This window comes from Ruegeria sp. P8, assembly GCF_056534665.1.
Genome location: NZ_JBQERC010000016.1, coordinates 1 through 52,272, shown reverse-complemented (window position 1 = coordinate 52,272; position 52,272 = coordinate 1). Strand labels below are relative to the sequence as shown.

At 60.8% G+C, this 52,272-nt stretch carries 69 protein-coding genes (1 of these 69 only partly in view); 38 read left to right on the top strand and 31 right to left on the bottom strand.

The window, feature by feature from the left end:
- From ACR0BZ_RS16190 to ffh, 11 genes are all read right to left on the bottom strand, one after another.
- Nucleotides 1-350, bottom strand: partial view of a hypothetical protein gene (locus ACR0BZ_RS16190; protein WP_480774178.1) — the 5' portion only. It extends 76 nt beyond the left edge of the window; only the first 350 of its 426 coding nucleotides appear in the window; it begins with the start codon at nt 348-350; its stop codon lies off the left edge, out of view.
- Nucleotides 351-484: 134 nt separating this feature from the next.
- On the bottom strand, nt 485-1,294 hold the full coding sequence (trmD, locus tag ACR0BZ_RS16185) for a tRNA (guanosine(37)-N1)-methyltransferase TrmD (protein ID WP_480623520.1): 810 nt from the start codon (nt 1,292-1,294) through the stop codon (nt 485-487).
- On the bottom strand, nt 1,291-2,106 hold the full coding sequence (locus ACR0BZ_RS16180) for a hypothetical protein (RefSeq protein WP_480623519.1): 816 nt from the start codon (nt 2,104-2,106) through the stop codon (nt 1,291-1,293). The genes trmD and ACR0BZ_RS16180 overlap by 4 nt, the downstream gene beginning before the upstream one ends.
- Nucleotides 2,106-2,609 (bottom strand): ribosome maturation factor RimM, encoded by a 504-nt coding sequence (gene rimM, locus ACR0BZ_RS16175; RefSeq protein ID WP_480519415.1) that lies wholly within the window; start codon nt 2,607-2,609, stop codon nt 2,106-2,108. The genes ACR0BZ_RS16180 and rimM overlap by 1 nt, the downstream gene beginning before the upstream one ends.
- Nucleotides 2,602-2,751, bottom strand: coding sequence for a hypothetical protein (locus tag ACR0BZ_RS16170; RefSeq protein ID WP_162896811.1), 150 nt, complete (start codon nt 2,749-2,751; stop codon nt 2,602-2,604). Before ACR0BZ_RS16170 ends, rimM begins: the two co-directional genes overlap by 8 nt.
- Nucleotides 2,752-2,757: 6 nt before the next feature.
- The gene (bluB, locus tag ACR0BZ_RS16165) at nt 2,758-3,393 is read right to left on the bottom strand and encodes a 5,6-dimethylbenzimidazole synthase (RefSeq protein ID WP_480920737.1); all 636 of its coding nucleotides are present in this window, start codon (nt 3,391-3,393) and stop codon (nt 2,758-2,760) included.
- Nucleotides 3,394-3,405: 12 nt separating this feature from the next.
- Nucleotides 3,406-3,795, bottom strand: a complete 390-nt coding sequence (rpsP, locus tag ACR0BZ_RS16160) for a 30S ribosomal protein S16 (protein WP_209506119.1) — start codon at nt 3,793-3,795, stop codon at nt 3,406-3,408.
- A gap of 95 nt (nt 3,796-3,890) precedes the next feature.
- Nucleotides 3,891-4,187 carry a chorismate mutase gene (locus ACR0BZ_RS16155; RefSeq protein WP_209506121.1) on the bottom strand — a complete coding sequence of 99 codons (297 nt, stop codon included), beginning with the start codon at nt 4,185-4,187 and terminating at the stop codon, nt 3,891-3,893.
- Nucleotides 4,184-4,726 carry a GNAT family N-acetyltransferase gene (locus ACR0BZ_RS16150; protein ID WP_480920736.1) on the bottom strand — a complete coding sequence of 181 codons (543 nt, stop codon included), beginning with the start codon at nt 4,724-4,726 and terminating at the stop codon, nt 4,184-4,186. The genes ACR0BZ_RS16155 and ACR0BZ_RS16150 overlap by 4 nt, the downstream gene beginning before the upstream one ends.
- A complete protein-coding gene (locus ACR0BZ_RS16145; protein WP_480546184.1) occupies nt 4,723-5,277 on the bottom strand; it encodes a GNAT family N-acetyltransferase in 555 nt (184 codons plus the stop codon). The genes ACR0BZ_RS16150 and ACR0BZ_RS16145 overlap by 4 nt, the downstream gene beginning before the upstream one ends.
- Entirely contained in the window at nt 5,277-6,785 is a 1,509-nt protein-coding gene (ffh, locus tag ACR0BZ_RS16140; RefSeq protein WP_480920735.1) for a signal recognition particle protein, read from the bottom strand. Before ffh ends, ACR0BZ_RS16145 begins: the two co-directional genes overlap by 1 nt.
- A gap of 258 nt (nt 6,786-7,043) precedes the next feature.
- Between ffh and ACR0BZ_RS16135 the strand changes: the two genes are divergently transcribed.
- Nucleotides 7,044-7,931: a sulfotransferase domain-containing protein gene (locus ACR0BZ_RS16135; RefSeq protein WP_480483789.1), complete on the top strand. Its 888-nt coding sequence runs from the start codon at nt 7,044-7,046 to the stop codon at nt 7,929-7,931.
- Between the two features lie 3 nt (nt 7,932-7,934).
- Here ACR0BZ_RS16135 and ACR0BZ_RS16130 read toward each other — a convergent pair whose 3' ends face one another.
- Nucleotides 7,935-8,450, bottom strand: a complete 516-nt coding sequence (locus ACR0BZ_RS16130; protein ID WP_480920734.1) for a hypothetical protein — start codon at nt 8,448-8,450, stop codon at nt 7,935-7,937.
- 87 nt (nt 8,451-8,537) lie between these two features.
- Between ACR0BZ_RS16130 and ACR0BZ_RS16125 the strand changes: the two genes are divergently transcribed.
- On the top strand, nt 8,538-9,068 hold the full coding sequence (locus ACR0BZ_RS16125; RefSeq protein ID WP_480920733.1) for a prolyl-tRNA synthetase associated domain-containing protein: 531 nt from the start codon (nt 8,538-8,540) through the stop codon (nt 9,066-9,068).
- Here ACR0BZ_RS16125 and ACR0BZ_RS16120 read toward each other — a convergent pair whose 3' ends face one another.
- Nucleotides 9,069-9,806 (bottom strand): aspartate/glutamate racemase family protein, encoded by a 738-nt coding sequence (locus tag ACR0BZ_RS16120; RefSeq protein ID WP_480920732.1) that lies wholly within the window; start codon nt 9,804-9,806, stop codon nt 9,069-9,071. It abuts the gene before it with no gap.
- Nucleotides 9,807-9,878: 72 nt separating this feature from the next.
- Complete coding sequence (locus ACR0BZ_RS16115) at nt 9,879-10,460, bottom strand: FMN-dependent NADH-azoreductase (RefSeq protein ID WP_480832577.1); 582 nt, start codon at nt 10,458-10,460, stop codon at nt 9,879-9,881.
- A 119-nt stretch (nt 10,461-10,579) separates the two neighbouring features.
- On the opposite strand from ACR0BZ_RS16115, the gene ACR0BZ_RS16110 reads away from it, so the two are divergent.
- The 3 genes from ACR0BZ_RS16110 to ACR0BZ_RS16100 all read left to right on the top strand — a co-directional run bounded on the left by ACR0BZ_RS16110 (nt 10,580) and on the right by ACR0BZ_RS16100 (nt 12,908).
- On the top strand, nt 10,580-11,458 hold the full coding sequence (locus tag ACR0BZ_RS16110; RefSeq protein WP_209506137.1) for a LysR family transcriptional regulator: 879 nt from the start codon (nt 10,580-10,582) through the stop codon (nt 11,456-11,458).
- Nucleotides 11,455-12,369, top strand: a complete 915-nt coding sequence (locus ACR0BZ_RS16105; protein ID WP_480920731.1) for a DMT family transporter — start codon at nt 11,455-11,457, stop codon at nt 12,367-12,369. The genes ACR0BZ_RS16110 and ACR0BZ_RS16105 overlap by 4 nt, the downstream gene beginning before the upstream one ends.
- A gap of 125 nt (nt 12,370-12,494) precedes the next feature.
- On the top strand, nt 12,495-12,908 hold the full coding sequence (locus ACR0BZ_RS16100; protein WP_480920730.1) for a universal stress protein: 414 nt from the start codon (nt 12,495-12,497) through the stop codon (nt 12,906-12,908).
- Here ACR0BZ_RS16100 and ACR0BZ_RS16095 read toward each other — a convergent pair.
- Nucleotides 12,905-13,240 (bottom strand): ArsR/SmtB family transcription factor, encoded by a 336-nt coding sequence (locus ACR0BZ_RS16095; protein ID WP_209598796.1) that lies wholly within the window; start codon nt 13,238-13,240, stop codon nt 12,905-12,907. The genes ACR0BZ_RS16100 and ACR0BZ_RS16095 overlap by 4 nt on opposite strands.
- An 87-nt stretch (nt 13,241-13,327) precedes the next feature.
- On the opposite strand from ACR0BZ_RS16095, the gene ACR0BZ_RS16090 reads away from it, so the two are divergent.
- From ACR0BZ_RS16090 to ACR0BZ_RS16060, 7 genes are all read left to right on the top strand, one after another.
- The gene (locus tag ACR0BZ_RS16090; protein ID WP_480920729.1) at nt 13,328-14,239 is read left to right on the top strand and encodes a DMT family transporter; all 912 of its coding nucleotides are present in this window, start codon (nt 13,328-13,330) and stop codon (nt 14,237-14,239) included.
- A 184-nt stretch (nt 14,240-14,423) separates the two neighbouring features.
- The gene (locus ACR0BZ_RS16085) at nt 14,424-14,756 is read left to right on the top strand and encodes an AtpZ/AtpI family protein (protein WP_480483780.1); all 333 of its coding nucleotides are present in this window, start codon (nt 14,424-14,426) and stop codon (nt 14,754-14,756) included.
- 2 nt (nt 14,757-14,758) lie between these two features.
- Nucleotides 14,759-15,544 (top strand): F0F1 ATP synthase subunit A, encoded by a 786-nt coding sequence (locus ACR0BZ_RS16080; protein ID WP_480538728.1) that lies wholly within the window; start codon nt 14,759-14,761, stop codon nt 15,542-15,544.
- Nucleotides 15,545-15,592: 48 nt separating this feature from the next.
- Nucleotides 15,593-15,817 (top strand): F0F1 ATP synthase subunit C, encoded by a 225-nt coding sequence (locus tag ACR0BZ_RS16075; protein WP_005981269.1) that lies wholly within the window; start codon nt 15,593-15,595, stop codon nt 15,815-15,817.
- A gap of 86 nt (nt 15,818-15,903) precedes the next feature.
- Nucleotides 15,904-16,455: a F0F1 ATP synthase subunit B' gene (locus tag ACR0BZ_RS16070; protein WP_209506152.1), complete on the top strand. Its 552-nt coding sequence runs from the start codon at nt 15,904-15,906 to the stop codon at nt 16,453-16,455.
- A 5-nt stretch (nt 16,456-16,460) separates the two neighbouring features.
- The gene (locus tag ACR0BZ_RS16065) at nt 16,461-17,021 is read left to right on the top strand and encodes a F0F1 ATP synthase subunit B (RefSeq protein WP_480487178.1); all 561 of its coding nucleotides are present in this window, start codon (nt 16,461-16,463) and stop codon (nt 17,019-17,021) included.
- Between the two features lie 201 nt (nt 17,022-17,222).
- A complete protein-coding gene (locus ACR0BZ_RS16060; protein ID WP_480920728.1) occupies nt 17,223-18,056 on the top strand; it encodes a hypothetical protein in 834 nt (277 codons plus the stop codon).
- A 23-nt stretch (nt 18,057-18,079) separates the two neighbouring features.
- Here the strand turns inward: ACR0BZ_RS16060 and ACR0BZ_RS16055 are convergent, their stop codons facing one another.
- Nucleotides 18,080-18,850: an FCD domain-containing protein gene (locus ACR0BZ_RS16055; protein ID WP_480920727.1), complete on the bottom strand. Its 771-nt coding sequence runs from the start codon at nt 18,848-18,850 to the stop codon at nt 18,080-18,082.
- A 150-nt stretch (nt 18,851-19,000) separates the two neighbouring features.
- Between ACR0BZ_RS16055 and ACR0BZ_RS16050 the strand changes: the two genes are divergently transcribed.
- From ACR0BZ_RS16050 to ACR0BZ_RS16030, 5 genes are all read left to right on the top strand, one after another.
- Nucleotides 19,001-20,194 (top strand): aminotransferase-like domain-containing protein, encoded by a 1,194-nt coding sequence (locus ACR0BZ_RS16050; protein WP_480920726.1) that lies wholly within the window; start codon nt 19,001-19,003, stop codon nt 20,192-20,194.
- Nucleotides 20,195-20,238: 44 nt separating this feature from the next.
- On the top strand, nt 20,239-20,646 hold the full coding sequence (locus ACR0BZ_RS16045; RefSeq protein ID WP_480920725.1) for a hypothetical protein: 408 nt from the start codon (nt 20,239-20,241) through the stop codon (nt 20,644-20,646).
- A gap of 140 nt (nt 20,647-20,786) precedes the next feature.
- Entirely contained in the window at nt 20,787-24,242 is a 3,456-nt protein-coding gene (locus ACR0BZ_RS16040) for a chromosome segregation SMC family protein (protein WP_480920724.1), read from the top strand.
- A gap of 53 nt (nt 24,243-24,295) precedes the next feature.
- Nucleotides 24,296-24,646, top strand: a complete 351-nt coding sequence (locus ACR0BZ_RS16035; RefSeq protein ID WP_480494786.1) for a hypothetical protein — start codon at nt 24,296-24,298, stop codon at nt 24,644-24,646.
- A 272-nt stretch (nt 24,647-24,918) separates the two neighbouring features.
- On the top strand, nt 24,919-25,719 hold the full coding sequence (locus ACR0BZ_RS16030; RefSeq protein WP_480519443.1) for a glycosyltransferase family 32 protein: 801 nt from the start codon (nt 24,919-24,921) through the stop codon (nt 25,717-25,719).
- A 75-nt stretch (nt 25,720-25,794) separates the two neighbouring features.
- On the opposite strand, the gene ACR0BZ_RS16025 is transcribed toward ACR0BZ_RS16030, so the two are convergent.
- Genes ACR0BZ_RS16025 through cobD form a run of 3 tightly spaced genes read right to left on the bottom strand, consistent with a single transcriptional unit; the run spans nt 25,795 to nt 28,852 of the window.
- Entirely contained in the window at nt 25,795-26,958 is a 1,164-nt protein-coding gene (locus ACR0BZ_RS16025) for a lytic murein transglycosylase (RefSeq protein ID WP_480920723.1), read from the bottom strand.
- Between the two features lie 11 nt (nt 26,959-26,969).
- Nucleotides 26,970-27,890, bottom strand: coding sequence for an adenosylcobinamide-phosphate synthase CbiB (gene cbiB / locus ACR0BZ_RS16020; protein ID WP_480920722.1), 921 nt, complete (start codon nt 27,888-27,890; stop codon nt 26,970-26,972).
- Nucleotides 27,887-28,852: a threonine-phosphate decarboxylase CobD gene (gene cobD / locus ACR0BZ_RS16015; protein ID WP_480920721.1), complete on the bottom strand. Its 966-nt coding sequence runs from the start codon at nt 28,850-28,852 to the stop codon at nt 27,887-27,889. The genes cbiB and cobD overlap by 4 nt, the downstream gene beginning before the upstream one ends.
- A 185-nt stretch (nt 28,853-29,037) precedes the next feature.
- Between cobD and ACR0BZ_RS16010 the strand changes: the two genes are divergently transcribed.
- Nucleotides 29,038-29,400 (top strand): response regulator transcription factor, encoded by a 363-nt coding sequence (locus tag ACR0BZ_RS16010; RefSeq protein ID WP_209506176.1) that lies wholly within the window; start codon nt 29,038-29,040, stop codon nt 29,398-29,400.
- On the opposite strand, the gene ACR0BZ_RS16005 is transcribed toward ACR0BZ_RS16010, so the two are convergent.
- A complete protein-coding gene (locus ACR0BZ_RS16005; protein WP_480920720.1) occupies nt 29,382-30,371 on the bottom strand; it encodes a glutathione S-transferase family protein in 990 nt (329 codons plus the stop codon). The genes ACR0BZ_RS16010 and ACR0BZ_RS16005 overlap by 19 nt on opposite strands.
- 212 nt (nt 30,372-30,583) lie before the next feature.
- On the opposite strand from ACR0BZ_RS16005, the gene ACR0BZ_RS16000 reads away from it, so the two are divergent.
- Nucleotides 30,584-30,937 (top strand): hypothetical protein, encoded by a 354-nt coding sequence (locus ACR0BZ_RS16000; RefSeq protein ID WP_209506181.1) that lies wholly within the window; start codon nt 30,584-30,586, stop codon nt 30,935-30,937.
- 150 nt (nt 30,938-31,087) lie between these two features.
- Here the strand turns inward: ACR0BZ_RS16000 and ACR0BZ_RS15995 are convergent, their stop codons facing one another.
- A complete protein-coding gene (locus ACR0BZ_RS15995; protein ID WP_480920719.1) occupies nt 31,088-32,260 on the bottom strand; it encodes a MalY/PatB family protein in 1,173 nt (390 codons plus the stop codon).
- 94 nt (nt 32,261-32,354) lie between these two features.
- On the opposite strand from ACR0BZ_RS15995, the gene def (ACR0BZ_RS15990) reads away from it, so the two are divergent.
- From def (ACR0BZ_RS15990) to ACR0BZ_RS15970, 5 genes are read left to right on the top strand one after another with little or no spacing between them, the layout of a single operon-like run.
- Nucleotides 32,355-32,873 (top strand): peptide deformylase, encoded by a 519-nt coding sequence (gene def / locus ACR0BZ_RS15990; RefSeq protein ID WP_209506185.1) that lies wholly within the window; start codon nt 32,355-32,357, stop codon nt 32,871-32,873.
- Nucleotides 32,870-33,364, top strand: coding sequence for a peptide deformylase (def, locus tag ACR0BZ_RS15985; RefSeq protein WP_480494656.1), 495 nt, complete (start codon nt 32,870-32,872; stop codon nt 33,362-33,364). Before def (ACR0BZ_RS15990) ends, def (ACR0BZ_RS15985) begins: the two co-directional genes overlap by 4 nt.
- A gap of 53 nt (nt 33,365-33,417) precedes the next feature.
- A complete protein-coding gene (gene fmt, locus ACR0BZ_RS15980) occupies nt 33,418-34,326 on the top strand; it encodes a methionyl-tRNA formyltransferase (protein ID WP_480920718.1) in 909 nt (302 codons plus the stop codon).
- A gap of 10 nt (nt 34,327-34,336) precedes the next feature.
- A complete protein-coding gene (locus tag ACR0BZ_RS15975) occupies nt 34,337-34,573 on the top strand; it encodes a hypothetical protein (RefSeq protein WP_267364066.1) in 237 nt (78 codons plus the stop codon).
- A 1-nt stretch (nt 34,574) separates the two neighbouring features.
- Nucleotides 34,575-34,811, top strand: a complete 237-nt coding sequence (locus tag ACR0BZ_RS15970; RefSeq protein WP_267364067.1) for a GlsB/YeaQ/YmgE family stress response membrane protein — start codon at nt 34,575-34,577, stop codon at nt 34,809-34,811.
- A gap of 60 nt (nt 34,812-34,871) precedes the next feature.
- On the opposite strand, the gene ACR0BZ_RS15965 is transcribed toward ACR0BZ_RS15970, so the two are convergent.
- The 7 genes from ACR0BZ_RS15965 to ACR0BZ_RS15935 form a co-directional block, all read right to left on the bottom strand.
- A complete protein-coding gene (locus ACR0BZ_RS15965) occupies nt 34,872-35,474 on the bottom strand; it encodes a COG3904 family protein (protein ID WP_480920717.1) in 603 nt (200 codons plus the stop codon).
- 64 nt (nt 35,475-35,538) lie between these two features.
- The gene (locus ACR0BZ_RS15960; RefSeq protein WP_209506199.1) at nt 35,539-36,162 is read right to left on the bottom strand and encodes a trimeric intracellular cation channel family protein; all 624 of its coding nucleotides are present in this window, start codon (nt 36,160-36,162) and stop codon (nt 35,539-35,541) included.
- Nucleotides 36,159-36,626, bottom strand: a complete 468-nt coding sequence (gene rnhA, locus ACR0BZ_RS15955) for a ribonuclease HI (protein WP_480920716.1) — start codon at nt 36,624-36,626, stop codon at nt 36,159-36,161. Before rnhA ends, ACR0BZ_RS15960 begins: the two co-directional genes overlap by 4 nt.
- Nucleotides 36,619-37,206 carry a class I SAM-dependent methyltransferase gene (locus ACR0BZ_RS15950; protein WP_480487147.1) on the bottom strand — a complete coding sequence of 196 codons (588 nt, stop codon included), beginning with the start codon at nt 37,204-37,206 and terminating at the stop codon, nt 36,619-36,621. Before ACR0BZ_RS15950 ends, rnhA begins: the two co-directional genes overlap by 8 nt.
- Nucleotides 37,203-37,655: a DUF3429 domain-containing protein gene (locus ACR0BZ_RS15945; RefSeq protein ID WP_209506206.1), complete on the bottom strand. Its 453-nt coding sequence runs from the start codon at nt 37,653-37,655 to the stop codon at nt 37,203-37,205. The genes ACR0BZ_RS15950 and ACR0BZ_RS15945 overlap by 4 nt, the downstream gene beginning before the upstream one ends.
- A complete protein-coding gene (gene ispH / locus ACR0BZ_RS15940) occupies nt 37,652-38,602 on the bottom strand; it encodes a 4-hydroxy-3-methylbut-2-enyl diphosphate reductase (protein WP_480494643.1) in 951 nt (316 codons plus the stop codon). Before ispH ends, ACR0BZ_RS15945 begins: the two co-directional genes overlap by 4 nt.
- Before the next feature lie 189 nt (nt 38,603-38,791).
- Nucleotides 38,792-39,367, bottom strand: a complete 576-nt coding sequence (locus tag ACR0BZ_RS15935) for a LabA-like NYN domain-containing protein (RefSeq protein WP_209506211.1) — start codon at nt 39,365-39,367, stop codon at nt 38,792-38,794.
- 145 nt (nt 39,368-39,512) lie between these two features.
- On the opposite strand from ACR0BZ_RS15935, the gene folK reads away from it, so the two are divergent.
- The 7 genes from folK to ACR0BZ_RS15900 all read left to right on the top strand — a co-directional run bounded on the left by folK (nt 39,513) and on the right by ACR0BZ_RS15900 (nt 45,237).
- Complete coding sequence (gene folK, locus ACR0BZ_RS15930; RefSeq protein ID WP_480920715.1) at nt 39,513-40,082, top strand: 2-amino-4-hydroxy-6-hydroxymethyldihydropteridine diphosphokinase; 570 nt, start codon at nt 39,513-39,515, stop codon at nt 40,080-40,082.
- Nucleotides 40,083-40,176: 94 nt separating this feature from the next.
- Nucleotides 40,177-40,530 carry a DNA-directed RNA polymerase subunit omega gene (gene rpoZ, locus ACR0BZ_RS15925; RefSeq protein ID WP_209506215.1) on the top strand — a complete coding sequence of 118 codons (354 nt, stop codon included), beginning with the start codon at nt 40,177-40,179 and terminating at the stop codon, nt 40,528-40,530.
- Nucleotides 40,531-40,556: 26 nt separating this feature from the next.
- The gene (locus ACR0BZ_RS15920; protein ID WP_480920714.1) at nt 40,557-42,689 is read left to right on the top strand and encodes a RelA/SpoT family protein; all 2,133 of its coding nucleotides are present in this window, start codon (nt 40,557-40,559) and stop codon (nt 42,687-42,689) included.
- A gap of 16 nt (nt 42,690-42,705) precedes the next feature.
- Nucleotides 42,706-43,398, top strand: coding sequence for a DUF2062 domain-containing protein (locus ACR0BZ_RS15915; protein ID WP_267364078.1), 693 nt, complete (start codon nt 42,706-42,708; stop codon nt 43,396-43,398).
- Complete coding sequence (locus ACR0BZ_RS15910) at nt 43,398-44,144, top strand: pyridoxine 5'-phosphate synthase (protein WP_480483761.1); 747 nt, start codon at nt 43,398-43,400, stop codon at nt 44,142-44,144. Before ACR0BZ_RS15915 ends, ACR0BZ_RS15910 begins: the two co-directional genes overlap by 1 nt.
- On the top strand, nt 44,141-44,767 hold the full coding sequence (locus tag ACR0BZ_RS15905) for a LysE family translocator (protein ID WP_480920713.1): 627 nt from the start codon (nt 44,141-44,143) through the stop codon (nt 44,765-44,767). The genes ACR0BZ_RS15910 and ACR0BZ_RS15905 overlap by 4 nt, the downstream gene beginning before the upstream one ends.
- Nucleotides 44,764-45,237, top strand: coding sequence for a hypothetical protein (locus tag ACR0BZ_RS15900; protein WP_480920712.1), 474 nt, complete (start codon nt 44,764-44,766; stop codon nt 45,235-45,237). Before ACR0BZ_RS15905 ends, ACR0BZ_RS15900 begins: the two co-directional genes overlap by 4 nt.
- Nucleotides 45,238-45,312: 75 nt before the next feature.
- On the opposite strand, the gene ACR0BZ_RS15895 is transcribed toward ACR0BZ_RS15900, so the two are convergent.
- Nucleotides 45,313-46,161 carry a CE1 family esterase gene (locus ACR0BZ_RS15895; RefSeq protein ID WP_480920711.1) on the bottom strand — a complete coding sequence of 283 codons (849 nt, stop codon included), beginning with the start codon at nt 46,159-46,161 and terminating at the stop codon, nt 45,313-45,315.
- A gap of 127 nt (nt 46,162-46,288) precedes the next feature.
- Between ACR0BZ_RS15895 and acpS the strand changes: the two genes are divergently transcribed.
- From acpS to ACR0BZ_RS15875, 4 genes are all read left to right on the top strand, one after another.
- Nucleotides 46,289-46,708 (top strand): holo-ACP synthase, encoded by a 420-nt coding sequence (acpS, locus tag ACR0BZ_RS15890; protein WP_209506227.1) that lies wholly within the window; start codon nt 46,289-46,291, stop codon nt 46,706-46,708.
- Between the two features lie 62 nt (nt 46,709-46,770).
- On the top strand, nt 46,771-47,610 hold the full coding sequence (lepB, locus tag ACR0BZ_RS15885) for a signal peptidase I (RefSeq protein ID WP_267366112.1): 840 nt from the start codon (nt 46,771-46,773) through the stop codon (nt 47,608-47,610).
- A complete protein-coding gene (gene rnc, locus ACR0BZ_RS15880) occupies nt 47,607-48,284 on the top strand; it encodes a ribonuclease III (RefSeq protein WP_480920710.1) in 678 nt (225 codons plus the stop codon). The genes lepB and rnc overlap by 4 nt, the downstream gene beginning before the upstream one ends.
- Nucleotides 48,285-48,438: 154 nt before the next feature.
- Nucleotides 48,439-48,915, top strand: coding sequence for a hypothetical protein (locus ACR0BZ_RS15875; protein ID WP_480473869.1), 477 nt, complete (start codon nt 48,439-48,441; stop codon nt 48,913-48,915).
- 51 nt (nt 48,916-48,966) lie between these two features.
- Here ACR0BZ_RS15875 and ACR0BZ_RS15870 read toward each other — a convergent pair whose 3' ends face one another.
- Nucleotides 48,967-50,349: a multicopper oxidase family protein gene (locus tag ACR0BZ_RS15870; RefSeq protein WP_480920709.1), complete on the bottom strand. Its 1,383-nt coding sequence runs from the start codon at nt 50,347-50,349 to the stop codon at nt 48,967-48,969.
- Between ACR0BZ_RS15870 and ACR0BZ_RS15865 the strand changes: the two genes are divergently transcribed.
- Genes ACR0BZ_RS15865 through ACR0BZ_RS15855 form a run of 3 tightly spaced genes read left to right on the top strand, consistent with a single transcriptional unit; the run spans nt 50,348 to nt 51,744 of the window.
- Complete coding sequence (locus tag ACR0BZ_RS15865; RefSeq protein ID WP_267366116.1) at nt 50,348-50,476, top strand: hypothetical protein; 129 nt, start codon at nt 50,348-50,350, stop codon at nt 50,474-50,476. The two genes, ACR0BZ_RS15870 and ACR0BZ_RS15865, sit on opposite strands and share 2 nt — an antisense overlap.
- Before the next feature lie 33 nt (nt 50,477-50,509).
- Entirely contained in the window at nt 50,510-51,418 is a 909-nt protein-coding gene (era, locus tag ACR0BZ_RS15860; RefSeq protein WP_209506233.1) for a GTPase Era, read from the top strand.
- Nucleotides 51,415-51,744: a DUF1491 family protein gene (locus ACR0BZ_RS15855; RefSeq protein ID WP_209598772.1), complete on the top strand. Its 330-nt coding sequence runs from the start codon at nt 51,415-51,417 to the stop codon at nt 51,742-51,744. Before era ends, ACR0BZ_RS15855 begins: the two co-directional genes overlap by 4 nt.
- Before the next feature lie 70 nt (nt 51,745-51,814).
- Here the strand turns inward: ACR0BZ_RS15855 and ACR0BZ_RS15850 are convergent, their stop codons facing one another.
- Entirely contained in the window at nt 51,815-51,973 is a 159-nt protein-coding gene (locus ACR0BZ_RS15850) for a hypothetical protein (RefSeq protein ID WP_480920708.1), read from the bottom strand.
- Between the last annotated feature and the right edge of the window lie 299 nt (nt 51,974-52,272).

Below are 52,272 nucleotides of genomic sequence, written 5' to 3'. Positions count from 1 at the left end.
CCAAAGGCGTTGCGCACCCAGAACGATTCACCTGCGCTCAGTTCCCGGCGTTCGAAGCCGCGCTCTTGCAGGCAACGGTCCACCTGATCGATTTCGCCCTGCGTGCGCAGTTCGTCCTGGATCGGGGCGGTAATCGCAGGGCCGATGAGGATACCCCACAGCAGGATATTCGTTGCATATCCCCCGATGACGGCGCTGTTTCCACCTTCGTCAGCTTCCTGAGAGCAGGAGTCGACCGCAACCCGCGCCGAATGCAGATTGTGACCGGCTTGCGTTGGAACGGACATCCCCAGTGGTTTGGTCGTACAGGCAGAGGCAACCAGAAAAGCGCCAAGCAATAACTTCTTCATAATGCAATTAGTCTTTCGTTTTAAGGCCCTGAAAACGCAGGGCTTTCAAACGTGCATATTTTGGAAGATGATCAACTGCAAATAGAATTCTGGCAAACACAGAACCTGCGGCATGTCTGCAACAATTCGGTCTGTCACTCAGACGAATCCGACCGGGATTTTGCATAGTCGGCCCAGATATCCGGGCGCCGCTCGCGGGTTATATCCTCAGCCATCTTGTGACGCCATTCGGCGATGCGGCCGTGGTGGCCCGACATCAGAACCTCGGGTATCGGGCGGCCTTTCCAATCTGCCGGGCGGGTGTATTGCGGATGTTCCAGCAGGCCCGAGGAAAAGCTTTCCTCTTCGGTCGAGGCCTGATTGCCCAGAACGCCGGGGATCAGGCGCACCGTGGCATCGATCAGGGCCTGCGCCGCAATCTCACCGCCGGTCATCACGAAATCCCCCAACGAGACCTCCTGCACACCGTAATGCTCCAGCACGCGCTCATCCACGCCTTCGAACCGGCCACACAACAGGGTCATGCCATCGCAGCGCGCAAGGGTCTGCATCATGCGCTGGTCCATGCGCCGCCCGCGCGGGCTGAGGTAAATCAGTGGCCAGTTGCCCTGAATGCCCGCCATGGTGTGCTCGATGGCTTCGCCCAACACATCGGGCCGCAAAACCATACCCGCGCCGCCCCCGGCAGGCGTGTCATCCACGTTGCGATGCCTGCCGACACCGAACTGCCGCAAGTCCACGGTTTCCAGCTGCCACAACCCCTCTTGCAGGGCCTTGCCGGTCAGGCTTTCTCCCAGAACGCCCGGAAAGGCAGTTGGAAACAGGGTGATGATCTTGGCCTTCCAGACGCCGTGCAGGTCCGGGGTGGGTGTCATCAGCTCACGCGGTTTCAGCGTGGCCCGGATCGCCTTGCGACCATGGGATTTGCCGGGTTTGTCAGTCATTTCTGGCGGGCCAGTTCATGTTGGGCGGTTCGAATCAGGGCCTTTTTCTGAGTGATCAACGCCGTTTCGTCCAGCGATGATCGGTTCAGGGCCAGCAGTTCCCTCAGGACGTCGTCGGACAGCTGAGGGCTTTCATGCGCGGGCTTCACTAGCCGCGCCGATTTCCCGGGTGGCAGGTCGAGAAATTCGGCAAATGGTGCGCCCAATCCAAGGTGGTGGCCTTTCAGCGCTTCCATCCACGCGGTCCGTACCGTGACAGTTGGCAACCGGTCCATAATCCGGTCCGCCGTGTCCTGTAGCGACGGCAGATGCGCAAGATCGGCGCAAAAGCTGTCCAGGTCCTGAACCATGCGCGACAGGTGAAGATCGTGGGCCCAAAGGCTGCGCAACCACGCATCGCGATTGCGCAACGACAGGTAGACGGTGATGTCGGTTTCTTCGCCCACCAGACGGCGGCGCAGCACGCTGACGACCGTTTCCGCCAGTTCGGGTGCGGCTCCGTATCCTTCGCTTTTGTTCCTGCTGGGGCGCAGGCCCAGAAAATTCTCTTCGCTCAGGATCAATCCCCGGCGTGCTCCGAAATCCAGACCGTCGAAAAACGTGTGCAGCTGACCGCCAAACCCTGCCAGCGTGTCATCCAGACGATAGATCGAATGGCGCGTGGCCGCTTCGTTCAACCCGGCCTTGCGGGTCTTATACGGAAGGACCAGCGCGAAATGCGGCCAGATCAGCTCGCGGTTTTCGTGCAGAAAGGACTGTGCTGCCGTCATGCCGGTCTTGTGAAAACCCAGATGCAGCAGAACACGTCGCATCAGATTAGGCCTTCGGGCGGGTCGGCCACGATGCGGCCCTGTTCCAGATCGACGGTTGGCACCACCTGCATCGTGAACGGCAGCAGAACCGTCGCCTTCAGGCCCGGCCCGTGTAGTTCCAGCAGGTCCGTGGCCCCGTGGTTCTGCACGGATTTGACCTTGCCCAGCAGGGTGCCGCCGGTGTCATAGACCTCAAGCCCAATCAGGTCTGTGTGGTAGAACTCGTCATCGGGCAACGAGGGCAACTGATCGCGCCGCGCAAACAGGCGCAAACCGTTCAGGGCATCCGCCTGTTCCTTGGTTTCGACGCCGCCAAGACGGGCGGCAAAACCGTTCTTGATCGTACGCGTCAGAACCACTGGATAGCGTTCCTTGCCGGATTCATCCGTCAGCGGCGAATACGCCTCGATATCTTCGGGAACGGCGCAGAAGCTTTTCAGGCGCACTTCACCGCGTACACCATAAGACCCCGCGACGCTGCCGACGCAGATCAGATCACTCATTGGCAGCCCCCGTCGTCAAACAGATCCCGTTTCTCCATTCGCCAAGCCCGTTGCAGGCTTCGCGCTGATTGTTGCGCTCAAAGAACACGCCCACAATAAAGGCGATCAGCAGCAGAATGGGAAGGCGTATCAATCCGAACATTTGGCGCTACCTTGTTTCGATCTTCAGGCTGTCGGCCCGGTTTTCCCAGCCAACCTGTTCAAGTTCGGGGGTGTCAGATATCTGTTCCGGCCATCCGACACAGAAATACCCGATCAGACGCCAGTTGTCCGGCACATCCAGATCGCGCGCCATCTGTTCGGGGTCCAGAATGGATACCCAGCCCAACCCCAGCCCCTCGGCCCGCAGGGCCAGCCAGAACAGGGTGATGGCAGAGACCACGGAATAGCGCCGCATCTCGGGCATCGAGCCCGCGCCAAGACCCATCCCCTTGTCGGTACTGTCGTCGCAGAAGACGGCCAGTTGCACCGGCGCTTCCTGCATCCCCGACAGTTTCAGGCGGCTGTAAAGCTGCGCCCTGTCGCCGGAATAGCCCGCCAGGGCATCATCATTGGCGGTTTGGAAATTCCTTAGCGCCGCAGCCCGGGCCGCTGCGCTATCGACGCGGATCACGCGCCAGGGTTCGCTTAGCCCCACGGATGGGGCCAGCCGAAACGCGTCGAGGCAGCGCGCAAGCACTGCCTCGTCTACCGCGTCGCCGCGGAACCGGCGCACATCGCGCCGGAGCCGCAACAACAGATCGAACTGCGTGCGAAATGCGTCAGTAAAGGTCTGATCCCGCACGCTTCGGCCTGCTTATTCTTCTGCAGCCGCTTCTTCAGCCGGTGCAGCAGCCGCTTCGGCAGCTTCCGCAGCCTTTGCAGCTTTCTCTTCCGCGCGTTCCTGAGCTTTCTTGCCCGGTGTGCCCTTGTTGGGGTTGTTGCGCTCGGCCTTGTCACGGGTGCCGGCAGCTTCCAGCATACGCGCGATACGGTCGGTGGGCTGGGCGCCCTGATCCAGCCAGTGCTGAACGCGTTCCATGTCCATTTTCACACGCTCTTCGCTGTCTTTCGGCAGCAGCGGGTTGTAGGTGCCCAGTTTCTCGATGAAACGGCCGTCGCGCGGCATCCGGCTGTCAGCCGCGACGATGCGGTAAAACGGACGTTTTTTCGAGCCTGCGCGGGCGAGACGAATTTTCATTGCCATGGTGGTATCTCCTTTGAATGGCATCACGCCGGAGGCGTGTATTTGATTGGCCGGTGTGTTTTCCGGTTAATTCTGATGGTTGCTGAACCTCTGGTTCACCCTTGGTGTTTCCTGTGGTGTCGGATGACTTCCTGAATGATGAAATTCAGAAAAGCCTTGGCGAAATCGGGGTCCAGATCGGCCTCTTTCGCCAGGTCTTCAAGCCGTGCGATCTGCGTGGCCTCACGCGAGGGATCGGACGGGGGAAGGTTGTGTTCGGCCTTGAGCTTGCCAACGGCCTGTGTGTGTTTGAACCGCTCGCCCAGCGTATAGACAAGGATCGCATCCAGCCGGTCGATGCTTTCGCGATGCTCTTTCAGCAATGCAGCCGCGCGTGTCACGGGGTTGTTCATTGGCCGGTCCTTTCGGGTGTCGAAACGTCAATCTTGGGGTGCCGCCACACCTGGCAGGGCTGGCCCAGCAGTTCGGCATTGTCACGCTCCAGCGTTGCGCCCAACCGTTCGGCCAAAGCGCGCGATCGATCGTTTTCGTGGGCGATATACGAAATCACCCCGTTCAGGCCCTGATGCCGCGCCGCATAGGACCGGGCGGCAAGCGCCGCCTCATAGGCAAAACCTTTGCCTTCGAAATCTTCCATCACGGTCCAGCCCAGTTCAGGCTCGTCCCAGCCGGGGGCGTCAATCAGGCCGACGCCGCCAGCGAACCGACCGCTGGATTTCTCGGTCAGGTGCCAGAGGCCAAATCCTTTCAACGCCCAGTGCCCAAGGCGTCTGGCCAACATGCCCCAGCTTTCCAGCGTGTCCCGCGGGCCGCCCACCATATGGCTGCGCTCGGTCGCAAAGAATGCGGTCAGCGCAGGCAGATCATCCAGATGCGGCGCGCGCAGGATCAGACGTTCGGTTTCAACGGTGGGGATGGTGAACGCGGTCATGCGTAGGCCTCCATCCCGCCATTCACCAGATCGGCAGGCGCGGGGTGCCGCCAAATCTCGGACTTGCCGAATTTGGGGTGGTCATAGTGATACTCGAACTGCGCGCCCAGCCGTTTCGCCACCGCCTTGCTGGCATGATTGTCCAGATCAATCAGCGAGATCGCCGTTTCCCACCCCAGAACATCATACGCATAAGACCGTGCGGCCAGTGCCGCCTCGGTCGCGTAACCCTTGCCGGTGGCATGGTTCATCAGCGTCCAGCCGATCTCGGGTTCGGGCCAGCCTTCGGGGCACCAAAGCCCGATCCGCCCGACATAAGTGCCCGAGGCTTTTTCCTCGGCACTCCAGAACCCGTAACCGCGCAAGGACCAATGGCCCAGCAGCGAAGCGATCAGTCGCCAGACCTCATCCCGGCGCAGTGGCCCGCCGACGAATTTTGCCGCATCGCTGGCAAAGAACGCGGTATCGGCGTCCAGATCAGCCTCGGACGGCGCGCGCAGGATCAAGCGCTCGGTTTCAAGCCGGGGGATATGTTGGGCGATGGCGTTCATTACTTCTTCTTGCCAAACCCGCTCAGGCCCTGTGGCAGCCCCATGCCGCCGCCCAGGCCGGGCAGACCGCCGGGCATCTTGCCGCCCATCGCCTTGGCCGCCTGTTCCAGTGCCTTGGGGTCCATGCCGGCTGCCATGTCTTTGGGGCTGGGGCCGCCTTTGCCGAACATGCCCTTCATGGCCTGTTTCAGCATCTTGCCTTTGCCCATCTTGCCCATCTTTTTCATCATGTCCGACATCTGCCGGTGCATCTTGAGCAGCTTGTTGAGGTCGCTGACCTCCATCCCCGAACCGGCTGCAATCCGTTTCTTGCGGCTGGCTTGCAGCAGCTGCGGGTTGGCGCGCTCGCGTTTGGTCATGGACTGGATCAAGGCGATCTGCTGGCGCAGGATCTTGTCGTCCAGACCGGCCTGATCCATCTGCTTGGCCATTTTACCCATGCCCGGCATCATGCCCATCATGCCCTGCATGCCGCCCATCTGGATCATCTGCTCCAGCTGCATCTTCAGGTCGTTCATGTTGAACTGACCTTTGACCATGCGCTTCATCATGCGCTCGGTCTGTTCCATCTCCATCGTTTCCTGGGCCTTTTCGACCAGGGCAACGATGTCGCCCATGCCCAGAATACGTCCGGCGATCCGGTCCGGCTCGAAGGTTTCCAGCGCGTCCATCTTCTCGCCCAGACCGACAAAGCGAATGGGCTTGCCAGTCACTGCGCGCATCGACAGCGCCGCACCGCCGCGCCCGTCGCCGTCCATCCGCGTCAGGACCACGCCCGAAATGCCGACCTTGGCGTCGAATTCTTCGGCCACCTCAACGGCGACCTGACCGGTCAGGCCGTCAACCACCAGCAGGGTTTCGCGCGGGTCAACCGCGTTGCGGACCTGCTCGACCTCGTCCATCAGCACTTCGTCGATATGCAGGCGACCGGCGGTATCCAGCATGTAGACGTCATAGCCGCCCAATGTGGCCTGCTGCTTGGCGCGCTTGGCAATGTCGACGGGTTTCTGGCCCGGTACAATCGGCAGCGTATCAACGCCGACCTGCGCGCCCAGAACCGCCAGCTGGTCCATCGCCGCCGGGCGATAAACGTCGAGCGAGGCCATCAGGACTTTCTTGCCCTCTTTCTCTTTCAGGCGCTTGGCCAGTTTACCGGTGGTGGTGGTCTTACCCGAACCCTGCAAACCGACCATCAGGATCGGGGCGGGCGGGTTGTCGATCTTCAGCTTGCCGGGGTCTTCCTCGCCGCGCAGGGTATCGACCAGCGCGTCATGCACGATCTTGACGACCTGCTGACCGGGGGTGATCGACTTGGTCACCGCCTGACCGGTCGCCTGGTCCTGCACCTTCTTGACGAATTCACGCGCCACCGGCAGCGAGACGTCGGCCTCGAGCAGGGCAACACGGACCTCGCGCAGGGCGGTCTTGACGTCTTCTTCAGACAGGGCACCCTGTTTGGTCAGCCGATCAAAGACGCCGGAAAGGCGTTCGGATAGATTTTCAAACATGCCTTCGGCCTCCTTAGCCGGTTATCTGGTGGCGCGTCCTAGATAGGATGCGTCGGTTAAATGCACAAACGCCCCCACGGGCGAAACTCGCTGGTGGGGGGCGATCCCTGAACGACTCAAGGGACCGGAAGATCAAGACGCTTCCGGATGTTTGGCGGTCATCTACGCCTCTGGGCGCTGCGAGTCAAGGCAAACGCTTTGAGCATCTGGCCACTTGGTGTAGCGTCCAAAGGTCGGGGTCAGTTTTGGAGTTTGGTCATGAGTCAACCATTGCCGCAGCGCACCAAGGATTATGTCGGTGAAGTCACGAATACCGATATCTGGTCCGACTTCGTAATCCGTCCCGACGACATCTTTGTCTGCACGCCTCCCAAATGCGGCACCACGTGGACACAGACGCTGGTACGAATGCTGATCACCAAAACCGCGGATCCAGTCGTGTACAACAACGCGGTCTCCCCCTGGCTCGATTGCGGGTTCAGAGATCGTGAGGAGCAGGACAGAATACTTGCCGCACAGACGCACAGACGGTGCATCAAGACCCACACGCCATTGGACGGGATCACCTATTCCCCGGATGCGACCTATCTGGTGGTGCATCGCCATCCGGTTGACGTGCATTTCTCGCTGCGCCGCCATGTGGAAAACATGAAAGACGACTGGCTGGACTACCTGTTTCCCGATGATCTTTCCGAAGCCTTCGCGATGTTTCTGGACCGGCCCGCCTCGTCAAAGGGCACTGACGATCTGACGCTGGCCTCATACGTCCACCATTACCGTTCATTCCGCGCGTTCCGGCATCTGCCAAACATCCATTTCCTGCATTACGCCGAACTCAGCCGCGATTTGCCGGGACAGGTGGCGCGGATCGCAAACATCTTGGGGACCGAGATCGCACCAGAAATGATCGACGATATCGCTGAGGCCGCAAGCTTTGGTTCAATGAAGGAAAACGCCCGGCGCGCTTCGCAGCAGCCCGGTTTCAAAAGCGCGTTTCAGGATTACGCGCAGTTCTTCTCGTCCGGGACCAGCAACAAATGGGAGGGCAAGCTGACCGCCGATGACATGGCCCGATACGACGCGCGCCTGTCCGAAATGGTGACACCGGCCGATCGAGCCTGGCTGGAGCACGGACAAGTCCTGTAATCGTCAGGCCTGTTCCTTCGTGTCTTCCTGCTGCGCGGGCAGCCATGCATTGACCGCGTCCACCAGATTATGCGCGCCGCGCCCGTTCGAGTACGCATCGACAATCGGATGACGCCCTTCGCTCATTCCCTTGTCCAGCACCAGAACCGGGCGATACAGCGTCGAACTGCTGCTGTCGCTGCGGAAAGTCGAGCTTTCAACTTCGGCATGGGACAGGCTGGACAGCTGATGCTCAATCGCTTCATAGCCAAAGACAGACTGCCTGCGGATCAGAATGCTGTTCTTTGTGCGGTCCAGAATGACCTGAACCCGCCGCACGAAAACGCAAAACGCCCCGACGCCTAGCCCGCCGCCGATTAATGCAAAGAACAGCCCGAACCAGATATTCTCGCCGCCGTCACTGACCATGGCCAGACCTGCGCCGACAAAGGCCAGTATGAAAAAGACCAGCATGATTCCGATGAACCAGGGCGTGTCGGCAAGGATCAGTTGGGTCGGAGTGTTTCGAGTGACTTTCATGGCAGCACGCTAGCACCGTTTTCTGCTCTGCCCCAGCTTGAATTCGCCGCCATGTTGCGCGATGAGCGCTACAAACAGGAGGGCCCCATGGACGCATCATCCACATTTCAGGATACATTGCCGCTCAGTTCTGACGCGCTGTTGGCGCAGCTGGATGATTGGGGGCTGCCCTACCGCCTGCATACCCATGTTCCCTTGCGCACGGTCGAGGACTCCAAGGCCGTGGAAGGCCAGTTCATGGTGCCGGGCGAGAACGCGTTGCGGGTCAAGAACCTGTACCTGCGCGACAAGAAAAAGCGCAACTACCTGGTGACGCTGGAACAAAGCCGCGAGATTGACCTCAAGGCGCTGGGCGCAGAACTGGGTGTCGGCGCCCTGTCCTTTGGGTCGGCAGACCGGCTGTTGCAGAACCTTGGTATTCGCCCCGGCGCGGTCAGCCCGCTGGCGATGATCAACGGCGTGCAGAACGATGTGCAATTCTTCATGGACGCCGCCGCCCAAGGGGCCGAGGTGATTTATATGCACCCGTTGGTCAATGACCGTACCGTTGTGATGAAACAATCCGACGTGATGGCGTTCTTCGATCGCATCGGTTGCACCGTTACGTGGCTGCCCTGATCACTCTAGCGCCAGTTTCAGCGCGGCGGCGACATGCGCGGCGGATGGGTTGATGAACAGGTGCCCGTCGGCCTCGAATACCGGGTCATCCAGATACTTTGGAAAGGCCAGCGGCAGCTCGGTGCAGGCCAGCAGAATGGCGGTTCCGGGACGGGCGTGTTTGTTGCAAAAGTCCAGCAGCCTTGCGCGGGCCGCATCAGAGGCACCACCGTAGAAATCACTGTCGATCATGGCCTGCATCTCGGAAATCTCGGGGTCGGGCAGCCGCGCATTTGCAGTGATGCCCTCGGCCGCCAGACGATCCGCATAGTTGGTGGCCTGCATCGTCACGGTTGTTCCCAGCACCAACGCGTTTGACACGCCTGTGCTGGCCGTAGCCTCTGCCGTCGCGTCGAAAATGCTGAGGATGGGCATGGAAACACCTTGTCTGATCGCGTGCAATCGCGCGTGCGGGGTGTTGGACGCTATGATGCCAAAATCGCAGCCTGCGCGCTCCAGCGTCAGCAGCGCGTCGCGAAACACCGCATCAAACGCCGCCCAGCTGGCTTCGTCCCCGGCGACACCCCGCAAGGCGCGGGTCTTGGCCTGTGTGACTGACTCGATGGTCATGGCAGGGATCGGCAGGGGCGCGCCGTGGCCGCGCGCCGCAAAATGACGCCCGGCACCTTCGGCAATGGCCCTGTAATAGTCCACGGTCGAGGCCCAACCCACACCACCCAGAATTCCGATCTTCTTCATGCGCGCCATCCAGTCCGCCAGTTCCATCTGACCAGCAGACTGGACGTTTCAGGGCTCATTGACCAGAGGCGATCAGGCCGCCAGTTCTGTCACCGCCTTTTTGGCGTTTTCCAGCGCGGCTTCGGGGTTCACCGCCATCTGATCCGCGGCGATGACCGCTACATCATGGATGCCGATAAAGCCCAGAACGTGACGCACATAGTTGGTGGCAAAGTCGATCTCGGACCCGACAGCAGTACCACCCGACGCGATTGCCAGAATGGCGCGTTTACCCTCCAGCAACCCTTTTGGTCCGTTTTCCGAATAGGAAAAGGTCAGGCCCGCTCGGGCGACCAGGTCGATCCAGGCCTTGAATGCAGCGGGGACCGAGAAGTTGTAGATCGGCAGGCCGATAACGATGGTATCGGCCTCTTGCAATTCGGTCACCAGCGCGTCCGAAAGGGCCAGCCGGTCGCGCTGCAGGTCGTCGCGCTGCTCGGCCGGGGTAAAGTTGGCGGCGATCCAGTCTTCGGTCAGCAGGGGCAGGGGGGTAGCCAGGTCGCGGCGGATGATGCGGTCCGCACCCAACTGCCGGACGATGCTGTCAGACAGGTCGCGGGTGGTCGAAGCCACGCGGCGGGCAGAGGCGTCGATATGTAGGATGGTTTTAGCCATTTTCTGGGTCCTTAAGGTCAGGGTAATCTTGTTCTGATCCCAATATGGCTGTTGCGTTTGCGAACAAAACTCGGATACATCAACAGTTATTGTTGGAAATTGCACAGAACGGTGTGACGATGGACAATTGGGATGAGGTGAGGACCGCCTATCAGGTGGCACGCATGGGAACCGTCAGCGGTGCCGCCGAGGTTCTGGGCGTGCACCACGCCACGGTGATCCGCCACATCGACGCGATCGAGGCCCGGTTGGGTGTCAAACTGTTCCAGCGCCATGCGCGGGGATACACCCCGACCGAAGCGGGCGACGATTTGCTGCGCGTGGCGCAGGCTACCGAAGACCAGTTCAACCAGCTTGTCGGCCGGATGAAGGGGCGCGGTGACGATGTATCGGGCGAACTGGTGGTGACGTCGCTGGGCTCCATCGCGCCATTGGTGGTGCCGACGCTGACCGAATTTCAAAAGATGCACCCCGAGCTGATCGTGCGCTACCTGACCGGAGACCGCCTGTTCCGGCTGGAATATGGCGAGGCGCATGTTGCAATCCGTGCGGGATCGGCCCCGGATCAGCCCGACAACGTTGTGCAACCTTTCCGGCAGGAAGAAGTCGGCCTCTATGCCAGTACTTCGTATATCGAACGGCACGGCAAACCTTCGGGCATCGAGGATTTCGGAAACCACCACTTCGTCAGCTCTGACGATGAAAGCAGCCGTGCGCCGTTCACCCGGTGGCTGCGCAACACGGTATCCGCCGACCGCATCACCTTTCGCTGCACCAACAATTTCTGTATGCGCGAGGCCGTTCTGGCCGGGGCCGGTATCGGCTTTATGGCCCGTTGGGAGGCCGCCCGTCATGACACTCTGGTCGAAGTGATCGACCCGCTTCCGGAATGGTTCGGCAACCTGTGGCTGGTGACCCATGTGGACCTGCACCGAACGACCAAGGTGCAAGCGTTCCTGAGTTTTCTGAAAGAAGCCTCCAAAGGCTGGTGTCCATGAACCCGCAGATGCGTGGCCATCTGGCCATGCTGACTTTTTCGGCCCTTGTTGCAGGCAGTTTCTCGCTTGGGTCGATGATTGCCAACGAAATTGCCCCTGCTGCCTTGAACGCGGTGCGCTTTGCCATCGCGGCTGTGGTGATTGGTGTGGCGGCATTGGCGACAACCGGTCTGCCCCGCAGTGCCGCGCAGGCGCCCTGGCGGTTTCTGGTGCTGGGCGGGTTGTTCGCCACCTACTTTGTCCTGATGTTTTACGGGCTGCAAACCGCCCCGCCGGTCAGCGCTGCCGCGGTTTTCACCCTGACCCCCGTTGTCTCGGCCATTGCGGGCTGGGTCCTGCTGCGCCAGATCACCACGCCGCGCATGGCAATGGCCCTGACCATCGGTGCGATTGGGGCGCTATGGGTGATCTTTCGGGCCGACTGGCAGATGTTCCGCGCCTTCCAGATCGGCGGGGGCGAGATCATCTATTTCTGGGGATGTGTTGCGCACGCGATCTATACCCCCATGATCCGCAGGCTGAACCGCGGAGAACCAGCCGTCGTGTTCACGTTCGGAACGCTGGTTGCCGGGTGCCTGTTATTGGTCCTGTTCGGCTGGTCCGACCTGAAAGCGACCGAATGGGCAGCCCTTCCCGCCATCGTCTGGCTCGGGTTGTTCTATATCTCGTTCTTCGCAACGGCGGCCAGTTTCGTTCTGGTGCAATTCTCCTCGCTCCGGCTGCCGTCGGCCAAGGTCATGGCCTATACCTATCTGGTGCCAAGCTGGGTGATCATGTGGGAAATCGCGCTGGGCAAACCTGTCCCGACGGGATTGATCCTGGGCGGTGTGGCGCTGACGGTCATTGCCCTGCTGATGCTGCTGAAGGAAGAGGCCCCGCGCAACAGCCCCCAACGCCGGGCGGCTGAATAAAGCCGCTCCCGGTCTGAAACCGGTACAGATTGCCCACGAATTCCAAAAGCAGAATCTGTTGAGCCAGATCAAGGCAGGCCCTTGGTCTCAGGACTACCTTGGAAAGCGGACAAAAGGAGGAGATTATGTTCAAACATATCATGCTGCCGATTGACCGCCATCTGCCGCCCGAGGTTCGCAAGGCCGCGGATGTCGCCGCGCAGGTGGCAAAATGGCAGGGCGCCAAGATCACTCTGGTCAGTGTCAGCGGGGCCCATATGGGTGCATCCTCGGAAGCCGAGGCCGAGATAGACAAGCAACTGGCCGACTTCACCGAACAGCTTGCATCAGAAGGCGCGGCCGAAGTTGCGGTGCGCAAGATACACTCGGTCGATGTTGCTGCCGAAGTGGACAGCGACCTGACCCGAGCGGCAGAAGAGATCGGTGCAGACCTGATCATCGTGGGCACCCATGCGCCCCGGATCACCGATTACATCTTTTCCAGCCACGCCGGATATCTGGCCAAACATGCCAGCATGTCGGTCTTCGTGGTGCGCTAGGCCTCGTCCGAGGTCGGAAGCTCGACTTCCAGAAACCGTTCGAACGCATCCAGGTTGATGGGTTCGAACTGACCGAACCCCTGCATCCAGACCGAAGCGGTGCGCAGCGCGTCGGGTTCCAGCTTGCACCATTTCACCCGGCCGCGCTTTTCCTGTGATATCAGCCCGGCCTTGGTTAGGATGACCAGATGTTTCGAGATCGCCGCCAGCGACATCTCGAACGGCTCGGCCACATCCGTCACAGCCATATCGTCCTCCAGCAGCATCGCCAGAATGGCGCGGCGGGTGGGGTCGGCAAGGGCCGCAAACACGGTGTCGAGATCGTTGGACATGGGTCTTTCCTAATGGGCGAGAACCCGTTTGACAATTTCCCCCATCACGTCACTGTGCAGCGGTGTTGCGCAAGGGGGGGGGCGGCTATGGCGCTGAAATACTGGCTGGTGATCTGCGTCCTTGGCATCGGGTGGGGCATGTCTTTCATGTTCAACGCCATATTGCTGCGCGAACTTGGGCCGCTATCCGTGTCATTGGGGCGTGTTGCATTTGGGGCGCTGGGCTGTTGGATCTATGTGATTGCTGCCCGTATGCCGGTTCACCTGACACTCGGGCGCGCCATCGGTCTGCTGGGGTTCGGGGCGCTCAGCTATGCCGCACCATTTGCGTTCTATGCGCTTGGGCAGCAGCATATCGCGTCCGGCGTGGCGGGGATCGTGAATGCGACAACACCGGCCTTTGCCGTCATCGTTTCGCATTTCTGGCCGGGAAGCGAGCGTGCGACGCTGTTGAAATCCCTTGGCGTGTTGTGCGGCTTCATTGGGATTGTCGTGTTGTCCGTTCCGATTTTGCGTAATGGTGAAACCTCTCAGTTCTGGGCGGTTCTGCTGACCCTGTGCGCGCCGATCTGTTACGCGTTTTCCGTCAACATTGCGCGGGCCTTCCGTGACATGCAGCCGGTGGTGCTGGTCGCCCTGGCCCTGACGGGGGCGGCCTTGGCAATATTACCCCTGGCGCTTTGGCGTGAAGGCCTGCCGGTGATCGAGCACACTGAAACCTGGCTTTCGTTGCTGATGATCGGTTTTGTGCTGACCTCGGCCGCTTTCATTGCCTTCTACTGGTTGCTGCCCAGGGTCGGGCCAACCAACATTTCGACCGTCACGCTGATCGCGCCGGTTTCCGCCCTGATACTTGGAACCTGGGTTCTGGGGGAAACTCTGCAACCCGAACATTTGATGGGCATGGCGGCGATTTTTGCCGGGCTCTTGCTGATCGACGGACGTCTTGTTCGACACCTGTGGCCTCAGCGCACGCACAAAGATCAACCAAAAGGTTGAATATGGGTTTTTGGGTGATTGTTGCCGTTCAGGGCATGGGCAAGCAATTTGGCTGGACGAGTTTACCAGTAATAACAGTTTAAAAACAACACACTAACCTGCGTCATTTCACGCCATCAACGCCGTTGACTCTGCGCCTTTCGCGCCTTAGCACCATGCGCAAGACAGCGCGAGGATTCCGTCCGTGACCGATGACGACCAAAAGCAGCGTATGGCGCAGCTTGAGGCCAAGATCGACGCGGCGAAAAAGGCCAGACAACCGGCTGCCCGCGCTGACAGTGACATATCCGGGGGCGAGCTTGCCTGGAGGATGGTCATCGAAATGGTTTCCGGTCTGGGGATCGGATTTGGCATCGGATACGGGCTGGACAGCCTGCTCGGGACAATCCCGATCTTTCTGGTGCTGTTCACATTGCTGGGCCTTGTCGCGGGCGTGAAGGTTATGCTCCGCAGCGCGAAAGAGGTTCAAGATAAACAAGCGGCCCATATGCAGGCCGAAAAGGACGAGAGGGACTGAACGTGGCAAGCGAGACCACCGCAGCACACGGCGCCGAAGGCGCAGACCACGCAGCAGAAGCCAGCAGCCTGGTGTTTCACCCGATGGACCAGTTCATCGTCAAGCCGCTGTTCGGTGGCGAGATTGCCTGGTACACCCCCACCAACGTGACCCTGTGGCTGTTCCTGGCCATCGTGGCGATCTTTGGCCTGCTGGTTCTCAGCACATCAAAGCGCGCCATCGTCCCGACCCGGATGCAGTCGATTGCGGAACTGGCCTATGGCTTCATCTACAAGATGCTGGAAGACATCTGCGGCAAGGACGGTGTCAAGTACTTCCCCTATGTCATGACCCTGTTCATGTTCATTGTGACCGCAAACTTCCTGGGCCTGATCCCGACCTCGTTCACCACCACATCGCATTTCGCCGTGACCATCCCGCTGGCGCTGGCCGTGTTCCTGACCGTGACCATTCTGGGTTTCGTCAAGAACGGTGCCGCGTTCCTGGGCCTGTTCTGGGTCTCCAGCGCGCCGCTGGCGCTGCGCCCGATCCTGGCGATCATCGAGCTGATCTCGTACTTCGTACGCCCGGTCAGCCACTCCATTCGTCTTGCCGGTAACGTCATGGCTGGCCACGCGGTGATCAAGGTGTTTGCAGGCTTTGCCGCAATTTCCCTGATTTCGCCCGTGTCGGTTCTGGCGATCACCGCAATGTACGGTCTCGAGGTCCTGGTGGCCTTCATTCAGGCCTACGTATTCACCATTCTGACCTGTGTTTATCTGAAAGATGCGCTGCATCCTTCGCACTAAGGTCCGATAACCCAACATCGAAACTTCCAATTCGTAAGGAGATACATCATGGAAGGCGATCTCGCACACATCGGCGCAGGCCTGGCAGCAATCGGTTCCGGCGCAGCCGCAATCGGGGTGGGCAACGTTGCAGGCAACTTCCTGGCCGGCGCCCTGCGCAACCCTTCGGCGGCTGCTTCGCAGACCGCAACCCTGTTCATCGGTATCGCATTCGCAGAAGCCCTGGGGATCTTCGCATTCCTGGTCTCGCTGCTGCTGATGTTCGCCGTCTAATCTGCGGAACCTGATCCTTACGCGCAGGTGGGTCCAAGCCATAGCCGCCCACCTGTTGTAAAGACAACGTTCCGACGGAGGACATCATGGCGACTGAACCCATTAGCGAAGAAGTAGTTGGCGCGTGCGTTGACTCGCATGGCTCTGCCATCGGGATGCCGCAGCTCTGCTTCGATTGGTTCCCCAACCAGATTTTCTGGCTGGTCATTACGCTGGTCGTCATCTTTCTGGTCCTGTCTCGCGTGGCTCTGCCCCGCATCGCGGCAATCCTGGCCGAGCGCCGGGGGACCATTACAAATGACCTGGCTGCGGCCGAAGATCTGAAGGCCAAAGCGGTCGAGGCCGAAGAGGCCTATAACAAGGCGCTGGCCGATGCCCGTGCCGAAGCGCAGCGTATCGCGGCAGAAGCACGCGCAGAAATCCAGGCTGGTCTGGATGATGCGATTGCCAGAGCGGACGCGGAAATCGCTGCAAAGGCGGCTGAATCGGAAAAGGCAATTGCCGAAATCCGTGCCGGTGCGCTGGAAAGCATTCAAGTGGTCGCCAAGGATACGGCGGCTGAACTGGTCACCGCGCTGGGCGGCGAGGCGGATGCCAAAGCCATCGACAGTGCCATTGACGCGCAGATGAAAGGATAAGTGACATGCGGAACACTCTTGCCCTTATCCTGACCGTTGGTGCCGCCAGCCCCGCGCTGGCTGCAAGCGGCCCGTTCTTCTCGCTTGGCAACACCGACTTTGTCGTCCTTCTGGGCTTCATCGTTTTCATCGCGGTCCTGTTCTACTTCAAGGTGCCGGGCATGATCGGCGGTGCGTTGGACAACCGTGCCGAAGGCATCAAGGCCGAGTTGGACGAAGCCCGCGCCCTGCATGAAGAAGCACGCAGCCTGCTGGCTTCGTACGAGCGCAAGCAGCGTGAAGTGCAGGCACAGGCTGATGCGATTGTCGAGGCGGCCAAACAGGACGCGGCTCTGGCTGCGGACCAGGCGAAGGTCGATCTCGAAAAGTCGATTGAACGCCGTCTGGCTGCTGCGCAGGATCAGATTGCCTCGGCCGAAGCCTCTGCCGTTAAAGACGTGCGCGATCAGGCCGTTTCGGTTGCGATTGCCGCCGCCAGCTCGGTTCTGGCCAAGCAAATGACAGCCGCGCAGGCGAACAAGCTGATCGATGCCTCGATCGCAGATGTGGGCGCCAAGCTGCACTGACGGGGACACCGACAGGTAAAAAACGCAGATGACCCGAGAGCATTGCGCTGTCGGGTCTTTTGTTTTGGTGGCGGGGCTGATTGTATTGACCACAACATCACCCGGATTCTGTACCCTTCAGAGGGTCTGAATGTTCCGCTTGGGGTCTAAGGGTGCGAAAAGAGCAGGGAAAGACGGGCCGTGGCAGGCGAAGACGTTTCGATGAATATTGTTGGGGTGGTCAGGAACGGCGGGGCCGCGCTGATCGAAAGCATCAACAGGATCGAAGACCTGACCACCCGCTTGCACCGCTATTCCGTGACCATCGCGACAAACGACAACGCCGATCGTACAGATCGGGTTCTGTCCGAATTCGCGCGCCGCGACCCGAATGTGGACCTTGTCCGCATGGACGGTCTGGCGTCCAGACTGCCAGACCGGGTCGAGCGGATCACGGCGGCCAGAAACGCAGTCCTCAACAGGCTGGAAGAACGCGACAGCGGTCACGACCTGACATTGGTGCTAGATCTGAACGGGCCGAATGTCTGTCTGGACGTTCAGACGGTTCTGACGGCCGCACATCGGTCTGTACCACGCTGGGAAGGTGTCTTCGCGAATTCCCAACCGGCCTATTACGATATTTACGCCCTGCGTTGCGCGGGCTGGTGTGACGAAGACGTCTGGCAAAGAATTCGGACAACGCGCAAGCCCCTGTTCGGGCGCCGTAAGTGGCGGAAAGTTCTGCTGAAATCGGCGGTTTTTGACCGCCAGTACCACATTCCGTCCAATATGCCCCTGATACCGGTCGACAGCGCCTTTGGCGGTGCAGGATTGTACAAGACCCGCGCCTTGCGTGGCCTGCGCTATTCCTGCCGGGATGAAAAAGGCGACCTCGTGTGCGAACATGTGATGCTGCACAAACACCTCAGGGACCGGGGCGCGCGGCTGTTCATCGACCCGGCCCTGACAACCATCGCCCCGAATGACGATCTGGGCGAAGGCAGCGGCGCACCTTTCCCGTCACACCTGATCCAGCCCGAGACCGGGGCCGCCTGATCCCTGAGGGCACTTGGAAAGCGCTAGGCCTGACGGGTTTCGTGCTGCAACCTTTGCTGCGCAACAGCCTCGTTCCGCTCGGCCTTCTGCTGATCGATCATGCAGCGTTCGACAAAGCTCAGATGCGTTTCGACGGCCTGACGTGCGGCTGCCGGATCGCGGGCCTGAAGGGCTGCGTTGATAGTGCTGTGCTGGTCCAGAATGGCCTCGCGGGTCGCGCGCTGCTGGAACATTGTCCGCCGGTTATAGAACACACCCTGCACCAGCAGGTCATACATTGACCGCATCATATGCAGCATCACCACATTGTGGCTGGCTTCGATGATGGCCATATGAAACTCGGCATCCAGCTGGGCCTCTTGGTCCGCAGCGTTCCGGTCATGGGCTGCCCGCATCTTGTCATAGATCGTCTGAACAACCTTCAGGTCGCTTTCTGATCCCAGCCGCGCGGCTCGTTCCGCCGCCAGCCCCTCCATGTCGCGGCGAAAGGACAGGTAATCGAATACGGCCTCGTCATGGCTGCTGAACAACCGGATCAGCGCCGGCGAAAAGGCCGAGCCCAAAACCTCGGCCACATAGATCCCGGAGCCGGCTTTTGTTGTCAGCAATCCCTGTTCCTGAAGCTCGGATACCGCATCGCGCAGGGACGGGCGCGACACGCCCATCCGTTCGGCCAACTCACGCTCGGGCGGCAGGCGCTCCCCGGGGCGCAGGATGCCGCGCAGGATCAACAGCTCGATCTGGCGAACGACCGCAAGCGACAGTTTTTCCGTCTGAACTTTCTGAAAAGGCATGGTCCGTTCCGAAATTGGTCAACTCATTTGACCATGGACAAGGGGGCTGTTCAAGAATACCCGGTCACATCCGCTGAAATATTAGGTCAGAAGTGTTGACTTTAATTTGAGAAAGCATAGGCTGCGCCGAAATGAGATCGGAGGAGCCTCATGTCCCATCACCCTTTGTTTGCCACCCGGGCTTCCCGGATGAAGGCGTCAGAAATCCGCGAGCTGCTGAAACTGCTCGATCAGCCCGGCATCATTTCCTTTGCCGGTGGCATTCCGGATCCCGCGCTTTTTCCCGCCGAGGCTTTCGCGCAGGCGTTTCAGCAGGCATTGGGGCCGGACATGCAGGCGCAGGCGCTGCAATATTCGGTCAGCGAAGGCTATGCCCCCCTGCGCCGGTGGTTGGTGCAGCACATGCGCGAGATCGGAGTGGAATGTGACATGGACAACGTCCTGATCACCTCGGGCTCGCAGCAGGCGCTGGATTATCTGGGCAAGCTGTTCCTGTCCCCCGGCGACACGGCCTTGGTCGGGTGGCCCACTTATCTGGGTGCTCTTGCCGCGTTCAACGCGTATGAGCCGCGCTTTGACCGGCTTAATGGCAACAAGGGGGCCGATGAATTCAAGGCTGCGGCAGGGGATGGCGCCGTGAAATTCGCCTATCTGTCGCCCGATTTTGCCAATCCGACAGGCGAAACCCTGACCCGCCCGGGTCGTGAGGCATTGCTGGACCTGACCGACGAACTGGACTGCGCGTTGATCGAAGACGGCGCCTATCAGGCACTGCGCTATGACGGTGATCCGATCCCGCCGATCCTGGCTTTGGAACAGGCACGAAAGGGGTCGATCGAAAACTGCCGGACGATCTATTGTGGCAGCTTCTCGAAAACTCTGTCACCGGGTCTGCGCATGGGGTGGGTGGTTGCGGCCAAGCCGATCATCTCGCAGATGGTTCTGCTGAAACAGGCGGCGGATCTGCATTCGGCGACCATCAACCAGATGGCCGTGCATCAGGTGGCGGAAGCGTGCTTTGACACCCATATCCCGAAAGTGCGCGACACTTACCGCGCGCGCCGTGATGCGATGCTGGATGCGCTGCAACAGCACATGCCCGACGGGGTGGCGTGGACGCGCCCCGAAGGCGGTATGTTCGTCTGGGTGACACTCCCGGCGGGGATCAGCGGGTCTGACCTGCTGGCACAGGCGCTGGATACGGTGAAAGTGGCCTTTGTGCCGGGTCAGGCATTCTTCCCAGACGGCAGCGGGGCAAACACGATCCGGCTCAGCTTCTCGAACTCGGACGAGGCGACGATCCGCGAAGGCATCCGCCGGTTGGGCGAGGTTCTGCGCGCCTGACGTCCGGAAATGTTCTGTTAACCAATATGCTGCAACTCTGCGGCATGATCCGGTTTCTCGCACCTCTTCTGCTGGCCGCCTGCGCCGCCGGGACCCCGCATTTCCGCGACGTTCCTGCCACCCGCGTGGCGGTGAACGGCAGTGTGTTCGACGTGCGCGTGCGCGGCGATCTGGCCGAGGCGGTGCGGATCAACGCGCAATACGCCCCGCGGCTTGGCCCTGTTCGGGATTGGGCCGCGCTGGCCATGGCGCAGGTTTCGGGCTGCCCGATCCTCGACGTGCTGGGCGACGCGGCTGTCACGGTTGGTGTTCTGGGTTGTGACCGCGAGGCGGGGGAACGGCTGCTGCTGACTGCCGTCTCGACGCCCAGATATGAATGTATCGACTATGGTATCTACGAAAATGTCGGAGGCGACAGCGGCTATCAGGTCTTTGAATGCAGCCCATACTGACATACGCGTGTTCCTGCGCATTTCGGCAAGATGTTGTGGATAACTTGCACTGATATGCCATATCCTGCGCAACTGCGTTGACTCGGACCCCATCCCTTGCGCAGACTTTCAATTCATAGGAATCACGGGACACGCGGCCATTGCGTTTCAGCAAGCTCAAACTGACCGGCTTCAAAAGCTTTGTTGATCCGACCGATCTGATCATCGCGGACGGGTTGACCGGTGTGGTGGGTCCGAATGGCTGTGGCAAGTCCAACCTTTTGGAAGCCTTGCGCTGGGTGATGGGGGAAAACCGCCCCAAATCCATGCGCGGCGGCGCGATGGAGGACGTGATCTTTGCCGGTGCCGCCACACGGCCCGCCCGCAATTTCGCCGAAGTTGTCCTGACCATGGACAATTCCGAACGTCTGGCGCCTGCGGGGTTCAATGACACCGACCAGCTTGAAATCGTGCGCCGGATCACCCGCGATGTCGGCAGCGCCTACAAGACCAACGGCAAGGATGTGCGCGCGCGCGATGTGCAGATGCTGTTCGCGGATGCCTCGACCGGTGCCCATTCCCCGGCGCTTGTGGGGCAGAACCGCATCGCCGAGCTGATCAGCGCCAAACCCCGCGCCCGCCGCCGCATTCTGGAAGAGGCCGCCGGGATATCGGGGCTCTATCAACGCCGGCACGAGGCCGAGCTGAAGCTGAAAGCGACCGAGTCCAACCTGACCCGCGTCGATGACGTGCTCGAGCAGTTGGGCGGGCAGCTTGCGCAACTGGCCCGTCAGGCCCGTCAGGCCGCACGCTATCGCGAAATCGGCGAACAGCTGCGTCAGGCCGAGGGAATGCTGCTCTATCGCCGCTGGAAAGAGGCCGACATGGCCCGCCAGCAGGCTGAAGACAAGCTGCGGGCCCGGATTTCCGAGGCCTCCCGCGCCGAGGCCGAAGCCCGCGCCGCAGCAGCAAAAAGGGCCGGGATCGAAGAAACCCTGCCCCCTCTGCGCGAGGAAGAGGCCATCGCCGCCGCTGTCCTGCAACGCCAGCAGGTGCAGCGCGATCAACTGACCGATCAGGAAACCCGCGCGCGCCAGACCATTGAAACACTGACCAGCCGCATTCATCAGCTCGGCAAGGATATCGACCGGGAAACCGGCCTGAACCGCGATGCGGGCCAGATGATCGAACGGCTGGAATGGGAAGCCCGCGAACTGGCCAAGGCTGCCGAAGGGCATGACGCGAAGGTGGCGGAAGCCGCAGAAATTGCCCGCGAAGCCGCGTCGATCCTTCAGAACCGCGAAGACCACCTGTCGCAGCAGACCGAAGATATGGCGCGTCTGGTCGCCCGTCACCAGTCGGCGCAGCGACTGGTCGAAGACAGCCGCAAGACGCTGGCACGCTCTGAGGGCGAAGAGGAAAAAGCCCGGCTGGCCGTGGATGAGGCCAAAACAGCCCTGACCCGTGCCAGCGAGGCGTTTGAAACTTCGCAGGAAAGCGAGGAAGAAGCCCGCGAAGCCGCCGAGGCCGCCGAAGAGGCGCTGGCCGCCGCAGATGAGTTGCGCAATGAAACGCAGGCCCGCGAAGCCGAGGCACGCGCGCAACGGTCCGAGGCCGAAGGCGAATTGGGTGCAATCCGCGCCGAAACCACCGCACTTGCCAAGCTGGTGGAACGCGACACGGCCGAAGGCGGGCAGGTGATGGACCTGCTGCGCGTGGAACCGGGTTTTGAGAAGGCGCTGGGTGCTGCGCTTGCCGATGACCTCCGTGCGCCGCTGGTCGAAGGTGACGGCCCGTCCGGCTGGGTTCAGGTGGCAGGGTATGACAGCGATCAGCCCTTGCCCGATGGGGTCGCCCCGCTGGCGCTGCACGTGTCAGGGCCGGACAGGCTCAGCCGTCGCATCGCGCAGATCGGGCTGGTCGATGCGGATAAGGGCGCGCGGTTGCAGGCGTCGTTGAAACCGGGCCAGCGTCTTGTGTCCCGCTCGGGCGATCTGTGGCGCTGGGACGGGTTCCGCGCCTGGGCCGAGGATGCGCCAAGTGCGGCGGCGCTGCGACTGGAGCAGCTCAACAAGCTTGAGGCGCTGAAACAGGAACTGGCCCGCACCGAGGCGCAGGCCGACGGCGCCCGCGCCGCGCATGAAACCCTGTCGCGGCAACTGGCGGACGTGACCGAGGCCGACCGACGCGCGCGCGAAGCCCGCCGTGCCGCTGATCAGCGCATGGCCGAAACCGCACGCCAGCTCAGCCGCGCCGAGGCGGATCGCAACCTTGCGCAGGGCAAGCTGGAAACACTGGCCCTTGCCGTGGATCGCCACAAGGAAGATGCCATGTCCGCCCGTGTGCAGCTGCGCGAAGCCGAGGCGGCGCTGAACGATCTGGGTGACCTCGACAGCGCCCGCGCCGAGGTTGAGGACATCAAACAGACGGTCGAGGCGGCGCGGATCACCATGCTGACCCACCGCTCGACCCATGATGAGCTGCGCCGTGAAGGCGATGCCCGTACCCGTCGCACGCAGGAGGTCACCAAGGATCTCAGCGGCTGGCGGCACCGTCTGGAAACGGCAGAGAAACGGATTTCGGAACTGGCCGAGCGCAAGGAATGCTCGGAAGAGGAACTGACCGAGGCCATGGCCGTCCCCGGCGAAATCGCCGAGGCGCGGGAAGAGTTGAACGAGTTGATCGAAGCCGCCGAAGCCCGTCGGGCCGACGCCGCCGACAAGCTGGCCGAAGCAGAAACACAGTTGCGCGAAGTGGTGATGGCCGAGCGTGAGGCGGAACGCCTGGCCTCGGAAGCTCGCGAAAACCGCGCCGCAGCCGAGGCGCGCAGTGACGCGGCAAAGGAAAGCGTGCTTGCGGCAGCAGAACGAATTGCCGAAGACCAGCAACTGACCCCGAACCAGCTGCTGAACCAGCTGGACGTAAACCCCGACCAGATGCCCGCCGCGGATGCGCTGGAGGCCGAAGTGAACCGTCACAAACGCCAGCGTGACGCCATGGGCGCGGTGAACCTGCGGGCCGAGGAAGACAGCAAGGACGTTCAGGAAGAATTCGACACGCTCAGCAGTGAAAAGGCCGATCTGGAAGAAGCGATCAAAGCCTTGCGCAGCGGCATCTCCAGCCTCAACCGCGAAGGGCGCGAGCGTCTGCTGACCGCGTTTGAACAGGTGAATTCAAACTTCGCGATGCTGTTCAAGCACCTCTTTGGCGGGGGTGAGGCCAATCTGGTCATGGTCGAAAGCGACGACCCGCTGGATGCGGGGCTGGAAATCATGTGCCAGCCGCCGGGCAAGAAACTCTCGACCCTCAGCCTGCTGTCGGGCGGCGAACAGACCCTGACAGCGACCGCGCTGATCTTTGGTGTCTTCCTGGCCAACCCGGCCCCGATCTGTGTGCTGGACGAGGTTGACGCGCCGCTGGACGATGCCAACGTCACCCGCTTTTGTGACCTGCTGGACGAGATGTGCCGCCAGACCGACACCCGTTTCCTGATCATCACCCACCACGCGGTGACCATGGCGCGCATGGATCGTCTGTTCGGCGTCACCATGCAGGAACAGGGCGTCAGCCAGCTGGTTTCGGTCGATCTGAAGAAGGCCGAGCAGATGGTGGCCTGACCGCTCACCGCAACGTTATGATGATTGCAGGCATAACGCGCTACCTTGGCCTCATGACGCGTTTCCTGATCTCCGCCCTCATCGCCGCCACCCCGGTTGTCGCCGCCGACTGGCCTGTCAAACCCGGCGATGTCCCGCTGACAGTGGCCGAGCTTGACGCCCTCGCAGGCCAGACGCTGACCTTTTACGATGATGGTCAGGCCAAGTTTTCGGCCGGTGGGGCCTATTCCTATACCTACGCGGGAGGAGATTCCGCCTTTGGAACCTACGCCATCGCCGATGACGGTTCCGTCTGCATTGCGTACCGCAACGGGTTCAGCCGCTGCGACCTGTATGTCCGCAGCGGCGAGCGGCTGATCCTGATCGATCAGAAAGGGGATCGATACCCGGTGCGGCCCGAATAAGGAAGTCAGCAGTTCAGGACGGTCACTTTGGCAATGGACCAACCCGTGCAGCGTACTGAACCCGCGGCAGGTGCCAAAGGCTACGCCAGGAACATTAGCCCAAAAATGCACGCCCGAAGATAGGCCAGAACCAAACTGTGGGCACCTCGACACAGCGCGCTGGCGCAAAGCAGGGTAAGTCGTGCCAAAACCGCCGCCGCGGTTGACGAGCCACGCACCGCTTCGTTAGTGCAGCAGCGACCCCGTTTCGGCTTAGGGCAAGAGGTGCTGTTTTGGAATTTCAAGTTGCAAGTTTCTGGTTTGGTTCGCCGTTATCTTGCGTTGAAAGAGTATGCATTCAGTCCTTTCTGGATCATGGCTATGTCTTCCACCTGTACGTGCTGGATATGAACATGGATGTTCCCGAAGGCGTCGTTGTTCATGATGCCCGCGAAATCTATACAGATGAAACCACCGAAAACCTGACCGGTGGCCGACGACGGATGGCGGTCTATTCAGACATCTTCCGTATCCACATGCTGCAAAAAACCGACTATGTGTGGGTTGATCTGGATATCTACTGCATCCGGCCGCTGGATGTTCCACCGGACTATCTGTTTGGTGTCGTCTGGCGCAATAAGGCGATGAACAATTGTGTATTGCGTCTTCCCAAAAATTCTCTGGCACTGAAGCTGATCCTGAATTTCCTTGAGTCAGAAGTCCCGATCCCGTTTTGGTTGGGCAGTGATCACATTGAAAAACTGGTCAAACGCTATGAGGCGGGCGAGACACTCACGCTCTATGACCTTCCGTGGACGACAACCGGCCCAAGCGTGACCCGCTGGGCGCTGGGGGTCACCGGTGAAATCGACCGAGGCCAGCATTGGCATTTGTATTGGCCGCGTCGCGGGTTTCTGGACCCGGTCGAGAACATTGAAGACTACGAACCCGATTGGGCCCGGTTTCACCACTTCCAGGGCGAAACCCGCAGTGGTATTCGCAGCAAATTCGGCGGTATTCCTCCAAAGGGAAGTTACATTGATATTGTCTGTCAAAGACATGGAATTGACCCCAAGAAATATCCGGTCACATAATCAGCGGCGACGGTGCCGATATCGTCAAATAATCTTGGGGGTTCGCGTCATACCACAGAAGTGCGGGCCGCTGGCTCAGAGTTTTTCCAGCAACTCCATCGTTGGCCACGCATCCGCAGGCAGGCCCAAACGGTTCTGTTCGGCCTGCGTTGCATCCCGCGTCCCTGACCCCAGGATCCCGTCGATCTTGCCCACATCATATCCTTTGGCCTGAAGCTTAGTCTGCAACTGTTTCATCTGTGCGCCATTCAGGCCCTGCGCGGGATTGCCCGCGTCATAGATCTGGCCGCCCTCAAGCCGTGTTCCGAAATAAGCGGCGGTCAGAACATAGACAAAGCTCTGGTTCCATTCGAAATAGACGTCGAAATTGGGGTAGGCCAGAAAGGCAGGCCCGTTGCGCCCCTGTGGCAGGATCAGCGAGGCGGGCAGGTTGGCCAAGGACCCGCTGCGCGCCTGAACGCCCATCGCCTGCCATTCCGCCACCGAACGCGGTTTGCCGGGGCCGGACAGGGACCAGTCCATCTGCGCGGGCACGGTGACCTCCTGCAACCACGGCTCACCCGCGCGCCATCCCAGATGAGACAGCATTCTGGCCCCCGACATCAGCGCATCAGGGGCCGAGCTTTTCAGGCGGACATGCCCGTCACCGTCACCATCGACGCCGTTTTCCAGTATGTCACGCGGCAGCATCTGCACCATGCCGATCTCTCCGGCCCATGCGCCGGTGGTGCGGGCCGGGTCGAAATCACCGTTCTGATACAGCTCGATGGCGGCGAAGATCTGCGGCCGGAACAGTTCCGGGCGGCGGCAATCATGGGCCAGCGTCACCAAGGCGTTGCGGGTGTTGAAGTCGCCCTGAAACGATCCGTAATCGGTTTCAAATGCCCAGAAGGCCAGCAGCACCCCGCGGGAAATGCCATACTCGCGCTCAATCCGATCAAAGACCGCATCGTACTTACGCGACATCGCTTGCCCGCGCTCGATCCGGTTCTGCGAAATCAGACGACGGGAAAATTCAACAAAGGGCTTCTGAAAAACGCCCTGCGCCCGGTCGGCCTTCAGCACGGCGCTGTCTTGCTGCACCCCGTCAAAAAACCCGTTCACTGCTGATTCGTCCAAACCCTGCTGCACGGCTTCGGCCTTCAGCCCTTTGACAAAGGAATTAAAACCACCGCCACATTGCGCCAGCGCAGGTGAGGTGAACAGGGCAGCGGCGATCAGGCCAGAGAGTATACGCATGAAAAGGTCCGTCAGAATATCAGTTCGACCCCAACCCACACTGACACGAGCCCAAGCGCAAGCCCCCAAACCCGCCAGAGCATGTCACATGCGCGAAAAACTTCTGATGCGCCGATCTCGCGCGGGGCGTCACCATTGACCCAGGCCAGGTCGCGCACCTGCCCATCATAGCTGCGCGGCCCCGCCAGCGCGACATTCAGGGCGCGGGCCATGGCGGCCTCGGGCCAGCCGGCGTTGGGCGAGATATGCCGCCGGGCATCCCCCGCAATCTCGCGCCAGCGTAACCATTGGCCGGACAGCGCCACGATCATCACGCAGGTCAGGCGGGCGGGGATCAGGTTCAGCAGGTCGTCGAACCGGGCCGCAGCCCAGCCAAAATCGCGGTACGTTTCGGTGCGATAGCCGATCATGCTGTCGGCGGTGTTCACCGCCTTGTACACCAGCAACCCCGGAAGCCCCGCGACCAGAAACCAGAAGGCAGGGGCAATGACCCCGTCACTCAGGTTCTCTGCCGCGCTTTCGATGGCGGAACGTGCCACCTGTGCCCCGGTCATGTCCTGCGTGTCGCGCGAGACGATCATAGCCACCTGCGCCCGCCCGTCTTCCAGCGAGGTTTGCAACCCGTCACCAACCGCGCGGACATGGGCAACCAGCGACTTCTGCGCCAGCAGAATCGCGCAGCCAAGAATTTCAACCACCGGCCCCAGCTGCGACAGACCCCATCCAAGACCCCATGCCCCGCAGATCAGAAGGGCAAGCACCGCCACCCCCTTCAACCGCCGACCGCGCCCGTGGTTCAGGCGTTTGTCCAGCCATCCGATCATGTTGCCGATCATCACCGCCGGGTGTTTGACGCGGGACCAGAGCCAGTCGGGCTCTCCCAGAGTGGCGTCCAGACACATGGCGCAGACCAGCATCAGGGCAGGGTTCACAGCGCGGCCTCCAGCCTGTCCCACCCCTTTTCTGGCGGCAGACCCAGACGCAGAAAGGTTGTTGAATAAGGAAAGATCCGGCTCCAGATATGGGCGCGGGCCAGCCGGTCCTGCCACTCCAAGGCGTCATCAACCCGATACAGACGAAACAGGCTGGTGCCACCGACGATATCTGCGCCCCTGGTCAGCATCAGCGCATCCAGCCGGGCCGCCTCATCCGCCAGTCGCGCGCGCGTGGCATCGGCCCAGTCATCGTCCGACAGGGCTTGCGTTCCAACCCGCAGGGCCGGGCCGGACACAGACCAGGGTCCGGTCAGGTCGTTCAGGCGGTTGATCAACTCAGGCCGCCCGATGGCAAACCCAAGCCGCATCCCGGCCAGCCCCCAGAACTTGCCAAAACTCTTCAGCACGATCACGCCGGGACGTTCCGCCATATGGATCAACGATGCCTTTGGCGTGACATCGCAAAAGCTCTCGTCGATCACGTTCAGCGGGGCCGAGACATCGCTTTCCTGCCAGATGCGCCCGTCCGGGTTATTGGGATGCACGATCACGCGGGCGTCAGCCGCGCCCTCAGGCTGAACACGCCACCCCTGCGCCGAAAAGGCGGCGGCGTGTTCGTTATAGGTGGGCGGCGTGATCTGGACACGCCCTGGCGCGGCCAGCGCCGGAATACGAGAGATGACAGCCGATGCACCGGGCGCCGGTAGGATTGCAGCCCCTTGCGGCACGTTCCAGAACCTGCGGGCCGCATCACTCAGCCGTTCAAAGGCACCGTGATCCGGCAATTCGGCCCAATCCCCGGCGGTCAGGCCCGCAACGGCGTAAGGATGCGGATTGATTCCGGTCGACAGATCGATCCAATCTGCACGCGCTCCGCCATACCTGACAATCGCCCTGTCCAGCCCCCCGCCGTGGTCGCGAACTGCGCGGGGGTCCAAGCCGTGATCAAGTGTACTCATCTGCTCTCTCTGCGGGGATTGACCGGTTTCGGGGTGCTTCAAGCGGATTTTTGCCATTTACACAAGCAAATCCGCCCGAACACGCAAGCGTGCGGCCGCTGTTAACACTTTGTTAAGGAAATAACGAGATCACGGACCACGGGGGTCGGCACCACTCACCATACCAAGTGCCGAGGTTGTTGCAAATGAAAGTTCTGATTGTTGAGAGTAACCCCGACCTTGGTCGGGTCTGGAAAAGACATCTGGAGCGGCAAGACGCCGAAGTCACGCTGGTTGACGCTCAGGAGGCCGCCATTCTGGCGCTCTATGGCACGGATTTTGATATCATCGTGCTGGATCTGGTTCTGGAAACCGGAAGCGCATTGGCTGTGGCCGATTTTGCCAGCTATCGCCGCCCCGAGGCACGGGTGATTTTTGTCACCAACACCACCTTCTTTTCCGACGGGTCGATATTTGCGCACAGTCCCAATGCCTGTGCCTATGTCCAAAGCGAAACGCCGCCAGAGGATCTGGCGGCGATGGTCGAACATTACGCCGCCGGGCGCTGATCGCGCCCATGCGGCTCCATGTAATCCAGCACCGGGTTCACCGGAATGATGCGGTGCGGATTGATGCTGTCATGGCTGTAGTGGTAGTGGCGCACGATGTGATCCATGTTCACGGTCCCGGCGACACCGGGCCATTGATACAGCTCCCGCGTATAGGCCCATAGGTTTGGATAATCGATCAGGCGCTGCCTGTTGCACTTGAAATGCAGATGATAGACCGGGTCGAAGCGGATCAGGGTTGTGAACAACCGCCAATCGGCCTCGGTGATCCGGTCCCCCATCAGATACCGGTTCCGGGCCAAACGCCCTTCCAGCCAGTCCAGCGCGTCGAACAACGGGCCCACGGCGGCGTCGTAGGCCGCTTGCGAGGTGGCAAAGCCCGACTTGTAGACGCCGTTGTTGACGTCTGAATAGACGCGCGCATTGACCTCCTCGATCTCGTCCCGCATCGCCTCGGGCCAGTAATCGTCCGTATTGCCAGTGATGTCGTTGAAGGCCGAATTGAACATGCGGATGATTTCCGAACTTTCGTTCGAAACAATGGTCTCTTGCGCCTTGTCCCACAGGATCGGCACTGTGACGCGACCGGAATAGGACGGATCCGCCTTGGTATAGATCTGATGTGCATAGCTCAGCCCGTAAAGACGGTCACCCGTGGCACCGTGATCATCCGCCTCAAAGGTCCAGCCGTGACCCAGCATGTCGGGATGCACGACCGAGACCGAAACCAGATCGCTCAGCCCCTTCAACGCGCGAAAGATCAAGGTGCGATGCGCCCAGGGGCAGGCGTGGCTGACATACAGGTGATACCGCCCGGCTTCGGCCCGGAACCCGCTTTTGCCCGACGGTCCCGCGCGGCCATCGGCGGTCAGCCAGTTGCGAAACTGCGCCGCGCTGCGTTTGAATGCGCCACCCGTGGATTTGGTGTCATACCAGGTGTCTTGCCATTTTCCATCGACCAGCAGGCCCATATCTCATCCTCCGCATAGGCGTTTGGCCAAAGATAGGTCCAAGCCCCGCCTGTTCCTATGCATTTGCCCGCGCACAAGACCTGCATGCGCGCACAGGCAATGATGGGATTTCTGTGCAACAAACCGCAGGCACAGCCTGTTGCGTGAACGCGTTCACTGGATTTTTACAACAGTTCCCGCACAATAGAGGTCATTAGCGGGGGAGTGATTTTATGAGTACTTATGTTTCAAAGGAAATACGCGCCGAGTTGGACGCGGCCCGAATCGCCACATTGAAAAAGGCCAGTCGCCTTCGTGTCCAGATGGGCGACAATACCTACAAAATTCTCAAATTGTGGAAAGATGGTTTCACGGTTGAGGCGGAAACAACACCGCGCCTGCGCGGGTTGGTCGATATTTATGACGGGGCCAATCTTCTGTATCAATGCCTGATCATTGCCGATCAGGATGAAGGCGGCGAGATGCGGTATGAATTCAAACGCAGCACCGCCGCCCATGACAAGGCACCGCTGGATTTCTACCGCGCCCCGGATGCGCCCATCGCGTTGCTGGGCTACGAAGACTAGGATCGGAGTTCTATCGTAGTACCGGGTTAGGTCAGGGTAACGCCCAACAGGCCGTTAGGCTGGCTATCGCTATGGATTTCGCCATGGGGTCCGCGCCCGGCCAACAGGCGCGGTCCATTGTGAGGTCAGCCACCCCAGCCACCGCCTGGATTATTGCAGGTCACCAAAGGCCTGTTTCAACCGCACGCAAGCTTCCTCGACCCGCGCCCGTTGCGTCGCAAGGTTGAACCGTTCAAACGTTTCTCCTCCAGTGCCGAAACCCGGCCCGGACGAGGTTGCGATCCGCGCGTCCTCGCGCAATCGGCGGACAAATTCAGCGTGATCCATGCCGGTGCCGGAAAAATCGACCCAGGCCAGGTAGGTCGCCTGCAATGGCATCGACCACAGGCCTGGAATCTCGGCGATGGTCTGGTCGAACAGACGCCTGTTTCCGTCCAGATGCGCGATCTGGGCATCTGCCCATTCCGCGCCGGCCGGGCTGTAGGCGGCGGTGATCATCGCCACACCCAACGCGCTGGGGCCATAATCCAGCGTTGCCAGCCGATGCTTCATCGCCTCGCGCAGTTTGGGGTCGGGAATGATCATGTTGCCGGTGCGCTGCCCGGCGATGTTAAAGGTCTTCGATGCCGCAGTCAGCGTCACTGTCCACGGGCGCGCATCCGGGGCTGCCACATCCATCGGCACAAATTTGGCGCCGGGATAGACCAGATCGTGGTGAATCTCGTCTGACACAAGGATCAGCCCGTTGCGCTCGGCAAATGCGGCCACGGCGCGCAGTTCCTCCGGTGTCCAGACCCGGCCCGACGGGTTCTGCGGCGAACACCACAGCAACATCTTCTCGGACCCGTCCAGCCGCGACTGGGCGTCGTCCAGGTCAAGGCCATAACTTTCCCCGTCCCGCACCAAAGGGCATTCCACGACCCGGCGGCCCGATTTGTTCACCTTGTGGGCAAACTCATGGTAAACGGGGGTAAAGATCACGATGCCATCACCGTGATCGGTCCAGACATCCAGCGACAGGGCGATTGCATTGCCCAAGCCCTGAGTGGTCAGAACCCAGTCCGTGTCAATCTCCCAGTCGTGGCGGGTTTTCATCCACCACTGGACCGAGGCCAGATACTCCGGGTGCGCCCAGGAATACCCGAACACGCCGTGATCCGCGGCCTTGCGCACCGCGTCGATCACGCAGGGGGCTGTCGGGTAATCGGAATCGGCCGTCCACATGGCCAGCCCGTCTTCGGGCGAGACGCCGTACAGCATCTCCATCTTGTCCCATTTGGAACTGTTGGTGCCCCGGCGGTCGATCAGGTCGTTGAAAGTCATGTCTGCTCCATTTTCTCGACCGAAAGCTAACCGCAATTCAGGCAGGTGCAAGGGGGGCGTTGCGGCGCGGGGCGGGATGGCCTAAATCAGCCTCATGAAACGTAACATCCTGATCTATCCCGACCCCCGTCTCAAGAAGGTCTGCGCCCCCGTGGCCGACCTCACGGACGACCTGCGCGCGCTGGCCGATGACATGCTGGAAACGATGTATGACGCCCCCGGTGTTGGCCTTGCCGCGCCACAGATCGGCGTGCTGGATCGCTTGATCGTGCTGGATTGCGTCAAGGAAGAAGGCGAGGCACCGCGCCCCCTGATCATGTTCAACCCGCAGGTCATCGCGGCCTCGGAAGAAACCAATGTCTACGAGGAAGGCTGCCTGTCGATCCCCGATCAATACGCCGAGGTGACGCGCCCCAAAGTGGTCGATGTGACATGGATGGACCGCGACGGAAACCTGCAACAGGAAACCTTTGACGGGCTCTGGGCCACCTGCGTTCAGCACGAGATCGATCATTTGGACGGCAAGCTGTTCATCGACTATCTCAAGCCGCTGAAACGGCAGATGATCACCCGCAAGATGCAAAAGCTCAAACGCGAACGGGCCCGTGCATGACCGTTCGTACCTGCCTGCCATGGCCTGACAAGCGCCTGCGCACCAAGGCGGATGAGGTGCCCGAAATCACTGATGAGGTCCGCGCCATCTGGGACGACATGATCGACACGATGGAGGCGATGCCCGGCGTCGGTCTTGCCGCGCCACAGATCGGGGTGATGCTGCGGCTGGCCGTTGTTGACGGTTCTGCCGAACGGGGCCGGGCCGTGCGTCTGGCAAACCCGGAAATCCTGCACAGCTCGATCGAACTGCGCGAACATGAAGAGGCCAGCCCGAACCTGCCCGGCGTCTCGGCCACAATCAAACGCCCGCGCGCGGTGACCGTGAAGTTCCTGAACGAACATGGCATGCTGGATCGCCGCGATTTCGTCGGGATCGACGCGACCAGCGTACAACATCAGATCGACCACCTGAACGGGCGGATGTATTTCGACCGGCTCAGCAAGGTCAAACGTGACATGCTGCTGCGCAAGGCCCGCAAACAACCCTGACATCCGTAGGCCGGGCTTCAGCCCGGCACCCGTCCCAACTGCCGGAGCCAACGATGCGCATCATCTTCATGGGAACCCCCGATTTTTCGGTCCCGGTGCTGGACGCACTCGTCAAGGCCGGGCACGACATCGCCGCCGTCTACTGTCAGCCTCCGCGCCCCGCCGGACGCGGCAAGAAAGACCGCCCGACACCGGTTCATGCCCGGGCCGAGGCGCTGGGCCTGCCCGTTCGCCACCCAACCTCTCTGAAATCTGCTGACGAACAGACCGCATTTGCCGCGCTGAACGCCGATATCGCCGTCGTCGTCGCGTATGGCCTGATCCTGCCGCAACCCATTCTGGACGCGCCGCGACACGGTTGCCTGAACATCCACGCCAGCCTGCTGCCGCGCTGGCGCGGAGCCGCCCCGATCCACCGGGCGATCATGTCCGGCGATGCCGAAACCGGGATCTGTATCATGCAGATGGAGGCCGGTCTGGACACCGGCCCGGTCCTGCTGCGACAGGCAACCGCGATTGAGGCTGAAGAAACCACCGCGCATCTGCATGACCGGCTCTCGGCCATGGGGGCCACGCTGATCGTCGAGGCGCTGGCCAAGCTGCCGGACCTGATACCCGAACCGCAGCCCGAGGATGGCGTGACCTATGCCGCCAAGATCGACAAGTCCGAGGCCCGCATCGACTGGGCACGCCCGGCGGTCGAGGTCGACAGGCAAATCCGCGGGCTGTCACCCTTTCCCGGCGCATGGACCGAAATGAATGGCGAACGCATCAAGCTGCTGGCATCGCGGCTGGCAGACGGGCAGGGCACAGCGGGTGAGGTTCTGAACGACCACCTGCACGTGGCCTGCGGTCAGGGTGCGGTCGAACTGCTGCGCTTGCAACGGGCGGGCAAAGGCGCGCAGGATAGGGAAACCTTCCTGCGGGGCTGGCCCATTCCCACCGGCACCCGCCTGACCTAGGAGAAGCCCGATGTTCATGGTGATGATGGGGACCGTCGTGATTGCCGGGATCGTCGGATATCTGTCCGAACAGACCGGATTCACCCATAACGGCTATCTTCAGTCGATCATCATCTGCGTGGGCGGGGCGTTCCTGTTCTACTTCATTCGCATCATGTTCGGGATCAGCTTTGGCCCTCCGGGTCTGGATGCGGTGATCTCGTCTATCGGCGCCCTGATCATCGTGCCGACGCATTGGAGGAAGTGACATGCCCATCGTCGCCCTGATCATCATCGGCGCTGCCGCGGGGTTCCTCGCCACCCGCCTGATGCGGATCGAGGCGGACATTCCAACCACCATGCTGATCGGCGTCATAGGGGCCCTGATCGGTGGGTTCGTTCTGCGGTTTCTGATAACCGTCATGGGCTGGATGTCGGGTTTTGTGGGTGCTGTTCTGGGCGCATTGCTGGTGATCTGGATCTGGCAGACCTACCTGCGCCGCTGATGTATTCCTGGGCCGCGCATTCCGTCCCGGAAACCTTCACTCGACAGATAGCGCAGCAGATCAGCGCTCGTCGCACTCCAGCGCTGAACCAAGCGCCGGGGCAGCTTTCGTCGTCATATCAAACCGGTTCGCCTCGGCGGCGGTCATCCAGTGGATGCTGTCGGCCGGGGCCGCATACAGCGTGTACCAGTAAAACGACTCATCCACGCCGATGTCCCTGAAATAATCCAGATAGCGGTCATGTTCCGGGTCATCTTTGGGCAACTCCGTCGCCACCAGCCCCGATCCGGCCCAGCTGTGAACACCGACACAGGCCCCCGGTTGCAAAACGCGGCGATGTCCGGCCAGAAACAGATCTGTGCCGCCGCTGGCAACCAGACCGTCCGATGGCACAACGGTATCGAACCCGGCCTTGCGCACCTCTCGGCTGAAGATGACATTGGCGTCGTCATCCACCGACCCCTCGATATATTGCAGCACCAGCGTGCGCGCTTTGGGGTTTTCGGCGGTGACGTCTTCGAAAGCGGACAGCGTTGTTTCGTCAATCGTGCCCGAGGCGATGATCCGGTCACCCTCAGCAACAAAGCGGACGGGTGCATAATATGCGCCGCATGAGGCCAGCAAAGCCAGTGAGACCGCAATCGATGTAAGTCTGAACGGCATTTGGCCTCCGGGCTGCGCGTTCCAAACAGCTATCAGCCCGCCCCGGTCGCGTCCACCGACAGGTTCAGTTGCGGGGCGGGCGGCTTTTGTAGACGGGCAACTGCCAGCCAAACACCAGCGACCCGGCCCGCAAGGCCCAGCACACAAGGGCGCACAGGCCCAGCACAAAGGCGGGCTCCAGCCCCAGCCTGACCGCAAGTACCGCTGTCAACGCCCCCAAAAACGCGCACGAGACGTAAAGTTCGCCTTGTTTCAGGACCAGCGGCACCTCGTTGCAGACCACGTCGCGCATCAGCCCGCCCAGACACCCGGTCGTCACACCCATCAGCACAACGATGATACCGGGCTGATCCAGTGACAGCGCGGCACCGGTTCCGGCGGCAACGGCGACCGACAGTGCGAAACTGTCCAGCCAGACCAGCCAGTTATAGCGACTTTCCACCAGATGCGCGGTAAAGAACACAAACACCGCCGCCGCGACGGCGATCAGGATGTAATCCGGCTGGCCGACCCAGAAGATCGGGTGACGGTCCAGCAGCAGGTCGCGTACCGTGCCGCCGCCAACTGCGGTCAGGCAGGCCATGAAGGCAAAGCCCACCAGATCCAGCTGCGCCCGGCTGGCCACCAGCGCCCCGGTCAGCGCAAAGATCAGAACCGAGGCATAATCCAGCAGCGTCAGCGCGCTCACGCCGGTGCCTTTTTCGGCTTGAAGGGCGCCATGCCTGCGCGGGCCAGTTCATCGGCCTTTTCGTTTTCGGGATGGCCCGCATGGCCCTTGACCCATTCCCATGTCACATCATGTCGTTCCTGCGCCTCGTCCAGTCGCTGCCACAGATCGACATTCTTGACCGGCTTCTTGTTCGAGGTTTTCCAGCCATTCCGCTTCCAGCCGAATATCCAGCCGGTGACGCCGTTCTTCACATAGGCGCTGTCGGTGACAATGGTGATCTTTGACGGGCGCTCCAGCGTCTCCAGCGCGCTGATGGCAGCCAGCAACTCCATCCGGTTGTTGGTGGTCTCGGCCTCGCCGCCGTTCAGTTCCCGCTCTTTCAGAACGCTGTCCCCGTCCATCGCGCGCAGCAGCACGCCCCAGCCTCCGGGGCCGGGATTGCCGGAACAGGCGCCATCTGTATAGGCAAACAACTCAGGCATGGGCGAACACCAGAATAAACCCGTCGTACGACCCGGCCAGACCCTTGCCCATCCCTTCGACCGTGCGGTCAACCGTGAACCCGGCCTGGGTCAGCGCCTCTCGGATCTCGGCTTCCGAGTAATAGGTGTAATAGCGGTCCAGATCGTCACGATGCTCGCCCGTGCCCAGCTTCATGCCCAGAAACAGCTGGCCGCCGGGCTTCAGGGCCGTGTGGATCGCTTTCAGGTGACGCGGAAAATCCGCACGCGGCGCGTGCAGCAGGGAAAAACTGGCGTAAACTCCATCATACTCGGCGGTTTCGGTAACATCGTCGAACGTGCCCAGATGCGCGTCCACCCCGTTCTGGCGGGCATGTTCGACAAAGGCGGGGGTGGCATCCAGCGCCCGCACCTTCAGCCCCTGACGCATCAGGAAACCGCTGTCCGATCCGGGGCCTGACCCCAGATCCAGCACATAGCCGCCCGCACCGACCGCATCGGCAAAATCCTGACGGGTCTTGAGCTGTTCGGCTGGCAGAGGAATGGCCAGATATTCGTTTACTCTGTTCGTATAGGCATCAATCGTGCGTTTGTCGCTCACAGGTACACTCCTACGGCTAGGCTGGCCAGAACGACCGCGGTCAGCAGGATACGCAGCTGCATCCACCAGACCGGCGTCAGCCGCCAGTATGAAAACAGGGCGTCCAGCAGCAGCAAGCCGGTGAACCCGTAGATCAGATTGGTGCCTGCAGTGACCGGCCCGCCGCCTGTCATGGCAAAGGCCCACAGCGCAGGCAGGACCGACAGCCCATAACACAGCGCCGCCTTGCTGCCCGAGGTCTTGGTGGCAAACCCCCACAGTACACCTGACATAAAGCTCAGGATGACCGAGCCATAGAACAGCTGCACATAAGGGCCAACAAAGCGCGGGCCAAATGTATGCGAACCCCAGTCGTTCAGATCACCGTTCAGATAGGTCAGCGCGCCCCAGACAAACGGGACCAGTCCCGCCAGCCCCAGATAAAGCGGCGCCTTCGGCACGCCGGTCACGCCGGTTGCCTCAACACGCGCGGTACTTTGAACTCGACGTTTTCGGTTGCGGTCTCGACCGGCTCGACAGTGACATCGTAATGGTCGCGGAAGGCGTCGATCACCTCGTTCACCAGCAATTCCGGGGCCGATGCGCCTGCGGTCACCGCAACGCTTTCGATGCCCTGCAAAGCGCGCCAGTCGATCTCGGTCGCACGCTGGACCAGCTGCGCGTATTTGCACCCCTCGCGTGAGGCAACCTCGACCAGACGGCGGGAGTTTGACGAGTTCGGAGCTCCCACAACCAGCAGCGCATCGGCCTTGGGGGCCACGGCCTTCACGGCCTCCTGCCGGTTGGTGGTGGCATAACAGATGTCTTCCTTATGCGGCCCGACAATGGCCGGGAACCGGTCCTGAAGGGCTGCGATGATGTCCTTGGTATCATCCACTGACAGGGTGGTCTGGGTGACAAAGGCCAGCTTGTCGGGGTCGCGCACCTGCACGGTGGCCACATCCTCGACCGTTTCGACCAGCAGCACATCACCCTTTGGCAACTGTCCCATCGTGCCAACGGTTTCGGGATGGCCCTTGTGGCCGATCATGATCATCTGCAATCCCGCATCCGCATGGCGCTGCGCCTCGACATGAACCTTCGACACCAGCGGACAGGTGGCATCCACATAGATCATCTCACGTTGCGCGGCTTCGGCGGGTACCGATTTCGGAACACCATGGGCGGAAAAGATCACCGGGCGGTCATCGGGGCATTCATGCAGTTCTTCGACAAACACAGCCCCTTTGGCCCGCAACCCGTCGACCACGAATTTGTTATGCACGATCTCGTGGCGCACATAGACCGGCGGCCCCCATTTCTGCAGGGCCATTTCAACGATCTTGATGGCGCGGTCCACACCGGCGCAGAACCCGCGGGGGGCGGCCAGGTAAAGTGTCAGTGGCGGCTTGGTCATTCGGCTGTCTCCTTAGGGCACAGGTAAGTCTTTTCCCGGCCTTGGTCCAGACAGGACATTGTCATTCATCTGACACGAATCGTTGTTAGTCAGAGGATGTTTCAGCACCAATCCTTAGTTAAAGAAGCGCGGCCAGGACTCCGGTCCTGACCGCGCGAATTTTTCCCATCAACAAGCAGTGGTGCCGGATCAGCTGCCGCCTGCAACCGCGACGCTGCGATGCTCTGCCGGCATTTCACGCGGCGGGCGACCGATCACGTCACGCAGATCCTCCAACTCGATGAAGTTGTCGGCCTGACGGCGCAGCTCGTCCGAAATCATCGGCGGCTGGCTGCGGATCGTTGACACGACCGACACGCGAACGCCCTGACGTTGCAGGCTGGCGATCAGCGGGCGGAAATCCCCGTCACCCGAGAACAGCACGATATGATCCACACGCGGTGCCAGTTCCATGGCATCGACCGTCAGCTCGATATCCATGTTTCCTTTGACTTTCCGACGCCCCATGCTGTCGGTGTATTCCTTGGCCGGTTTGGTGACCATGGTGAAGCCATTGTAATGCAGCCAGTCAACCAATGGGCGGATCGGTGAATACTCGTCGTTTTCAAGCAGCGCTGTATAGTAGAAAGCTCGAAGCAACTTGCCACGGCGCATGAATTCCTGCCGCAGAAGTTTGTAGTCTATGTCGAAACCGAGTGCTTTTGCCGCGGCATAAAGATTCGAGCCGTCGATGAACAGCGCTAGCCGTTCGTCCTTATAAAACATAAATACGTCCTTCCGGTATAATCCAGACTGCGCCGCGTTACGTGAGTGAGTGGGTGTTTTATAAATTGACGCAATCTGGTGGGCTTATAATTAGAACTTTTGGCCGTTATCGCAAGTATGCAATGTGTCGAATATAGGGTAGCATATGCACAATTCATTGCCAAACGCTGTTGTGGCATTGGGCGCAAATCTCGATCTGAGAGGAAATGGGCCCGCTGTAACGCTACAGCGCGCAATTGACGCACTTTCGCAGCAGGGCGTAGTGATTCGCTCTGTCAGCCGGTTTTTTGCGACACCCTGCTTCCCCGCTGGCGCTGGCCCGGATTACGTGAATGCGGCAGCGCTGATCGAAACCGACAAATCCCCGTCCGAGCTTTTGCGCGCGCTGCACGAGGTTGAACACCAGTTCGGTCGTGAACGGGTGCAGCGCTGGGGGATGCGGACGCTGGATCTGGATCTTGTGTGCTATGGCGATCAGATTCTGCCCGACCGCGCCCTGTTCGACCGCTGGCTGACCCTGCCGCCCGAGGCGCAGCGGCAAGAGGCACCGGATCAGCTGATCCTGCCGCATCCGCGCCTTCAGGATCGGGCATTTGTGCTTGTTCCGATGGCGGATATTGTGCCCGACTGGCGTCACCCCGTGCTTGATCGCACGGTTTCCCAGATGGTTGCCGACCTGCCCCCGCCCGAGGTTGCAGCGGTTACGCCGCTGTGATCCCTGCAAATGCAGCATTTCCTGCTTGTCAAGGCGCGGAATCGCGCTTAGATAAACCCCTTCCTGACATGGACTCAGAAACGGAGAGCGCCCAATGGCCCGCGTGACGGTTGAAGATTGCGTAGACAAGGTTCCAAACCGGTTCGAACTGGTGATGCTGGCCGCCCATCGGGCGCGCGAGATTTCTGCCGGTGCCGCGATTACCGTTGACCGTGACAACGACAAGAACCCTGTCGTGTCCCTGCGTGAAATCGCCGACGAAACCCAAGGCGCGGACGCCCTGCGCGAACGCCTGATCGAGGCCAACCAGACCCAGATCGAGGTTGATGAGCCGGAAGAAGATCAGATGGCGCTGCTGATGGGTGCCGAGTCGGACAAGCCTGCGATGGACGACATGTCCGAAGAAAAGCTCCTGCGCGCTCTGATGGAGGCTCAAGGGCAGGGGTAAGCTCCAAAGACGAAGGTGCGGACCGGATGATTTCTGCTGACGATCTGATTGCGCTGGTCCGCAACTACAATCCCAAGACGAATGCTGAACGTATCGCGCTGGCCTATGAGTTCGGCCAGAAGATGCACGAAGGGCAATTCCGCCACTCTGGCGAGCCCTATTTTACCCACCCCGTTGCCGTTGCCGCCATCCTGACCGAACAGCGTCTGGATGATGCGACGATCATTACGGCTTTGCTGCACGACACGATCGAAGACACTAAGGCCAATTACGGCAAGGTGTCCGATCTGTTCGGGGATGAGGTCGCCAAACTGGTCGATGGCGTCACCAAGCTGACCAACCTGCAACTGTCCAGCCGCGAAACCAAGCAGGCCGAGAATTTCCGCAAGCTGTTCATGGCCATGTCCAAGGACCTGCGGGTCATTCTGGTCAAGCTGGCCGACCGTCTGCACAACATGCGCACGATCAAGGCGATGCGGCCCGAAAAGCAGGTTCAAAAAGCGCGCGAGACGATGGATATCTATGCGCCGCTTGCGGGCCGCATGGGGATGCAATGGATGCGCGAGGAGCTCGAAGACCTCGCGTTCCGCGTCCTGAACCCCGAAGGCCGCCAGTCGATCATCCGTCGCTTTATCACGCTGCAACGTGAAACCGGCGATGTGATCCACCGCATCACCGGCGACATGCGCCACGAGCTGGAAAAGGCGGGCATCGAAGCCGAAGTCTTTGGCCGCGCCAAGAAACCCTATTCGATCTGGCGCAAGATGCAGGAAAAGGATCAGGGCTTTTCGCGCCTGTCCGATATCTACGGGTTCCGCATCATCACCCAGACGGAAGAAGACTGCTATCGCACGCTTGGGGCCATCCATCAACGCTGGCGTGCGGTGCCGGGGCGGTTCAAGGACTATATCAGCCAGCCGAAATCGAATGGCTACCGCTCGATTCACACCACCGTTTCAGGCCGCGATGGTAAACGGGTCGAGGTTCAGATCCGCACCCGCCAGATGCACGATGTGGCCGAAACCGGCGTTGCGGCGCATTGGTCCTACCGGGACGGGGTGCGCACGGAAAACCCCTTTGCCGTCGATCCGGCCAAATGGATATCCAACCTGACCGAACAGTTCGACACCGAGGATGATCACGAAGATTTCCTCGAAGCCGTCAAGCTCGAGATGTATTCGGATCAGGTCTTCTGCTTCACCCCCAAGGGCGACGTGGTGAAACTGCCGCGGGGCGCGACCCCGATCGATTTCGCCTATGCCATCCACACCCGGATCGGCCATGCCTGCGTGGGGGCCAAGGTCGATGGCATTCGCGTGCCGCTCTGGACGCGGATGAAGAACGGCCAGTCGGTGGATATCATCACCGCTGACGGGCAGACACCGCAGGTCACATGGCTTGAGATCGCCGTCACCGGCAAGGCCCGCACCGCCATTCGCCGCGCCCTGCGCGAGGTGGATCGCGAACGGTTCATCAAGCTGGGCAAGGAACTGGCGCGCTCGGGCTTTGACCATGTGGGGCGCAAGGCCACCGACAAGGCGCTTGATACCGCCGCCAAGCACCTGCGCCTGAAAGACCGGCATGAATTGCTGGCCCGTCTGGGCAGTGCCGAATTGACCGCTCATGAGGTGGTTCAGGCCGTCTATCCCGAACTGGCTCAGGATGACGGCGACGCCATTCCGCTGCGGCGCGCCGTGATCGGTCTTGAACCCGGCCAGAAATTCGACCGCGCGCCCTGCTGCCAGCCGCTGCCGGGCGAACGGATCGTCGGCATCACCTACCGGGGCAAGGGTGTTGTGGTGCACGCGATCGACTGCGACAAGCTCAGCCAATATGAAAGCGAACCGGAGCGCTGGGTCGATCTGCACTGGCATTCTGGCACGCACCCGGCCGTCTATGGGGCGACACTGGATCTGACCATCGGCAACGATGCCGGGGTTCTGGGGCGCATTTGCACATTGATCGGCGAGAAAAAGGCCAATATCTCGAACCTGGAATTTGTGGACCGCAAACCGGATTTTTACCGCCTGCTGATCAATGTCGAACTGCGCGACCTTGAACAGTTGCATTCGCTGATGCTGATGCTTGAGGCTGAAAGCGACGTTGCAGCGGTCGAGCGTTATCGGGACCGGACCAAAACCGCGACCGCGGCTGGCTGAGAAGGGGTGATCACGGGTGGTATTCAAGCGCCGAGACCGACGCTCTCCTGTTCAGGTCGCTTCGGAACTCGTCTATCCGCGTGGCGGATGGACCCGCGCCTTCCACTATGTCAAACACCGTGTCCGCCGCCTGCCGGATTCCCCTGACCGGATTGCTCGCGGCATCGGGGCGGGCGTTTTCGCATCCTTCACGCCGTTTTATGGGCTGCACTTTCTGGTCGCTGCAATTGGTGCGCGGCTGATCAAGGGAAATATTCTGGCCGCGCTCAGCGGTACGTTCTTCGGCAACCCCCTGACCTATGTCCCGATTGGGGTGATCTGCCTGCAAACCGGGCATTTCCTGCTGGGCACCGAATATGAAGAAGGCGACACGCAGGGGCTGATGGGCAAGTTCGCCGACGCCATCGGTGACCTCAAGGACAACCTTCTTGCGCTCTTCACTGATCGCGTGGCCGACTGGCACGGGCTGGGGCAGTTCTATCACGACGTTTTCTATCCCTACATGATCGGCGGCATCATCCCCGGTATCGTGGCGGGCATCATCTGCTACTACCTCAGCCTGCCACTGATCCTGACCTACCAGCAGCGCCGCCGCGCCAAGATCAAGGCAAAGTTTGAAGAAATCAAACGTCTGGCCGGAGAAACATCTGCCAGTCCCGCGCCAAGATCGCTAAGGTCGGGGCGAAAATCTGCAAAAGGAACCAAATGATGTCCGAAAGCCGTCTGCGTCTGGGTGTGAATATCGATCATGTCGCCACCGTGCGCAACGCGCGCGGCGGGGCCTATCCTGACCCGCTGCGCGCCGCCAAGCTGGCAGAAGAGGCCGGCGCCGACGGCATCACCGCGCATCTGCGCGAAGACCGCCGCCATATCTCGGACGCCGATATCGACGGGCTGATGGAGGTTCTGTCGGTGCCTCTGAACTTTGAAATGGCCGCCACCGAAGAGATGCAGAAAATCGCCCTGCGCCACAAACCGCACGCCGTCTGTATCGTTCCCGAAAAGCGCGAGGAACGCACCACCGAAGGCGGGCTCGAAGTCGCGCGCGAGGAAAACAAGCTGGCCCATTTCATCGCCCCCCTGCGCGAGGCCGGGTGCCGCGTGTCGATCTTCATCGCCGCGGATCAGCGTCAGATCGAGGCCGCGCACCGCATCGGTGCCGAGGTGATCGAACTGCACACCGGTGCCTATTGCGACGCCCATGCCGAAGGACGTATGGACGCCGCCGCGCGCGAGCTTGAATCGCTGCGCCAGATGTCCACCTTTGCCCATTCACTGGGGCTCGAGGTCCATGCAGGCCATGGCCTGACATACGACTCCGTAAAGCCGGTTGCCGCTTTCCCCGAGGTCATGGAACTGAACATCGGGCATTTCCTGATTGGTGAGGCGATCTTTCTGGGTCTCACCCCCGCCATTCGGGAGATGCGCCGCCTGATGGACGAGGCGCGCGCGTGATCACCTCCGGCTTTATCGCCATCTGGTTCGCCTGGCTGATGGCAGGGGGCTCTCCGGGCCCGGCCACGATGGGCATTGCCGGAACCGCCATGACCGAAGGCCGTACCGCCGGGCTGGCCTTTGCCCTTGGCATCTGCGCCGGATCGGCCGCCTGGGGCATTGCCGCAGCGCTGGGCTTGTCGGCGGTCATGCTGGCCAATGTCTGGCTGTTCGAGGTGATCCGCTATGTCGGCGTGGCCTATCTGGGCTGGCTGGCGCTGAAGGCCCTGAAACGCGCGATGACCTCGGATGATGAGGTCGCCCTGGGTAAACCGGTCACCGGCACGCTGCCCACGGTTTTTGCCAAAGGCGCGGCGATCCACCTGACCAACCCCAAGGCAATCCTCAGCTGGGGGTCGATCTATGCCATCGTCGCGCCGAGCGATGCCAACCTGCCGATGCTGCTGGGCTATTTCGCCATGCTGTACGCGGGATCACTGATGATCTTCATCGGCTATGCGTTTCTATTCTCATCCGCCCGCATGGTCCGTACCTACCGCCGCGCCCGCCGCTGGTTCGATTTCGCCTTCGCCGGGTTTTTCGGGGTGGCGAGTTACAAGATCCTGACGGTGCGGTTGTCTTGATCAACCTTTGGACATCCGAGCAAAAAACCTTGTTGTTTAACCGGGTTTGGTACGTGGTTTGTTTCGTTGTTAGTATGATGCTGTCGGTTTCGTCGGGCTTTGCCCGGGAAAAACTGGGCCTCGAAGGTGTGTTTTTCTTTCCGGTCGATTTCCTTGTGACCCCCAGCATTATGGCAGCAGTGGTTCTCACACATCCATGGTCAAAGAGGTTTTCTGAAACAACCGCAAACGCCACGTTGTGGTACAATGCAGCCTACATGGTTGGTCTTTCAGTGGCGGTGTTGTGGGCTATGCAACTCGCAGCATTGTTTTACCACTTCAGGTATTGGCACCAATTTGATTTTTCGGCTTTCGCTTTTAGAAACGGTGCTCTGCTGTTTTGGGCAGCGGTTTCTGTAGGCATCTGCCGAGCCGTGCTATCGCAATCGATACAGGCAAAACGAACGCTTTTTGGCGGTGAAAGAAGCTGACACAACTGATCCTCGGTTTCGGTACAGACCTGGCAAACGCACGCAAATAGATCCCGGCAAAAGCCGGTGGAGGCGCTAGGGCGCGCTCGAGATTTCCAGAAACCATTCCGCAACAGCATTTGCCCAACCGGGTTGCCTGCCGTGACCATGTGGCCCCAGCGACAGGGTGACAGAGCCGTCCAGACACTCGGTCCACTTCTTTCGCCAGGTTGCACCTTCTGTTGAAACGCTGTTCGCCATCTGCCCGCATCCATTGGTTCTGGTCAGAATTTCAATGGATTTCAAAACGCTACCCTGTTCGAAATCATAGTCCCCAAAGGTCACAAAACGCCCCTCCAGCGGGACGGTCCGGTCTGCAAATCCGTGGGAATGATGCATGTGAACCGGGCCGCTGCACCGCCGCCACATTGGCTCCCAAAAGGCCCCTGATGCCGAGGCATAGGCAAAGGCAAAGGAATGATCCGTACAGGCCTTGTCCCAAACCAGTGATCCGCCGCGTGAATACCCCGCCAGCAAAATGCGGTCTGCGTTCAGGTCGAAACGGGCAATGGCGTCTTCCTTGATCTGCTCCAGCGCGGCCAGGTCATCCCGCGGCCAGCGATAGCCATCATGCACCCCCCAATCCAGCGCCTTGGGGTTGCCAATGTCGACCTGACCGTTCGGCGCGATAAAGGCGATGCCGCGGTCGGTAAAGGCCGCCGCGAGGCCGGAAAGATTCACGGCTGAATTCGCCGTTGCCCCATAGCCATGCAGATAGATAACAGCTGGCGGCTCGGGCGCGGCCTCGGGCAGAACCACCCGATAGGACAACTCTCCTACCTGACAGGGGGTATCCTCGGTTCCGCAATCCTGTGCAAAAGCGGGGGAAACGGTGCTTGCGACAATGCCAGCCACCGCGATTGCCATAAACGGAATTTTCGACATTGCGTCCCCCCGCACCAACGTAAAAATTGAACATTCCGGTAAAGTATATCACGGAATGTGGCAACCAACCGCTTGCGCGTGGTCATCAATTGCCGTTGATTGGCCCGACCAGAGAAATGAGAGCCACATGATCCTCGGAATCGGCACAGACCTTGCAAATATCGACCGCATTCAGGGCACGCTTGACCGGTTCGGCGACCGGTTCCGCAACCGTGTCTTTACCGACACCGAACAGCGCAAGGCCGAACGCCGTGCGGATACCGCAGGCACCTATGCCAAGCGCTGGGCCGCGAAAGAGGCCTGTTCCAAGGCGCTCGGCACCGGCCTGCGCATGGGTATTTCGTGGAAGGACATGGCCGTCACCAACCTGCGCACCGGTCAGCCGGTGATGCATGTCACAGGCTGGGCCGCCGAACGCCTGAACGAACTGACCCCCGCAGGGCACGAGGCGATCATCCACGTCACGCTGACCGATGACCACCCCTGGGCACAGGCCTTTGTCGTGATCGAGGCGCGTCCTCTGCAAGATCACGTCACACAGCCTTGACTTGACCCCATCCCCCCCGCATGTAGCAGCGAAGCCAAGCACAGAGAACTGGAGAGAGCAGTATGGCCGACGAAGCCAAGACCGGAAGCGGCGTCTGGGAAACGATCAAGACCATCGTCTATGCCCTGCTGATCGCGGGCGTGTTCCGGACCCTCTTCTTTCAACCGTTCTGGATTCCCTCCGGTTCGATGAAGCAGACGCTGCTGATCGGCGATTTCCTTTTCGTCAACAAGATGGCCTACGGCTATTCCTACGCCTCATGTCCCAGCCTGATCATCCCCAGTGTCGGCCTGAATATCGACGCCGAAGATCTCTGTGGCTGGATGCAGGGCGACGACGGAAGCCGCATCTGGGGCGGCGATCCCGTGCGCGGCGATGTCATCGTCTTCCGCCATCCGGTCAGCGGGCGCGACTATATCAAGCGCCTGATCGGCCTGCCGGGCGACCGCATTCAGGTCCGCGAGGGGCAGATCATCCTCAACGGCACACCGGTTCCGCAACAGCCTGACGGCATATTCACCGAAATCGCCGAACCGCAGGGCCCGCAACGCCTGCGCCCACGCTGCGAAAACGGCCCCGTCGGTGTTGGCGGCGCCTGTGAAAAGTCGCGCCTGATTGAAACCCTGCCCAACGGCGTCACCTATGACGTGCTGAATATCGGCAATCAGGGCTCGGACAATACCGGCATCTATACCGTGCCCGAAGGCCACTATTTCTTCATGGGCGACAACCGCGACAACTCGGCTGACAGCCGCCTGCCGCAATCCGCTGGCGGGGTTGGCTATGTACCCTACGAAAACCTGATCGGCCGCGCCGACCGGATCATGTTCTCGTCCGCCGGGCGGTCCATGCTGTTCTTCTGGACCTGGCGCGGGGATCGGTTCTTCAAGGCGGTCAATTGAAGCTCTCAGCCGAAATAAAGGCGTTCCAGCAGCGTTTGGGGTATGAATTTGCCGACCCTGAGTTGCTGGTGCGTGCGCTGACCCACGGCTCGGTCTCATCGTCGACCCGGCCCGACAATCAGCGGTTGGAGTTTCTGGGCGACCGGGTGCTGGGCCTTGTCATGGCCACCGCGCTGCTTGAGGCCGACAAGAAAGCCTCCGAAGGCCAGCTTGCGCCCCGGTTCAACGCGCTGGTCCGGAAAGAGGCCTGCGCAGATGTCGCCCGCCAGATCGATCTGGGCGCGGTGCTGAAACTGGGCCGGTCCGAGATGCTCTCGGGTGGGCGCCGCAAACAGGCGCTGCTGGGCGACGCGATGGAGGCGGTGATTGCCGCCATCTACCGCGACGCCGGGTTCGAAGCCGCCCGCGATGTCATCCTCGCCCTCTGGGGCGACCGCATCCACAAGGTCGAGGCCGACGCCCGCGACGCCAAAACCGCGCTTCAGGAATGGGCACAGGCGCGCGGCCAGAAACCACCCAGCTATGTCGAGGTCAAACGCAGCGGCCCCGACCACGCCCCCGTCTTCACAATCGCCGCCCGCCTTCAGGACGGAACCGAGGCACAAGCCACCGCAGGCTCCAAGCGCCAGGCCGAACAGGCGGCCGCCAAGGCGTTGCTGGATCGGGTCAGCTGATCGGTGCTGCCGCCCGGCCTGTCACAAGTTTCAATCAAACTTGAAGACTATAGCCGCCACGACCCGAGATATGTATCTGGGTGTTAACTGCTTTGGCATCAGTCTGACTGCGACAGGTCAAAGCACTTGAGAAACAACGGATAAAGGCAATCCAATGCAACGTGCAAAACTCTCGCTCGTCAATATCGGCTTTCTGTTCATTGCCGGGTTTGTGGCAACCATGGCCTTCGATTTCTGGGGGCAGGTCGTCAGCCCAGGAATCGGCTGGGCCAACCTTTCACCCGAAGGGCTGGCGCAGAGTTTGCTGTCCAGTCTGGGCCTGCCCAGCAACGCTTTTCTGGGCTTCTTCGTGCATTTCTACATTGTCGGTCTGATTGCCTATCCTTTGGGCTGGTTCCTTGTTTTCCAGCCAATCTGGGTCAAGGTTCTGGGTCCGGTCCACATGTTTGTTGCCTCGGCAATCTATGGTTTCGGTCTGTGGGTATTTGCTATTGGAGGTGTCACGACCTTTGCCGGTCTGCCGCCGTTCCTGAACTTTGTCGGCATCACATGGGTCGCGCTGATCGGACATGTTTTGTACGGCATCGTGTTTGTGGCCGTGCTGAACCCCATCCTGCGCCGTCACCCGTGATCTGATCCGTTCAACCCGCCGGTCCGGTGTCGGGCCGACGGGTTTCATCGTTCAAACCACCCGGATGAACCCGGTCAGCCCGGTTTTCTGATGTTCGATCACATGGCAATGAAACGCCCAGTCGCCGGGGTTGTCCGCCACCAGCGCTATATCCGCCACCTCATCCTTCAACAGCAGCATGGTGTCCGTCATCAGCGGAGGCAGGGTGCGCAGGTTGGATCGCAGCGGCACGAAGGCCAGCCCGTGCAGGTGGATCGGATGCAGGTTCGGCGACTCGTTGCGCAACCGCAGGACATAACTTTTGCCTTGTTCCAGAACCGCCAGCGGCCCGGTGCCCTGCGCTGCATCACCCGGCCAGGGTTTGCGGTTGATCGACCAGAAACTATACCCCAGCGTGCCGCAGAACCCGTCATTCGGGGCACCGCCCTCCGGGGTCCAGCCAAAGACGAACTCATGCAGCTCCGCGCCGTTTGGATCAGGTCGCACAACGGGATTTGCACGCAGCGGGCGCAGCTCTCGCAGATCGCGCGCCGCTGATGTGCCGGTCGCCCGCAAGCGGGCCATGGCGCGGTGCGGCTGGCCGGGAAACTTGGCCATCAGCTCCGCCGACCGCCCTTCGCCCTCGGGCATCCGGACGGCAAAATCCACCCGTTGACCGGGGCCCAGCAACAGCGGTTCATCCGCCGTTGGCACCGGCAGGTCAATCTCGACCGGATGCCCGTCCCAGGCGATGATCCGGGTTTCGGCCCCCTCGGGATGCAGCTTATAGATGCGGGTCGTGTCCGTGTTGACCACCCGCAGCCGCACCAGACTGCCCGCCGCGTGCTCATAAACTGCCGTGCTCTGCCAGTTGGCGGTCTGCACCGTACCAAACGTGCCCGCCCGCGCCGCACCCCGCGCCGTATAGGCCGGCAGGAACGCGTCATCCTCGTCCAGACGGAAATCCCGCAGATTGATCACCTGTTCGCTGTCGAACCCCGGCTCTTCCGGCTCGGCAATCACTATCACGCCGGTCAGCCCGCGCGCCATCTGCTCCATCGTCATGCAATGGGGGTGATACCAGTAGGTCCCCGCATCCGGTGGCGTGAACTCATAGGTGAAACTTTCGCCCTCGCCGATGGGCATCTGGGTCAGGTAAGGCACCCCGTCCATCTCGTTTCGGATGCGCAACCCGTGCCAGTGCATCGAGGTATAGTCCGGCAGCGTATTGCGCACGCTCAGCCGCATAGGCTCGCCCTGCCGCCCATACAGAACCGGCGGCGGCGCATCGGGCGACAGGCTGACCATCCCTGTGGTCAGCCCTTCGCGCAGCCGGTAACTGGCGGGTTGCAGCACCAGTTCCTGTGCTGCATCACCTGCCGCCAGCGACCATTCGCCCAACCCAAACGCACCTGCGGCGGCACCGCTTCCAAAAAGAAACTCGCGACGTTTCATGACAACCTCACTGAAAGGATTTGCTGCCGGGCTGGAACTGGCTGGGCATCTGTGCCTGTCCTGCCACCGCAAACGCAGGGCCGCAATGCGACAAATCCCTCTGGCCCGCCGCCCCTTTCTGCTATAGGGGGGCGCAGTTGCAGACAGGATTGCCAGACATATGACCACACGCGCCGGATTTATCGCCCTGATCGGAGAGCCCAACGCAGGCAAATCCACCCTCCTGAACCGCATGGTCGGGGCCAAGGTCTCGATCGTGACCCATAAGGTGCAGACCACGCGCGCCCGTATCCGGGGCGTTGCGATGGAAGGCGATGCGCAACTGGTCTTTGTCGACACGCCGGGCCTGTTCAAACCGCGCCGCCGTCTGGACCGTGCCATGGTCGCTGCCGCCTGGGGCGGGGCCGCCGATGCCGATATCGTCGTGCTGATGGTCGAGGCGCATCGCGGCATCACCGAAGGGGTCGAACGCATCCTCGAAGGGCTGGCCGAGATCGGGCAGGGCCGCACCATCGCGCTGGCCATCAACAAGATCGACAAGGTGCCGTCCGAGAAACTGCTGGCCCTGACCAGCGACCTGAACGCGCGCTACCCCTTTGCCGAAACCTTCATGATTTCGGCCGAGAAAGGCCACGGCGTCGATGACCTGCGCAAATGGCTGGCGGGCGAATTGCCCGAAGGCCCGTGGCTTTATCCCGAAGATCAGATCGCCGATCTGCCCCTGCGCATGATCGCCGCTGAAATGACGCGCGAGAAGCTGACCCTGCGCCTGCATCAGGAACTGCCCTATCAGCTGACGGTCGAGACCGAGACCTGGGAAGAACGCAAGGACGGCTCGGCCAGAATCGATCAGGTCATCTATGTCATGCGAGACGGCCACAAGGGCATCGTTCTGGGCAAGAAGGGCGAGACGATCAAGGCCGTCAGTCAGGCCGCGCGGGCGGAACTGGAAGAGTTCCTCGACCGTAAGATCCACCTGTTCCTGCAAGTGAAAGTCCGGCCCAACTGGCTTGAGGAATCCGAGCGCTATTCGGAAATGGGTCTGGATTTCAAAGACGGCAACGCATGACCCGCCTGACGGCCGATTTCTGGGTGCACGCCTATCTGGCACGGCTCCGGTTTCAGGAAATCCCCGCCTTTGTCGTGGCCCATGGCGACGACACCGCGGGCGCGGTTCTGGTCAAGCTCAACACGCTCGACGGGCAGGCCACCGCCTTTCAGCGCAGCTTTGATCTGATGAGCGGCGAACGCACATGGGTCGAACTGTCCTCCGGCCCCGAGGGCGACGTGGATCACGCCATCCAGCGCCAGCGCAGCTTTGACCCCGACCTCTGGGTGATTGAGGTCGAAGACCGGCAAGGCCGACATCTGCTGGGCGAAGAGGGGCTGGAGTAGCGGGCCAGACGCATGTCGGCTTTGAGCCCAAATAGACCATCACAGGGCGTATGGATTGCGCCTGTTTGCTTTAGATAGGCCTGCTATAATTCGGTAACCCAACTGCGATTGCTTTCGCGCTAGCAAGTGAAGAGGCAACAATCTTGTCAAACTCCACTACCGCATCTGGATTAACTTCATTGTCGTCATAGTCCGCAGCAATAAGCTGATTATGAAACGTCTGAATCATCTCCGTTTGATGAAGCAGGTCTCTTTGTGTGCAAAACATGTCCCATGACGGGTTGGGAGATTGGAAATTTACACAAGCGTCAGCCCCGTCTCTTATCGTTTCTGCCGCTACTGCAACATAATAGAAGCTGCGGCCAAACCTCCGATTTTCGGACTCTGCTTCACTATACAACAACAATAGCTCGACCCACGCGTAGTAACCGACACTATGGACCTGTCACGTATTCGTGCCGCTCCAAGTGCTCGTTTAAGCCACTTTCCTTTCGAAAGCGACGGGGCTTTTCCAGCCTAAGGCCGAGT

Coding starts and splice junctions, on each gene's coding strand:
- trmD (WP_480623520.1), bottom strand. CDS start 1,294: ATGACTGACAAACCCGGCAAATCCCATGGTCGCAAGGCGATCCGGGCC.
- ACR0BZ_RS16180 (WP_480623519.1), bottom strand. CDS start 2,106: ATGCGACGTGTTCTGCTGCATCTGGGTTTTCACAAGACCGGCATGACG.
- rimM (WP_480519415.1), bottom strand. CDS start 2,609: ATGAGTGATCTGATCTGCGTCGGCAGCGTCGCGGGGTCTTATGGTGTA.
- ACR0BZ_RS16170 (WP_162896811.1), bottom strand. CDS start 2,751: ATGTTCGGATTGATACGCCTTCCCATTCTGCTGCTGATCGCCTTTATT.
- rpsP (WP_209506119.1), bottom strand. CDS start 3,795: ATGGCAATGAAAATTCGTCTCGCCCGCGCAGGCTCGAAAAAACGTCCG.
- ACR0BZ_RS16155 (WP_209506121.1), bottom strand. CDS start 4,187: ATGAACAACCCCGTGACACGCGCGGCTGCATTGCTGAAAGAGCATCGC.
- ACR0BZ_RS16150 (WP_480920736.1), bottom strand. CDS start 4,726: ATGACCGCGTTCACCATCCCCACCGTTGAAACCGAACGTCTGATCCTG.
- ACR0BZ_RS16145 (WP_480546184.1), bottom strand. CDS start 5,277: ATGAACGCCATCGCCCAACATATCCCCCGGCTTGAAACCGAGCGCTTG.
- ffh (WP_480920735.1), bottom strand. CDS start 6,785: ATGTTTGAAAATCTATCCGAACGCCTTTCCGGCGTCTTTGATCGGCTG.
- ACR0BZ_RS16135 (WP_480483789.1), top strand. CDS start 7,044: ATGAGTCAACCATTGCCGCAGCGCACCAAGGATTATGTCGGTGAAGTC.
- ACR0BZ_RS16130 (WP_480920734.1), bottom strand. CDS start 8,450: ATGAAAGTCACTCGAAACACTCCGACCCAACTGATCCTTGCCGACACG.
- ACR0BZ_RS16125 (WP_480920733.1), top strand. CDS start 8,538: ATGGACGCATCATCCACATTTCAGGATACATTGCCGCTCAGTTCTGAC.
- ACR0BZ_RS16120 (WP_480920732.1), bottom strand. CDS start 9,806: ATGAAGAAGATCGGAATTCTGGGTGGTGTGGGTTGGGCCTCGACCGTG.
- ACR0BZ_RS16115 (WP_480832577.1), bottom strand. CDS start 10,460: ATGGCTAAAACCATCCTACATATCGACGCCTCTGCCCGCCGCGTGGCT.
- ACR0BZ_RS16110 (WP_209506137.1), top strand. CDS start 10,580: ATGGACAATTGGGATGAGGTGAGGACCGCCTATCAGGTGGCACGCATG.
- ACR0BZ_RS16105 (WP_480920731.1), top strand. CDS start 11,455: ATGAACCCGCAGATGCGTGGCCATCTGGCCATGCTGACTTTTTCGGCC.
- ACR0BZ_RS16100 (WP_480920730.1), top strand. CDS start 12,495: ATGTTCAAACATATCATGCTGCCGATTGACCGCCATCTGCCGCCCGAG.
- ACR0BZ_RS16095 (WP_209598796.1), bottom strand. CDS start 13,240: ATGTCCAACGATCTCGACACCGTGTTTGCGGCCCTTGCCGACCCCACC.
- ACR0BZ_RS16090 (WP_480920729.1), top strand. CDS start 13,328: ATGGCGCTGAAATACTGGCTGGTGATCTGCGTCCTTGGCATCGGGTGG.
- ACR0BZ_RS16075 (WP_005981269.1), top strand. CDS start 15,593: ATGGAAGGCGATCTCGCACACATCGGCGCAGGCCTGGCAGCAATCGGT.
- ACR0BZ_RS16070 (WP_209506152.1), top strand. CDS start 15,904: ATGGCGACTGAACCCATTAGCGAAGAAGTAGTTGGCGCGTGCGTTGAC.
- ACR0BZ_RS16065 (WP_480487178.1), top strand. CDS start 16,461: ATGCGGAACACTCTTGCCCTTATCCTGACCGTTGGTGCCGCCAGCCCC.
- ACR0BZ_RS16060 (WP_480920728.1), top strand. CDS start 17,223: ATGAATATTGTTGGGGTGGTCAGGAACGGCGGGGCCGCGCTGATCGAA.
- ACR0BZ_RS16055 (WP_480920727.1), bottom strand. CDS start 18,850: ATGCCTTTTCAGAAAGTTCAGACGGAAAAACTGTCGCTTGCGGTCGTT.
- ACR0BZ_RS16050 (WP_480920726.1), top strand. CDS start 19,001: ATGTCCCATCACCCTTTGTTTGCCACCCGGGCTTCCCGGATGAAGGCG.
- ACR0BZ_RS16045 (WP_480920725.1), top strand. CDS start 20,239: ATGATCCGGTTTCTCGCACCTCTTCTGCTGGCCGCCTGCGCCGCCGGG.
- ACR0BZ_RS16035 (WP_480494786.1), top strand. CDS start 24,296: ATGACGCGTTTCCTGATCTCCGCCCTCATCGCCGCCACCCCGGTTGTC.
- ACR0BZ_RS16025 (WP_480920723.1), bottom strand. CDS start 26,958: ATGCGTATACTCTCTGGCCTGATCGCCGCTGCCCTGTTCACCTCACCT.
- cobD (WP_480920721.1), bottom strand. CDS start 28,852: ATGAGTACACTTGATCACGGCTTGGACCCCCGCGCAGTTCGCGACCAC.
- ACR0BZ_RS16010 (WP_209506176.1), top strand. CDS start 29,038: ATGAAAGTTCTGATTGTTGAGAGTAACCCCGACCTTGGTCGGGTCTGG.
- ACR0BZ_RS16005 (WP_480920720.1), bottom strand. CDS start 30,371: ATGGGCCTGCTGGTCGATGGAAAATGGCAAGACACCTGGTATGACACC.
- ACR0BZ_RS16000 (WP_209506181.1), top strand. CDS start 30,584: ATGAGTACTTATGTTTCAAAGGAAATACGCGCCGAGTTGGACGCGGCC.
- ACR0BZ_RS15995 (WP_480920719.1), bottom strand. CDS start 32,260: ATGACTTTCAACGACCTGATCGACCGCCGGGGCACCAACAGTTCCAAA.
- def (WP_209506185.1), top strand. CDS start 32,355: ATGAAACGTAACATCCTGATCTATCCCGACCCCCGTCTCAAGAAGGTC.
- def (WP_480494656.1), top strand. CDS start 32,870: ATGACCGTTCGTACCTGCCTGCCATGGCCTGACAAGCGCCTGCGCACC.
- fmt (WP_480920718.1), top strand. CDS start 33,418: ATGCGCATCATCTTCATGGGAACCCCCGATTTTTCGGTCCCGGTGCTG.
- ACR0BZ_RS15975 (WP_267364066.1), top strand. CDS start 34,337: ATGTTCATGGTGATGATGGGGACCGTCGTGATTGCCGGGATCGTCGGA.
- ACR0BZ_RS15970 (WP_267364067.1), top strand. CDS start 34,575: ATGCCCATCGTCGCCCTGATCATCATCGGCGCTGCCGCGGGGTTCCTC.
- ACR0BZ_RS15965 (WP_480920717.1), bottom strand. CDS start 35,474: ATGCCGTTCAGACTTACATCGATTGCGGTCTCACTGGCTTTGCTGGCC.
- rnhA (WP_480920716.1), bottom strand. CDS start 36,626: ATGCCTGAGTTGTTTGCCTATACAGATGGCGCCTGTTCCGGCAATCCC.
- ispH (WP_480494643.1), bottom strand. CDS start 38,602: ATGACCAAGCCGCCACTGACACTTTACCTGGCCGCCCCCCGCGGGTTC.
- ACR0BZ_RS15935 (WP_209506211.1), bottom strand. CDS start 39,367: ATGTTTTATAAGGACGAACGGCTAGCGCTGTTCATCGACGGCTCGAAT.
- folK (WP_480920715.1), top strand. CDS start 39,513: ATGCACAATTCATTGCCAAACGCTGTTGTGGCATTGGGCGCAAATCTC.
- rpoZ (WP_209506215.1), top strand. CDS start 40,177: ATGGCCCGCGTGACGGTTGAAGATTGCGTAGACAAGGTTCCAAACCGG.
- ACR0BZ_RS15920 (WP_480920714.1), top strand. CDS start 40,557: ATGATTTCTGCTGACGATCTGATTGCGCTGGTCCGCAACTACAATCCC.
- ACR0BZ_RS15910 (WP_480483761.1), top strand. CDS start 43,398: ATGTCCGAAAGCCGTCTGCGTCTGGGTGTGAATATCGATCATGTCGCC.
- ACR0BZ_RS15895 (WP_480920711.1), bottom strand. CDS start 46,161: ATGTCGAAAATTCCGTTTATGGCAATCGCGGTGGCTGGCATTGTCGCA.
- acpS (WP_209506227.1), top strand. CDS start 46,289: ATGATCCTCGGAATCGGCACAGACCTTGCAAATATCGACCGCATTCAG.
- lepB (WP_267366112.1), top strand. CDS start 46,771: ATGGCCGACGAAGCCAAGACCGGAAGCGGCGTCTGGGAAACGATCAAG.
- ACR0BZ_RS15875 (WP_480473869.1), top strand. CDS start 48,439: ATGCAACGTGCAAAACTCTCGCTCGTCAATATCGGCTTTCTGTTCATT.
- ACR0BZ_RS15865 (WP_267366116.1), top strand. CDS start 50,348: ATGACAACCTCACTGAAAGGATTTGCTGCCGGGCTGGAACTGGCTGGG.
- ACR0BZ_RS15870 (WP_480920709.1), bottom strand. CDS start 50,349: ATGAAACGTCGCGAGTTTCTTTTTGGAAGCGGTGCCGCCGCAGGTGCG.
- era (WP_209506233.1), top strand. CDS start 50,510: ATGACCACACGCGCCGGATTTATCGCCCTGATCGGAGAGCCCAACGCA.
- ACR0BZ_RS15855 (WP_209598772.1), top strand. CDS start 51,415: ATGACCCGCCTGACGGCCGATTTCTGGGTGCACGCCTATCTGGCACGG.
- ACR0BZ_RS15850 (WP_480920708.1), bottom strand. CDS start 51,973: ATGATTCAGACGTTTCATAATCAGCTTATTGCTGCGGACTATGACGAC.